Here is a 57671-nt window from a genome sequence, read left to right as displayed (position 1 = left end):
TCAAAATGCAAATGCTTATGTTGAGGGATTAGGTGAAGTTCTAAAGCCTTTAATAGCCTATGTTGAAAATCCAAATGCCGAAACTGAAAAGCAAGCACGTTTTTTTCTGACCATCGATGCTACAAAATGGCAATATCTAACGGGTGCCGGAGCTCCTGAAAAAATAGCACCGGATAGCTATAGTATTGATCAGTATTATTTAGACAGAAAAGGAAATGATGTTATACAACTAGCACTATTTCGTGATTATGGATCTAACATAGCATTGTATGGAAAATGGCATCAGTATTTTGCAAAATACAAGCCACCCATGTTGGTTATTTGGGGTAAAAACGATCAGTTTTTTATCGCTGCAGGAGCTAATGCATATAAAAAAGACAATCCAAATGCTGAAATTCATTTATTAGACGGAGGTCATTTTGCATTAGAAGAACACCATTTAGAAATTTCTAAACTCATTATAAACTTTTTGAGTAAAAAAGTTAGATAGAAAAATCAGTATTAGATCATTTTAAAAATTGATCTAAAGTTTTAATTAAAAAGAAGTTATAAAAATCAAACAGTTAAAAAATTAACCATTAAATCTGAATCATTATGAAAAATTTAATTTTAGCAGCAGCAGCAGTTGCATTGTCTTCACTAAATGCATTTGCACAAAAACCAAGTCCACAATTGTTAAACCCTAAAAATCATACTTTGATTTTAGTAGATCATGAAAGTCAAATGGCATTTGCAGTGGGTAACATGCCAGTAGATCAACTAAGAACAAATACAGCCCTGGTTGCAGGGGCATCTAAGATTTTTAAAGTGCCTACTGTTATTACAACGGTGGCCGAAGAGTCGTTTAGCGGACCAGTTTTTCCTGAAGTTCAGGAATTTTATCCTAAATCCAGCACTAAGTATTTTGACAGAACCACTATGAATTTCTGGGAGGATGCGAATGCTTACAAAGAGGTAGTAGGTAAAGGAAATAAAACAATAGTAATGGGCGGTTTATGGACTTCGGTATGTATTGTAGGGCCTGCGTTATCAGCCATAAATGATGGTTACACCGTTTATGTAATTACTGATGCAAGTGGAGATGTGTCAGATGAAGCTCATAATCAAGCCGTAACGCGTATGGTTCAGGCCGGAGCAAGACCAATTACCTCTATGCAATATTTATTAGAGTTGCAACGTGATTGGTCAAGATCAGAAACCTATACAGCCGTAACAGATTTAGTTCAAAAATATGGCGGATCATATGGAATTGGTGTTCAGTATGGCAGAGCAATGCTTAAACACTAATTAACATAAAAAAGAAATAATGATAAATATATATTCTTTATTACGTTCAGATTTGGGTACCAAATTGAATAACATTGTTTTGCTCTTTTTTAGAATCGCTATTTCATGCGAACTGATTTATGCTCATGGGTTAAAAAAAATAGGTATTGGGACGGCACTAGCGGAAGTTGTCCCTAATCCTTTAGGACTTCCTGAGATATTAAATCAAGCTTTCGCAACAACTGCAAATCTTGTCATGCCCATTTTTATCATACTTGGTTTAATGACACGTATAGCCACTTTACCTATTTTAGCGGTTACCCTGACTGGTTATTTTGTATTGCATTTTAATGATCCGGCTCTGGTAAAAGACGTTCCCTTAATTTACAGTCTGTGTTTTTTATTAATATGCTTTATGGGTGCAGGTAAATATTCTTTAGATCATTATATCAGCAATGAAAAGTGAATAAAAAAGTTTTTGGTATCACAATTCTAATTTTTTAAGTACTGATTCTATTTTCTAATTAAAAATGAAAGGTTCTGATTAGGTTGAAAAATCAACAATGTTAATGAATTAATTCGGTTTTTAAAATGGCAGCATTCGATTGAATGCTGCCATTTTATTTTAGGCTATGCCATACAGGTTCAAGTCCTAAATAAAGTTGAAATCCAGATGATTTTTAGCAGGGAAAATACTTTTTTCAAAATCAGTTTTCGATATGGTTTGACGCCTTATTTCTTTTTCATTTCCATAATAAAGAATCGGCCCCTAATATCTTTATTTATTATAATTTTTGGTAAGAATTCAACAGAAATGCAATTGGAATCAATGTATAAGTTTGTGGTATATAAATACTTAAAGATATAAATCATGGTAAAGAGATATCCAATTCCACCATTTACACTGGAGACAGCAATGGAGAAAATTCAATTGGCAGAAGATTCATGGAACAGTAGAGATCCTTATAGAGTTGCACAGGGATATACAGCTGACAGTGAATGGAGAAACCGTCATCTATTTATAAACGGCACCGAAGATATTGTAGCATTCTTAACGGGAAAATGGTCAAGAGAACTTGATTATAAGCTTAAAAAAGAATATTGGGCACATACAGATAATCGAATAGCTGTTCGATTTGAATATGAGTATCGTAATGAAGAGGATCAGTGGTTTAGGGCGTATGGAAATGAAAATTGGGAATTTAATGAAGATGGATTAATGCAAAGAAGGTTCGCTTGTATAAACGATCTGCCCATAAAAGAAAGTGACAGAAAATTTATTTAATCAATTAAAAATAGAGTTTAAAAAGTAAAAGTTTAATTTAAAAACCCAGTATTATGAAAACAAGTTACCATACAAGAAAAATTAATGGAGTAGAAATTTTTTACAGAGAAGCCGGTGATAAAAACAAGCCAACGGTAGTTTTGCTTCATGGATATCCAACATCATCCCATATGTTTCGAAATTTAATAAATGATCTGTCAGATGATTTTCATTTAATAGCACCAGATTATCCTGGTTATGGCAGAAGTGAACAGCCTCCAATTGCAGAGTTTGATTATACATTTGAAAACATGTCGAATATTGTTAAAACTTTATTGGATGAATTGGATATAAAGAAATTCAGTCTTTATTTAATGGATTATGGTGCACCAATAGGTTTTAGAATTGCCAGCAGAAATCCGGATCAAATAGATACACTAATCATCCAGAATGGCTGCGCTTATGAGGAAGGGCTTGAAACTTTCTGGGATCCGTTTAAAGTATATTGGAAAGATATAAATAACCAGGAGGCTATAAATACATTAAGTACATTCCACGCTCCTGATGGATTAAAATGGCAGTACACTCACGCTGTGCCAGATGTTTCTGTAATTTCACCAGACAATTGGGAGATTGATTTGAGACATTTAGAACGTCCGGAAAATGGAGATATTCAATTGGCTATGTTCTATGATTACCAAACCAACGTAGTATTATATCCTGAATGGCAGGAATATTTTAGAAAATATCAGCCAGAAACCATCGTTGTTTACGGAAAAGACGATTATATTTTTCCAGGTGTAGGAGCAGAAGCTTTCAAAAAAGACCTGAAAAATTTAGAGTTCCACTTATTCAGCACGGGACATTTTGCTCTCGAAAGTTTTGGTGTTGAAATGGGCGGACTTATAAAAGATTTCCTTTTAAGAAAAACAGGAAAATAATTAAGTGGTCAAAAAAAAATGAAGGGGTGGTTTTAACTACTCCTTCATTTTTATAATATCCATTTTAGATTGAGTGAAATTTTTATGTCTTTTTGGTATTGGCTGATAAAATCTTATTTATTTCTGTTACCGAAAGATTAATACCTATGATATTACCTTTTTCATCAATAAGATAGTTATAAGGAATATTTTCTACTCCGATGGTGCTTTCGATTTTTTGATCCTGATCCAGTAAATTTATCCAATCTAACTTATCTTTTTCTATAGCTGTACTCCATTGTTTTTTATTTTTATCTCTGGAAATTCCAATTATTTCAAAATTAGTGGCTGAATATTGCTGCTTTAAAGCAATAAGTTCAGGACTTTTTTTTCTGCAGGGCCCACACCAGGAAGCCCAAAAATCAAGAAGTATAATTTTTCCACTGAATTTATTTAAATGAACCATAGAACCATTTTGGTCTGGTAATTCAAAGTCTAAGAAAGGTTTTCCAACGGCATAAGTGCCTAACCTGTCAATTCCTTTTTTAAAGAGTTTCAGGTATTGATCATTTTGTTTGGTAATATCTAAAATAGAATAAAGGGTATTTAATTCCTTTTTGCTAAGTATAGGGTTTACCATTGCCAATTCCGCTAATATTGCGCCGCTAAAAGGATGACTGCGATGTTTTTTTAAAAAGACAGTCAGTTTCGTATATAGAAGTTGACTAAAGTCTTTTTTTCCTGCATTCAATTGGTAAAAATTTAAATATTCTTGCTGTATTTCCGAAGAACGAGATCCCTTAATTTCGTCAATGTGCATTGTTTCGATAGATTTCCCGTCTTTATCGGCTTTATTTACACTAATTTGAATGTCAATGTTATTATTCTCCAAGTAAAATTGAGGAGCATTCTCAGCAGATTTAATATAAATTTGTGCACTTACTGTGTCAGTCACGACACCGTTAAATTCAAAATTATTATGGACAATCTTTACACTGTCCTCTACATTATTATAATATAAATAGGCAAAGTTGTCAATAATATCTCCTTTAATACTGCCATGAATTTTAAACGTGCTCAAATTGTTTTTTAAATTGCTTTGAGCGTAAAGGCTTGCAGTTGATAAAATAAAAAGAGATAATACCCAATTTAAAGGTTTTAGTTTGATCTTAATCATTTGGTTTTAAATTTTATTAAACGGCGAAATAAGAATTATATTTAAGTTGTATTTTATCCATTTATTTTTTCTTTATGGTATTCTGTCAGCCATTTTTCCATTTCTTGTAATAACTTAATGTCCCTTGGATTACCTCCCGGGTCAGAAAGACCTATGATTTTTAGGCTGTAATTAAATTTTTGATCTTCAAAAAGACATGTAAATTTTGGGAACTCATTATGTGAAACGATCCATTTGTCATTCATTTGTTTTCTTTATCTCAAACTTTTTCATAATTGGACATTTAGGAAAACGATCAATCGAATATTTTTATTCTTTTACTAAACAATTATTAATTTTTCAGGATTGCTCATTCGCCTTTACTTTCTGTTGATCATAAAGCTAATATTAGCAACTGCTGCAGAGGCAACAAACATTCCTGTTCCTAAAAGTCCTTTTTTGATAAAATCTTTCCTGTCCATCGTTTTTGAGTGTTTGGGTTTGCAGCAAATTTCTATTATAAATGAAACGCGTGCATTGAACTAGGACAAGATTTCTAAAAATCAGGATTTAAGTTTTCGGGTTCTAATTTTTGATAAAAATTCAGGAGAAATACCCAGATAAGAAGCAATATAATGTTGGGGCACACGCAATGGTATAGTAGGGTACGTCTGCAGAAATTCATCATATTTTTGTTCTGCCGTGTAAGTAATATTGTGAAGAAGACGATTTTGAGTAACAGCTAAATGGCGCTGCACCAAAATTCTGAAAGCTCTCTCAAACCGTGGCGCGCGCTCAAAAAGCTGCTCTTTGGTTTCTGGAGTAAAGAGTAAAAGATCAGAGTTTTCCATGGTTTCTATAAAAACATGGCTGCCATCCTTTTCGTAAATGCTAAATGAAATATCGCTGATCCATGAATTTTCGACTGCAAATTGCAAGACTACCTCAAATCCATTTTCATCTATATAATATTTTCGGATACATCCACGAACCACAAATGCATCAAAAGTGCATTTTTCACCTTTTTGAAGCATAATGGTTTTCTTTTTTATTTCTTTGAAATATAATAAAGAATCAAATATATCAAGTTCTTCCTGTGTGAAGTTTACATATCTTGAAATAGCGGTATTAATTTGTGTGAACATTTTCTCAATTGATTTATTTTGATCAGAATTAAAGTAAAGCATTTTTTAAGATTTATTTTAATTGGATGTTAGTTAGCATATTGAGAATATTTCTGTGCAACGCTGAGGTGAGAATGTTGCTTATTAAGTATATAACGGTTAATGCTGCAAACTTTTTTTACGATAATCTAAAGGAGTGACTCCAGTATGTTTTTTAAAGAAAATACTAAAATAGGAGGTATAGCTGAATCCTAACATATATCCAATTTCTTTCATAGTGTATTGAGAATCCTGAATCAAAATCTTTGCTACACAGAGCGTTTTTTCAGAGATTAACTGACCCGCTGTTTTTCCAGTCCTTTCTTTTATGATGGTTGAGAGATAGTTTTCGTGAAGTTGCTGCATCTCGGCATAATCTTTTATATGCAGTATTTGCTTAACTTTACCTTTTAGCAGCTGATCATAATGGTACTCCAGATTTTGTGTAAAATCGTTTAAGATATCTGAATTTCGGGATTCTACATTATGTACACTATATCCTGCCCAAAATTCTTGTTTTATTTTAAGTAAAATTCTGGTAAGCAGATTTGCACATAATTTCTTTTTAAGCGGCGAATCTTTTTTTAGTTCCTGGTAAATTAGTAAAATAATTGCTTTTAGCTCCTGTTGAAATTCTGCAGAGGTATGTAGTGGCAAATGTCTTTCAAATAACAAAAAAGGGAACGTTTTATAAATAGAAATTCCGGCATATTTTATAATAAAATCTTCAGAAAACAATAAACCATAAGTTTCTGTCACTTCTTCCCATCTTAATTCTTGTAGATCTCCGGGTTTGTTCATAAACAACATATTGGGTCTAATGTCAACAGTTAAATCTTCGTATCTCATAGAACCATAAGAATCAATAACAATTCCAATTACAAAAAAAGTAGAACGATGCAATGTATACGTCCACGGAAGACGTTCTTTTGGATGTAATATTTTTGAAATTATTAACGAGAAATCTTCGTCACCCACGTGTCCTTCAGAGAAATTACTCCCCATGACTTTTACGGTGTCATAAAAATCGGGCGTTTCTTTTTTTTCTATTTTACTCATTTTTTTTACTTTAAGTAGAAACGTTAATCAGGAAATGAGTTTTGAAATTGTTTTCTATAAACTCCCGGAGCACATAGGGTTTGAGTTTTAAAAAAGCTGTAAAAATAATTCAAATCACTAAAACCAAAAAGAAAAGCGATGTCTTTCATCGGTTTTTCGGAATATTTTAGAAGATACTTAATTTCATCTATTAGCTTTTCGTTAATCCATTCATTTACCGTTTTTTTGGTACCGTTCGTTATGATCTTGCATAAGTAATTTTCATCCAAATTTTGCATTTGTGCGTGTTCTTTAATACGCATGAGTACAGAACAATTACCATTAATCAATTCGTTAAAATTATTTTCCATATTTTGACGAAAATCAATTATTATCTTATTGTTTTTTTCGTTAATTTTTTTAGTACTTATTTCATTTTCCTGTTCTAATTGTACTAAAAATAAAAGGTTAAGTGCCATGTTTGCCATAAGCTCTTCTTTATAACATGCATTAGAAGTTGCTATTTCATAAATTTCAAGACAAGTTTGCTCAAAATAATTCATTGTTTCTTCCGGAAGGCAGCAGCAGTAACCATTTTTAGCATCAAAGTCTAAAATATTATTAATGCCGCTGGGAAAGTAGGTTAAAATAAAAGATTTTTTGAATGTTATATTGTAAACTTTTTCCATATCTGTCCAGTCAATTTTAAAAAAGGAATCGGGACAGGTTACTACCACATGATTAGGACGTAATTCAAATTTATTATCACCTACAGTAAAACTACCATTTGCCTTAATAACAATGGTGAAACTGTAATAATCAGATCTAAAAGTTGGCGAATGAAAAGGAAATTTCAGATCCCATTCATGAACTTTTACGATTGAAAACTCATCGTTATCTATATAATCATGAAAGGTAAGATTTAAAAAATCAATCTGGTCTTTATATTTGCTAATTGTGGTGAGTTGTGGTATCATGGTTTTGTAAAATAAAGTTGAACAATTTTTAAATGATGAATTGGGAACTTTTATTTTTCAAAGATATAGGATATGAAAATTTGAATGATACTCACATTTTGGCAATTAGTTATAAAATTTAAAGATTTTAACTTTTATGTAAACTTTTCCTGTAAAAGGTAGGAGTAAGCGTAGTTTGATTTTTAAAGTAGAAGTTAAAATAACGACTGTTGGTAAATTGAAATAGGTCCGCAATTTCTGCTATTGGCATAGCTGTTTCTGTTAATAAGATTTTAACTTCACTTAGAAGTCTACTATTAATCCATGCAGCTGGGGTTCTTCCTGTTTTAGTTTTTATTACTCTGGAAAAGTAATCTTCATTTAAAAATTGCAAATCAGCAAAATCTTTGGCTTTTAATTGTTTTGGCTTTTTCCCTTCTACTATTTCATTAAAGTAGTTTCCTAAATCTGTATAAAAGATATTTACGATTGGATTATTATGATCAGTAATACCGTGTAATTGATTTTGAAAAAGTTCTTTAATCTTAATTAGCAGAAATTCTACCATATTGCCAATTAGTATCATTTTTTGATCTGGACTACGTTGAATTTCTTTTTTAATTTGATTTGTGTTGTCCTTTATTATTTGATAGTTTTCCGGGTCTGCTTTTGTGTAAATAAACGATTCAGAAAGTAAGAATGGAAATTCTTTATATATATCCGAAAAGCAGTGGCTAGCAAAAAATTTTTCAGTAAAGCAGATAAAATATGCTTCCGTTAAATGATCGAATTTATAATTACGATAATGTCCTGGACAAGTTAAAAATATGCTGGATGATTCTAATTTTATTACTTCATTATTAAAAACGTGTGTTGCACTACCTTCATTAATGATAAAAATAGTAAAGAAATTGGCTTTATAATTATCAGGAGCATTGAGTAATTTATTCTTGTTCCATTGGTCAATTTCCTGAAGCATAAAATCTTTGCTTATTAATTCAGTTGAAGGCAGTCCAAACCAATCGCTAATCTCTTTTAGCGTGTTAAATATGGGTATTTCCTTTTCCATTTAGTTTATTGAATATTAGACTACTTAAAGCAGATAAAAATAATAATATATCTATTTTAAAAAGTTGATTTGTTTGTTAATTTTTTATTGATAATATGCTGATCACTGCTTGTTAATTAGGATTGCTTTTTTCTATAAAATATTACATTTCAGTTTCTTACACAGTGCATATTTACTAAAGAAAAATAAGGTTTACTAATCTAAAAGGGGAAAAATAATTAAATCTTAGGTTTTTATAATCATTAGTAAATTATTCACAGAGAATGAAATTTTCATTCGGTATAATTTTGCTTCAACAAGTAAGGAAGTTCATTTTTACACTTCTCTTAGGCCCAAATTTTTCTACTTCATAAGGGATAATTCTTAAGCCTGAAACAGACAAATATTAAAGAAGAGATATAAAATAAATAAAAGGGAAAGCTGAAACCCTAATAAAGTAGGCGCAATAAAAATTATCGTTATGAAAACCGTATTAAAAAAATTAAAATTAATGTCAATAGGTATTGGATTGGCATTTACAATTCAAAGTTGTGGTCAAAAAGAAAAAGAATTCGAAGATCAAACTAAAAATAACTCAAGTGTTGTAAATGAAAAACCGGAATATTTTTTACTGCGTCCGGAAGTTGAAAAGGCATATGGTTATTCACATGCAGTAAAAATAGGCAATACGATTAAGATTTCGGGAGCTGTGAGTTTTGACGATCAAGGAAAGCCTGCAGCAAAAGGTGATTTAGCGCAACAAATGAAAAATTGCTATGCGGATTTGGATAAAATATTAAAACATTATAACTGCACATTTGATGATGTCATTATGGAGAATATTTTCACAACCAACATGCCATTATTTCTTGAAGTCTCAGGATACAGAAAAGAAATCTACAAGAAAAATTTTCCAACAGGGTCCTGGCTAGGTGTAAAAGAATTAGCATTTCCTGATTTAATGATAGAAATAGAATTGGAAGTTTATAAGCCACAATAATTTCGAGAGGTTATTTTGAATTAGAAGAGTATCATTTAAATATTTCCTGCTTTATTTCTTTTTCATTTCCAGAATAAAGAACCGGACTCCAATATCTTTATTTTTTATAATTTTTGGTAAGAATATAACAGAAATGCAATTGGAGCCAATGCCTAAGTTTGTGGTATAAAAACGCTTAAAAAGAGATTTACTATTCCGCTGTTTAGATTCGGAATTCAGCAAGAGAATCGGAAATGAAATAATTTCATGTACTCCATTATGAACCTTTTTTAAATTTAAAATGTTATGGATTTCGAGAGTATGCAGGCAGCGAAAATAAATCATAAGGTTATAAGTATAGATTCGATAAAAATCGCGTATCGAGAAGCCGGAGAATCTGGAAATCCTATTTTGTTATTACTTCATGGATTTCCTTCTTCTTCGCATATGTTTCGAAATGTGATCCCTAAATTATCAAAACATTTTCATGTTATTGCGCCTGATCTGCCTGCATTTGGTTTCAGCGATATTCCAAGTTTGGAAACGTTTAGTTACACTTTCGAAAACTATGCTACTATTGTTACCCATTTTCTGGAAAAGTTAAAGATAAATAAAGCGAGTTTTTATCTTTTTGACTACGGTGCACCCATTTTAATGCGTTTACTCATCAAGCGCCCTGAAATGATAGAGATGCTTATTTTTCAAAACGGGAATATTTATACTGAAGGAGTTGGTGATGTGTTAAAGGAAGTTAGTGAATTATATAGAAAGGATGATTTTGAAAGCTATAGTAAACTAAAAAGCTTTTTTGAATTAGATTATACCAAATGGGAATACACAAATGGAACGCAGGATATTTCTAATATAGCTCCGGAAACCTATTTTTTAGATCAGTTTTTAATGGACCGGGAGGGAGTTAAAGCAATTCAAATGAAATTAAAGCGTGATTATAAGACTAATGTAGCGTTTTATCCGGTTTGGCAAGATTTTTTAAAAAATCTGCAACCTGTTACCCTGATTGTCTGGGGTGAGAACGATGAGGTATTCAAAAAAGAAGGAGCGGAAATGCTCAGGAAAGATCTCGTTAATTCAAGACTTTTATTTTATCCTACGGGTCATTTTGCACTTGAAGAATTTGGAAATGATATAGCCGAAGAAATAATAACATATTGGTATTTAAATTTTAAAGTATTATGAGCGCCTATTTTGAACTCTTCTTTTTATTTTTAATGGCCATTACTGGTGGGGCTGCGAATGTAATTATTGGCGGAGGCTGGTTTATTATTTTTCCAAGTTTGATTTTTAGAGGTATACAACCTGTAACAGGTACTGCAACTACAACCATAATTCTTTTATCTGGTTTTCTTATCTCATCAAAACCCATTAAAAAAACAAGAGAAATTTCTAATAGGCATTTCAGTTATATGGTTTTAGCCTGTACTATAGGAGGAGTTACAGGAGCCTTTCTGCTTATAGCTTTTTCGCATAAAGTGTTTGAAAGTGTTGCACCTTATTTATTGTTATGTTCCTGGATTCTTTTTAGTTTTTATAATAAGATACAGCATTATTTTAGTTCGGAGTTTGCAGCCAAAAAAGAATTTAAATACTCGCATGAAAAACTAATTCCAATTTTTTTATTAGGTATCTATGGTGGATATTTTGGGGCAGGTGTGGGGATGATTATTTTTATTCTCTACAGTTTTTACGGAATCAAAAATAATGACACTCTGGAAAGATTAGCGTTGTTTTTGGTGGGAGCGAATAACGGAATAGCGATTCTTATTTTTATTTGTTCAGGGTTAATTTTTTGGCCTTTCGCAATCGTAATGATAGCGGGTTCTATTTTGGGAGGTTACTTAGGAAATACATTCAAAGAAAAAATTAATATAACAAAGGTGAAAAAAAATGCAATTGTTATTGGGGCAACAGTCACCCTTTATTTCTTATTATAAATTAAATACACAATCATATGAAAAGAATTGCTATTAATGGCTTTGGCCGTATAGGCAGAGCCGCGTTAAAAATTATTACCGACACACCTAATCAGAAAGTGGTTGGAATTAATGATCTAATGAGTATCGAAAATGCTGTTTTTTTACTGAAAAGAGATAGTATTTACGGAAAATATGAAAAAGAAGTATCGTTTAGAGACGATACTATTTTCATTGAAGGAAAGGCGATTAAATACACTACAATTAAAGATCCGTCAGAACTTCCGTGGAAATCTTTGGGTGTTGATGTTGTAATCGAAAGTACAGGTTTTTTTACCAACAAACCCGATGCAGAAAAACATTTGCAGGCAGGAGCCAAATTTGTGGTTATTTCTGGTCCTACAAAAGATACTCCCACAATTGTACACGGTGTGAATACAGATGAAGGAAAAGTAGAAATCTTTTCATGCGGAAGCTGTACAACAAATAATATTGGCCCAATTATAGAAATACTCGGGCGACGTATAGGTATAAAAAAGGCAATTTTAAATACAACGCATGCTTATACAGCTTCTCAAACTTTAGTCGATGCTCCTTCTAAAAAAGAACCGAGAATGGGACGTGCAGCCGGACTTAATTCAGCACCTGCCGCTACGGGCGCAGCTGTGGCCGTTACAAAAGCATTACCAGAGTTTGTTGGCAAATTTGACGGTATTGCGGTGCGAGTACCGGTACCAATTGGTTCAATATCTGATATTACATTCGTAACGCAAAGAGCAACTACGGTAGAAGAAATTAATGCGATTTTAACCGAAGAAGCGCAAACGCCTCGCTACAATAAAGTCGTCGAAGTTAGTCATGAACAATTGGTTTCGAGCGACATAATTAAAAGCACTTATGCTGCAACTGTAGACCTTGAAATGACAAGAGTAGTAGATGGAGATTTGGTGAAGGTTATGGCTTGGTATGATAACGAATGGGGATTTACAAATCAAATGGTCAGACAGATTCAGGAACTTTAAATATAATAATAATTTAAGATGAATTATCAAGAACTAGCTTTCAGCGATGCCATAAAGGAAATTCAGGAAAAAAAAGGAAGTAGGAACAGCTATGCCCGAATGGAAAAAATGTCCTATACCGATGGTCTGACAGAACAAGAGATAGCATTTATAGAAAGCCAGGACAGCTTTTATATGGCTTCTTATGGTGAAAATGAATTTCCCTACATTCAGCATCGGGGCGGACCACCGGGGTTTGTAAAAATTATAGATACAAATACGATCGGAATTATTGATTTTGTTGGAAATCGCCAATATATTTCGGCAGGAAATATTGCAAAAAATCCTAAAGTAGCCATTATTATGGTTTCTTATCCTCAGAGAGCACGCTTAAAAATTTATGCAGAAGCTCAAATCTTAGATGTTGAAGGTAACAGTGAATTATATGAAAAGCTGAAACCTGAAGATTATAAGTTTAAGCCAGAACAAATGATGGTTTTTAAAATTAAGGCCTATGATTGGAATTGCCCGCAGCATATCACACCAAGATATACAGTTGCGGAAATCAAGGACGTTTTTGATCTTCAAAAAAAGCATATTACCGATCTGGAGCAGCAAATTAAAGATTTAGAGGCGCTTCTTTCAAAAAAGTAAAATAGTAGTATTAAATCCTTAATTAAAAAGTTTTTTCAAATGGTACAATACTATTGACTGTAATGGATATAAACGCGGTTTTTATTTCTTAATCTAGATTAATGGATGTGCAGACAGAAGTGAAGTAAATTTGTATAAGAAAATCAAAAACAACTTAACACATAAAATACCATGGAAAATCAAATTTTAGGCTTACACCATATTACTGCAATTGCAGGTGATGCTAAACGTAATTTCAATTTTTACTCAAAAATATTAGGATTAAGATTCATCAAAAAAACGGTGAATTTTGACGATCCCGGAACGTACCATTTTTACTTTGGTGATGAAACAGGAAGTGCAGGAACCATCTTAACTTTTTTCCCTTGGGGAGAAGGAATTCAACAAGGTAGAAAAGGTTCTGGTATGGCAACTGAAATTGGGTACTCTGTTCCAAAAGGAAGTCTCGATTTCTGGCAGAAACGTTTTGAGCAATACAATGTTATATATAATAAACCAGCTGAAAAATTCGGAGAAAGATATCTTACTTTCCTTGATCCCGATGGATTGAAATTAGAATTGATTGAATCTAAAACTGACGACAACAGAAAACCATGGGAAACTGATGAAGTAAAAGCAGATGTGGCAACAAGAGGTTTCCATAACATCACTTTAACTTTAAATAGCATAAAAGCTACTGCTGCAATCTTAACCGATATATTTGGTTATAAATTGATTGATCAGGATGTTAACCGCTATCGTTATGCTACAGATGCTGTAGAAAATGCTGCAATTGTTGACTTAGTAGAATTGACTGATGAAAAACGAGGTTTAAACGCAAATGGTACAGTTCACCACGTTGCTTTTCGTGTAAAAAATGATGAGATTTTAATGCACTTCCGTGAAAAAATCGAAGCATACGGATTGTCAATTACACCACAAATAGACAGACAATATTTCCATTCACTATATTTCAGAGAACCGGGAGGTGTTTTGTTTGAAATCGCAACAGATAATCCCGGATTTACAGTAGATGAAAGCTTAGAAGAATTAGGTCAAAACTTAAAACTTCCGCAGCAATACGAATCTCAAAGATCTAGTATTGAAAAACATTTGGTTAAAATTAATTAAGAATTTTTACAGAAACATAAATAAATTAAAAACATTGCCCATGATCGCTAACAAAAATATTTTCTTACTGGCCTTAGTTGCATTCTTCTTAAATGCATGTAACAAAGAAAACACTTTAGAAAATAAAAACACCAGTGTTGCTGCTTACCTGACAGATACCACTTCAGGTATTAAAACGGGTGGCGTAAAGGTGGTTCAAATTACTACGCCAAAAGGAAAATTTAATGTATGGACAAAAAGAATTGGAAATAATCCGAAAATCAAGTTATTGCTTCTTAATGGAGGACCGGGAGCAACGCACGAATATTTTGAATGCATGGAAAGTTTTTTACCTGCAGAAGGTATAGAGTTTATTTATTACGATCAGTTAGGAACAGGCAATTCTGATAATCCAAATGATCCTTCACTATGGGATTTACCACGCTTTGTAGAGGAAGTTGAGCAAGTGCGTCAGGCACTAAATCTGGATAAAGACAATTTTTATTTATTAGGTCACTCGTGGGGAGGAATTTTGGCAGCACAATATGCACTTAAATATCAACAAAATTTAAAAGGATTGATCATTTCAAATATGATGATGAGTGCTATCGAATATGACAAGTATGCAAAAGAAGTGCTGGCAAAACAACTAGATCCAAAAGTTTTAGCCAGAATAAGGGAAATCGAAAAAAACAAAGATTTTGAAAATCCGGAATATATGGAGTTGCTTGTGCCTAATTTTTATTCAAAACATATTTTACGTTTAGATGCAAACCTATGGCCGGAGCCTGTTAATCGTGCATTTAGTAAAATTAACCAATCGCTGTATGTTACGATGCAGGGGCCAAGTGAATTTGGTCTTTCGGGCAAACTCGAAAAATGGGATGTTACTAAAGAACTTCCTAAAATTACAGTACCAACATTATCTATTGGTGCAAAATATGATACCATGAATCCGGAACACATGAAATGGATAGCGACACAGGTTAAAAACGGAACGTATTTGTATTGTGACAAAGGAAGTCACATGAGTATGTATGATGACCAGGAAACCTACATGAAAGGTTTAATTAAATTTTTAAAAGATACTTCAAAATAATAAAAAAAAATCAAGAGAGTGAATTAACTTTTTGTGGCAAATTAGCGAGCAATTCCACTAAGTTGAATTCTGTAAAATGGTACTTTAATAATGTAATTATTTATTGTTGATTGTAAGTAAATTTGATATGCTTATTTTCAATATTATACATATACCTTGATGTGTAAAAAAGAGTTAAGCAATCGTTGTTTAACTTTTTTTTTGCTTCAAAATCAGTACTTATGAAAACAAATGAAACGCATTTGACCACTCTCAACGTAAATGGAGCAGAGTATAATTTGGAACTTATGCCATGGGTTTCGTTACTAGATGTTCTGCGTGAAGAAATAAAACTTACGGGAACTAAAAAAGGCTGTGATCACGGTCAATGTGGTGCTTGCACAATTATCGTAGATGGAAAAAGAGTATTGAGCTGTTTAACGCTTGGCGTAATGAAAGACGGCTCCCAAATTACAACCATAGAAGGTGTGGCCAATGGAGAATTTTTACATCCTATTCAAAAAGCTTTTATAGAGCATGACGCCTTCCAATGCGGTTATTGTACGCCGGGACAAATTTGCAGTGCTATTGGAATGCTGAAAGAAGGGAAAGCGAAAACGAGAGAAGAAGTTAAGGAATTAATGAGTGGTAATCTCTGTAGATGCGGTGCCAGTAAAGGAATCATAAATGCAATAATGGAAGTGAAGGAAGGAGGTTATCATGAATAATTTCTCGTATACCAAAGTTTCCACTACAGATCAGGCGATTACACAAATAGGCGGTGATATCCGAAATAAAATAGTGGCCGGCGGTACTAATATAAATGATCTTCTAAAATATTTTATTACCAAAGCGGACAAATTAGTCGATATAAATCCGATTAGAGAAAATAATTCCATAGTTCGTCTTGATGATGGAGGAGTGAGACTTGGCGCACTTCATACCAATGCCGATACAGCTTACGATCCTATTATAGAAGAACGTTATCCATTGTTGTCAAAAGCAATATTGGCAGGCGCTTCTGCACAAATTAGAAACATGGCTACCAATGGTGGCAACCTCATGCAGCGAACCAGATGTTACTATTTTTATGATATCAATACGCCATGTAATAAGCGGGATCCCGGTTCCGGCTGTTCTGCAATTAAAGGTTATAATCGAATTCACGCCATTTTAGGACAAAGCGAAAAGTGTATTGCGGTTTTTCCCTCAGATATGTGTGTGGCGTTGGCAGCTTTAAGTGCAAAAGTAAATATTAGCGGACCGGATGGAGAAAGGGTTTTGGCTTTCGCCGAATTCCATCGACTTCCGGAAGATACTCCTCATATTGATAATAATCTCAAACACGGGGAAATAATTACCAGTATTGATCTTCCATCAAAAGGATTTGAAAAAAACTATTCGTATTTAAAACTCAGGGACAGAAGTTCCTATTCATTTGCTTTGGTTTCGGTAGCAACCGGATTAGATATTGAAAACGGAATTATCAAAGAAGCCAGAATTGCGTTAGGCGGTGTTGCCCACAAACCCTGGCGAAGCACAGAAGCCGAAGATTTCCTAAAGGATAAAGAACCAACGAGAATACATTTTTCTGAAGCCGCTGCTATTATTTTAAAGGATGCTAAAGGGTATGAACATAATTCCTTTAAGATTGAACTTGCAAAAAGAGCCATTATTAGAAATTGTCTTATGGCGCTAAATCCTGAATCACAACGACCTGGTGCAAAGGCGTCATTATAAAATACAATTCATTAAATTAAAAAGAATGACAAAACTACCCTCTATAGGACAACCAGTAAGTCGCCTCGAAGGCCATTTAAAAGTTACCGGAACTGCCAAATATGCTGGAGAATATGACGCGTCTGATTTATTATACGGTTATGTAGTAAACAGTACCATTACAAAAGGAAGAATTGCCGTAATTGACACCACAGAGGCAAAAGCTCTGGAGGGCGTAATTGAAATTTTTACACACGAAAACAGACCTTCAACAGCATGGTTTGATTTTCAGTATGCGGATATGGATGCGCCGCCGGGAACCGTTTTTAAACCATTAAAAGATAATGAAATTAAATACAACGGACAGCCCATTGCACTTGTCGTTGCCACAACTTTTGAAATGGCAAGATATGCAGCAACCCAAATTAAATTAGCTTACCAAGAAAAAGAATTTGAAACAGATTTAGAATCCAATTTAGATAAAGCCAGAGATCCTAAAAAAGGGCTTGCTTCAATGCTGAAACCGCCTCCGCCAAAACCAACAGGAAATTTTGAAGAAGCTTATAAGCATTCTTTTGTTCAAAGCTCTGGAGAATTTAAGCACGGAACAGAACATCATAATCCGATGGAAATGTTTGCCACGACTGTTGTTTATGAAGGCAAGAACAAATTAAAAATTTACGATAAAACACAGGGAACCATTAATTCTCAAATGTATGTTGCTAATGTTTTTGGTTTAAAAATGAAAAATGTTCAGGTAATTGCGCCTTATGTTGGTGGTGCTTTTGGTTCCGGGCTTCGACCGCAATACCAGCTTTTTATGGCTGTTATGGCTTCGCTTAAACTCAAACGAAATGTTCGTGTTACTTTAGACCGCTCGCAAATGTTTACTTTCGGACATAGGCCGCCGACTTTACAATTAACCAAATTTGGTGCTGATGAAAACGGAAAAGTAAATTCCATTTATCATAAAGCAATTGGAGAAACTTCACAATTTGAAGATTATGTTGAAATTGTAGTAAACTGGGCAAACATGCTTTATCCTGCAGAAAATACTTTGCTGGAGCACAAACTTGTTCCGTTAGATGTGTATTCCCCCCTGGACATGCGTGCACCCGGAGGAAGTACCGGTATGCATGCTATTGAGATTACAATGGACGATCTTGCTTACCAGTTAAATATTGATCCACTTGAATTACGGCTTATTAATTATTCGGAAAAGGATGTAAGCGCAGACAAAGAATATTCCAGCAAGGAACTTAGAAATTGCTACCTTCAAGGTGCTGAAAAATTTGGATGGAAAAATAGAAATCCAATACCCCGAAGCATGAAGCGTGGTAATAAACTGGTTGGTTACGGTATGGCAACCGGAATTTGGGATGCCAACCGACTTTTAGCAAGAGTTCAGGCAATCATGACAAGAGACGGAAAAGTTGAAATTAAAAGTGCTGTAACCGATATTGGAACAGGAACTTTAACCATTATGACACAAATTGCATCAGATGAATTAGGAATTCCTTTAGAAGATATTACATTTTCCTATGCAGATAGTAAAATGCCTTTTGCACCAATCCAAGGCGGATCTTTTACTACTGCAACTGTTGGGCCTGCCGTTAAAACTGCCTGTAAAGCTTTAAAAGAAAAATTATTCAGAAAGGCCAAATACTTGAGAAATTCTGTTTTAAGTGAAGCGAAATTTGAAGATGTAATTTTTAGTGAAGGCTTTATGTTTCTAAAAAATACTGTCGAAGTCAAAGTTAGCCTGGAGGAAATTTTTTCTTCCAATGATGGAAAAGAAATTAAAACCACAAATTCTGCCATGCCTAACCCTCTTATTTATGGAAAAAAAGCCCGAGCAGTACATAGTGCTGTTTTTGTTGAAGTTGAGGTCGATGAAGAATTAGGAATTATTGAGGTAAAAAGAGCAATAACTGCTGTTGCCGCAGGAAAAATTATTAATCCAAAAACTGCTGAAAGCCAGATTTTGGGAGGCATGATTTGGGGTATCAGCAAAACGCTGCATGAAGAAACAATTTTAGATGATCAATTTGGAAAATATATGAATACTAATCTAGCCGAATATCATATTCCGGTCCATGCTGATATTCATGATTTAGACGTAATTTTCGTAGAAGAAAATGACAGCTTTGTCAATGATTTGGGAGTAAAAGGAGTAGGCGAAATTGGTATTGTGGGAATGCCCCCGGCAATTTCAAATGCTATTTTTCACGCCACGGGAAAACGTATAAATGATTTACCAATTCATTTTGATAAGCTTTTATAAGTTGGATCTTATAAATTAAAAAAAAATAAAACTCGATTATACTTTTCGAAGCTCTATTGAAATTTTATATTTCGCTCAAAGAGTAAAACCCGAAGAAAAAGTGTAATAAGCTATAGATGGAAATTCCATGCACAAATTAAACCTCTAAATCTCCAAGGTCAATGTTGTAAAGTGGATGATGGGATGTCCAGTTGTGTGCACAACCATCTTCAAAACAGTCATCATAATGTAAAAGAAGTTGTTCTTCATAAGAAATCGTTTCTTCTTTGGATTGTTCAGGTCTATAAAAGTAGCTTTGAAATGTCATAGTAATTATTTTAGGTTTAAGGAAATCAATTGTTTATTTCTCAAAAGTAAATTTTTTTACATGTAGAATCTTACATAATTTTCCTCAACCCTTATTGAATTCTCACTTTGGAAATGCATCTTTAAGAATAGATATGTAAATAAGCACTATATGAATAAAATTTCATGATATTTTTGTGGCTTTACCGTAATTTGTAAAATTTTTGTATAGGAGTTAATACCGATTGCTTTGAGGCTATATCTATTTTTTGCTTTACATTAGAAATGTTCCAGGATCTTTCTCATCCATATCAGATTCTTCTTGTGGATCTTTTGAATCTTCTTCTTCCCAATCATTTTCGTCATATTCGGATTCGAAATCATCGTCCAAATCTTCTTTAAGTTTTCCAAGTTTCAGGTTATAGTGGTTGCTAGCTGCCAACCTGGCATTAAAATCCTGATCATAATTCACTAAAAGCGTTTCTTCGTAAGTCATATCGCCTGAAATCTGATCAGGTATATGAAAATAATTATCTAATTCCATATTAATAATTTTATAAGTAAGAGATAAATGAATGGCTAATTAGCTAATCAGCATTTATCATCTATTAAAATTAAACCTTTAAGGACAGTTGTTTTTACATAATACAGAAAGAAGATTGTTAAATTTTCATCTTGTTTTTAGTAACAATTACCAGAAATGAATGCCAAATTCTTAGCATGAAAATTCCAACGCCATAGTAGTAAATATTGCATTCTATCAGTAGATTTTTAATGAATCACTTACAAAACAATGTCATCTAACGAACTATTTCCGTTGCCTGATGATTTTCGGACTACAGTAATTTGTCCATTCAGTTCCATAACGATTGCTTTGACCTCCCCAATCTGGTCGATACCCACATTTCTGATTGTTGAGAATATTTCTGCTTTAGTTATGGCTTCTTTTGCCATTGTTTTCTCTATAAATTTGCCATCATAGAAGATAAGGCTGGGTACTGCATTAATAAACCTTTCCATTTTCTTTGATGAACGGGCAGTCCAGGCAAAAATATATTGCATGATAATAATCAGAAACAATACGATTGCACCCTCCAAAAGAGGAACGATTGCCAACATCATGTACGACAGCGTCGATCCCAAAGCAACAGTTACAACGAAATCAAAAGCATTAAGTTTTGATAGCGTGCGTTTGCCTGAAATCCTGACGAAAAAAAATAGCGTGATAAAGGCTATGATGGTGGACAGGATAACATGCTCAATGCTTTTCCAATCCTTAAAAAATATTTCTTGCATGGTGTTTAAATTAGTTGATAAGTAAGCTAAGTTATTTATGACTAAAAAATGAAAACCTCTGTAAATGTTCAGAGGTTTTTTATTGCGACAAGTTATGTGATCTTGTATTATTTATCACAGGATATAACTTTAAAAGGATTTCCTATTCATTTTAAGGATTGCCCTCTCCACCGCTGGAACCATATATCTGGCCTGTGGCATAACTGGCATCATTAGCGGCAAGCTGTACATAAATAGAAGCAAGTTCAGCCGGCTGTCCAGGTCTTCCCATTGGTGTCTGTGAACCAAATTGTTTGAGTTTTTCCATAGTAGCTCCACCGCTTACCTGCAGGGGCGTCCATATAGGTCCTGGTGCCACACCATTTACCCTGATCCCTTTTGGCGCAAGTTGTTTTGCGAGCGATTTAATATAGTTTGTTGTTGCGGCTTTTGTCTGCGCATAATCGTATAAATCTTCGGTAGGAGCATAGGCCTGTACAGAACTCGTTCCAATTATCGAAGATCCTGCTTTTAAATGGGGTAGTGCTGCCTTGATGATCCAGAAAGGAGCATAGATATTGGTTTTCATAGTCCAGTCGAATTCTTCTGTTGAGATGTCTAAAATTGAAGCATGAGTTTGCTGTCTGGCGGCATTATTAACTACTATATCAAGTCCCCCAAGTTCTTTGACTGCCCGATCAACAAGTGATTTGCAGAACGCCTCATCACGCAGATCTCCAGGAATTGCAACGGCCTTGCGTCCTTCGGCTTTTATCAGTTGGATTACTTCTTTTGCATCTTCTTCTTCGGTGGGAAAATAGTTAATTGCCACATCAGCACCCTCTCTGGCATAGGCAATTGCTGCAGCTCTTCCCATTCCGGAATCACCTCCTGTTATAAGTGCCTTACGGCCTTTTAAGCGATTGCTGCCTTTATAGCTTTTTTCACCGTGATCAGGTCTTGGGTCCATTTTACTCACCAGTCCCGGCCACGGTTGTGACTGTTCCTTAAAAGGCGGTCTCGGATATTTGGTTGTCGGGTCTTCCGATCCATTTGTCTGTTGATTGTTGCCAGTCTGTAGACTATTGGCAAGTGCAGGGTTTATTGCCGCAGTTGCAAGTACTGCTCCCATTCCTGTGAGCGCAGCACGACGTGATATTGCTTTTTTAACCTCCATAATAATTGATCTTAGAGTAATACATACTTTTCTTAACTGATATTCAATCAAATGTAAATAACATCAAGGGATCATTATTATAGAATTTTTTTAATATGTTGCAAAAATACAAGGATGATTTTGGCAACTGTAAGACAAAAAATTCATGAAAAAGCAAGCTGCAGTGGCTACCATTGGCATTCCGACATTAAATGTTAAAAAGCAATTTTTTAAAAGTAAACTTTATATTCTTACAGGTTCTGAGCTACTTTTTTTTAATAGATTTCCACAGTTCCCGTCTATGGCTTGGCAGAAATTTATGAGAATGTGTTCTGGGCACAACTGACACCGGATTATTAAGCTGTAATACTGTTTGAGGTAAAAGACAAGAACTTTAAGCAGGTACTTCTGTATGCTTTACAAGGAGCCTGGGTCAACTTAATTGAACAATAGTTTGTTATGAGGATCATGTAAAAGTAATTGCGTAATGCTGTAAAACTGCTTCAGTGGTATAGCAGTACTTTTATGTTATCATTTCAAGCTTTCTTAAAAAGCAGACGAGCTTTGAAACTAATTATTGAATCGATAAACCGTAATAATGAGAATTATGTTAAGAAAAGGACAACAGGTGCAGCAGGAATTTGGCACCCAGATAATGGAAGTAGTCGGTTTTGAACCGGAATTAATAGAGAACGTGATCACACAATGGGAAGATGAACAGGGAACTATCGTAACTGGAAAATTTATGGAGTCGCAGCTTTTGCCTGCCAATACGTAAAAATAGGTAGGCGGCGACCATTGTAAAAAATAGACACAAAAATGAAAACAACCATACCCAATCCTGTTCAGGCATTATATGTCTATCAGCAGAACGATATTGAGCACATACTCGACCAGATCGAAAATATCTCAAACCTGAAGCTCTTGTACCAGTTGCCGACTGGAGGAGGAAAGACCGTTGTCTTTTCAGAAATCGCCAGACAATTCATGGAACGCTTTGGCAAAAAGGTCATGGTTTTGACCCACCGCAAGGAATTGTGCACGCAGACCTCGCGAACATTGAAAAATATTGGGGTTAAAAACCGTGTTATCAATAGTGGAAGCGCGAATCTGAAAGCGGGCTGTGAATGTTATGTGGCTATGGTGGAAACACTTCGCAACAGGATAAAATCAAAAAAGATAAAAACTTCAGAGGTAGGGCTTGTGATTGTGGATGAAGCCCATCATAATTCATTTAGGAAATTAATGGGCAGCTTTAAAAACGCATCTATTATAGGGGTTACCGCAACACCTTTCAGTTCCGATGTTACCAAACCGATGAACCTTCAATATAATTCTTTAATTACAGGTGAGAGTATCTCAAGGCTTATCGAGAAAGGATTTCTGGCCAGACCGAAAACCTACGTGTATGAAGTAGAACTCAACTCACTTAAAACAGGACTTCATGGAGACTATACGGTCAGTTCTTCCAATGAACTGTACAGTTCCCAGGCTATGCAGGAACTGCTTTTAAATGCATATAAGGAGCGTGCTGCAGGAAAAAAGACACTTATCTTCAATAATGGCATTGCTGCTTCTGAAAAAGTATATGAAACTTTTACCTGCGCCGGTATTGCGATCAGGCATCTTGACAATAAAACTTCCGAGCAGGAAAGAAAGGAAATCCTGAAGTGGTTAAAAAAAACAAAAGATGCCGTCTTGACTTCGGTTTCCATTTTGACTACCGGATTTGATGAACCGACAATCCAAAATGTTATACTGAACCGTGCCACAACTTCCATAACACTTTACCACCAGATGGTAGGCAGGGGAGCCCGAAAGCTTGCTTCGAAAAAATCTTTTGGGATCATCGACCTGGGTAACAATATACAGCGTTTTGGGCAATGGGAAGCTCCCGTTGACTGGCAGAATGTTTTTCAACATCCCGAAGCATTTGCCAGACAGCTCCATTATCAGGGAGCAGGTGATTCAACAGTGCATTCCCATGGATTTTCGGCAGAACTCCGTGCGAAGTTTCCCAATACCCTTGAAATGACTTTTGATGTTGAAGCACACTATAAGGAAGCACTTGATAACGATAAAAAATCGAAAACGGTAATTCAGCAGTCCATCAGGCAGCAGGCAAAAATGTGCATGGATAATGCCGCTACGCTCTCTGAAGCCTTATCCCTTGCCGAGGCCCTTCAGCCGGAGATCATGTGGCGTGTCAAAGAATATGTCAAATGCCTGGAGAATGCCAGTACCAATTATAAGCAGTGGCTGATTGAAGATTATCAGGAGCGCCTTAAAGGACTCATACTAAAAGTGTTTCCAAAAGTGAATGCCGCATAAAGCAAAGCAGCCTGAATTTCAGGATCTGGCCGGAAGAAAAATATTAAATTTTGCGCCGCAGCCTGGCTGGCTTTCCGCCATAATAAATCCTTGGTGATTGTCCACAATCTTTTTGACAATCGAAAGTCCGATCCCGGTCCCTTCATAACTATCTTTGGTATGCAGGCGCTGGAAAACTTCGAAAATTTTCAATGCATGTTTTTGGTCAAATCCGATGCCGTTGTCTTCAAAGGTCAGGATATGGTACTGTAGCTGCGGATCCATGCCAGGGATATGTCCCATAAAAATCGATGCAGAAACAGTTATTTTCGGCGCCTTATCGGCAGATTTAAATTTTAGGGCATTTGAAATCAGGTTATAAAGCAGCTGCCTGAACTGATACTGTATGATGGTCAGGTTCTCGGAGTGCAATATCTCTATCCGGGCATTATGCTGCAGGATTTCCTCGGCTATTTCTTCCCTTATTTCCTTTATAAGCTGTTCCAGACTGATACTTTCAAATGTTTTATCCGGGTTGCTAGTTCGGGAATAGGCCAGCAGGTCATCGATAAGGGTCTGCATCCTTTCGGCAGATTTTCGCATGCGTTCAAAATAATTCAGACCTTTTGAAGAAAGTCCCGAAGCTTCGCCTTGCATTATCAAGTCGGAGAAAGTCTGTATTTTGCGCAGTGGTTCCTGCAGGTCATGGCTTGATATATAGGCAAATGTCTGGAGCTCCTTGTTCATTGTTTCGAGTTCCACATTTTTCTGCTGCAGCTGCACGGTCCTTTCCTGTACGCGCTCTTCGAGTTCATCGGTAAAGGAGCGCTGCTCCTGTATATCAGTGCTTGTGCCGACCCACATCTGGATTTTTCCTTCAGCATCACGCTGGGGGATGGCGCGGCTTAGCTGCCATCGGTATTCTCCCCGGGCATTTCGAAAACGGTGTTCCAGGATAAAATCAGATCCTTCACCGACGGCCTTTGTCCAGGCTTCTATATTGGCCTGCCTGTCGTCTGGATGTACAATCTGGAGCCAGCCGTCCTGCTGTAGCTGCTGCGGTGTTAGTCCTGAATAACTGTAAACGGACTGGTTGAAATAATTTAAATTGCCTTTGCTGTCGCTGGTCCACACGTGCTGCGCCATGGAATCGGCCAGAAGCCTAAATTTTTGTTCACTTTCATGCAGGATCTGCTGTTCCTGTTTTTCCTCTGTTACATCCTGGACTGTACCTATCATATGGGCCGGTGTCCCATCAGGGTCATAAAATACTTTTCCTTTGCTTTCAATCCAATGAATGGAGGAATCTGGCCAGATGATGCGGCCGATAAAATATAGTTTTCCGGTTTCGCGGGCTTCCCTGTGTGCCTGATTGCGTTTTTCCATGTCTTCTGGATGGATCTGCATCCGGGTTTTGGCAATGGTAAAATCCTGCTGTTCGGTGCCGGTAAAAATTTCGGAGAAGCGTGGAGAAGTTTCTATATCGCCGGTTTTCAGGTCCAGTTCATAGGTACCCAATTCGCTGGCCTCAATCACGATATTGAGTTTCTCACGGCTCAGTGCGGTCTGCTGTAGTGCTGCCGCAACCTGAATCTGACTTTGCCTAAGCTCCGTAATGTTGGCTGTTACACCGGCCATTCCAGTAACTTTGCCGTCCTTGTCCTGCACCGGCATTGCCGAAGCATGAATCCAACGGGTCCCGTCCACCGCATTGATGCGGTATGTGGCGTCGTAAACGGTATTGCCTGTAACGGCTTTATAAAATGCGTCCTGCATTGCAGGGCGGTCCTCATCTAGGACCATTGCCAGAAATTCGCTGTAAGTCAGGGATTCATCTGGTTTCAATCCGAAGTTAATCTTGCACTGTAGGGAGCATTGTATGGTTTCTGTGGCAATATTAAGTTCGTAGGAGCCCAGCTGACCGGCCTCAAGGGCAAGGTTGAGATGCCTGGCCGTATGTGATGCTTTCTGTAATGCCTTGTCTTTTTCATTGCTCTGGTGCACCTGCTGGGAGATATCCTGCAGAGTCCCGTCGAGCCTAACGGCATTGCCATTTGCATCGAAGGTAGTCTTCCCTTTGGCATGCACTATTTTTTTCTCTGAAGTCAACGGATGAACAATGGTGTAATACAGGTCGTATTTCCCTTCCGATCCGAAACGCAGTGCTTCTGCGATGGCATGCTGTACGATTTCCTTGTCGCTGTCCAGTATGGCATCGATAGCATTCTGCAGGTGGATCTGGTCCTCATGCGGAAGGCCAAACCAGTCTTTGAGCCTGTTATTGGCGGTAAATTTCCCCGTGGCAGGCGAGTAATCGTACGTGCCGAGTTCGGCCGCCTCAATGGCAAATTCAAGCTGTTTATGGCTTTCACTTATCGTGTCAAGCAGTTTTACTTTTTCTGTAGTTTCCGTGCAAGTAACAAAAACACCTGCCGGATTTTCGGTTTCATCAATAACAGGACTGTAACTAAAGGTCCAGTACACATCTTCCATTTTTCCGTTCCTGTATATCGGCAGCAGTTGATCCTCGTGCCAGGAAGCTTCTTTTTTATGTAGCACGTTATCAATAAGAGGCTTGATGAATTCCCATATTTCCGGCCAGGCCGATTCACCGGGCGTGCCGAGGATCGATGGGTGTTTTCCGTCATTTCCCAAACTGGGCCTGTAGGCATCGTTGTAAAAACAGGTCAGTTCCTTTCCCCAGAAAAGAAACATTGGAAACCTGGAATTCAGGATAATGCTCAGTGCCGTACGCAGGCTCTGCGGCCAGAATGCAGGATCTCCGACAGGAGAATCCTTCCAGTCCTTGCTTCTGATAATCTGTCCCATTTCACCGCCTGCGGAAAGAAAATGTAAATTACTGTTCATACCTTTAGTTATCTTTTGTACACAAAATTGCCTGCTGTAACAGCATGGTTTTCCCAGTCTATGCCAAGCACAAATTCAAGTGATTTTTTCAGATCGCCAATTGACATTGATTTCTTGAGGTACATCGATGCGCCCAGCTCAAAACATCTTTGAACGGTTTCGGGATTGTTTGTCGTAGAAAGGATAATAACGGGCGCATCCGTAAAATTAGGATTGCTTTTAATTTCGTGCAGTACTTCAAAACCGTCCTTTATAGGCATATTGAGGTCTAGGAAAATAAGCGACGGAGATGGCGGTGGGTTACCGAGCTGTAATAGCAGTTGGTCCCCCAGTTCGAACAGGCTTATGTTTTCACCGATCTGCTGTGTTACTTCTTCAAAAAATAATCTGTCATCCTCGTCATCATCAACATAAAATATTGTGGTGTAATTTTCTAATACCATAAAGTTAAGTTCAGCAAGTAAAGATACTATTTTGGCGATGATAATTGTTTAAAATCCAAAATTTTAAAACCAGGGCAATCCTTGTGCATACCGCTGTAGGCTAATAGAAATAGTGCAGTGGAAAAGCTAAAAAAAACAACAATGCAAGATTTCAGGCCATTACGCCGCAGCACCGTATTTAAATACTGTAACGAACCCGGAAAAAGCTGTAACGGCAAAGTAGCCAGTGTATTGTAAATTTGGATATAATCTTAAAAAACAAAATAATGAAAACTGCAGTAAAAAATACAACCACGGCAAAAAATGCCGTGAAAGCATCTGAGGCAAAATCAAAAACAACAACAACAGCCAAAACAAGTACCAAGGGAACAGTAAAGGCAAAGCCTTCTGCGGCCGACGGACTTAGGGAATTGTTTGTAGACTCTCTAAAAGATATTTACTGGGCCGAAAAAGCGCTGGTAAAAGCACTTCCCAAAATGGCGAAAAATGCCACTTCCCAGAACCTGATCGCTGCCATTAATGATCACCTTGCCGTAACCCAAGAGCAGGTAACCAGACTTGAGCAGGTTTTTAAATCCGTAGGAGAGAAAACAGCCGCTAAAAAATGCGATGCCATGGAAGGCCTTATCAAGGAAGGCGAAAGCATTATGGAAGAAACTGAAAAAGGACCGGTGCGTGATGCGGGAATTATAGCTGCATCCCAAAAAATTGAGCATTATGAAATTGCTACTTACGGCACACTGGCAGCTTTTGCCACGACACTGGGTGAGGACGATACAGTACTGCTGCTGGAGAAAACCCTGGCAGAAGAAAAACAGGCTGACGTAACGCTTACCGAAGCTGCTTATAATACCATTAACTTTGATGCCAACGAAGAAGATAAGAAATAGGAAAGCATTTGAAGTTTCTTTGACCCAGCCTGCATATGTAAAATGTGCAGGTTTTTTATTGGTCAGAGTTTCGAGTTTAAAACCCTCAATTTATTAAAGTACTTTAGTAATGCAAAAAAAACTTTATCTTTAGTTTATGAGTACAGATATAAGAAAATTTTGCTACAGAGATTTTGAGCGGTTTTAAAAAATTTGAAAAACAATATAAAAGAAAAAAACCTGCGAATCCTGAGATTTACAGCTTTCACCTATATTTAATATTATTTAGTAAAGGAATTCTAAATAGTTTTGCCACGATTTTGCCATGAAAATAAAATTGTTAATTTTTTTAATTAACTTTTTGTTTTTCAGTTATTTATCTTGTGTATTTTGTTGCTACACTTCCTTTACTGTAATAATAATGTTTTATTTCTGAAATTGATTGTTTTGTCCTGTTTTTATCTAGAAATAATTGCGAATTAATTTGTAATTATCCTGTATTGAGACAAGTATTCATCAAATATTCTTTTTTTCTACACCTCACGCCGAGTAAAACTATTTGTAAAACAGAAATATTGATAATATGGATATTTATTTTATTTAAAAGCTTTTGGCATAAATTGATTTCGCAAAACTTCGATATATTCCTGATCCGGTTTGCTGTTTCTGAGTGCAACCAAAGGTTCTAAATCCGGACCTGCAATATAACGCAAAGTGTGGCTTTCATCCGTAACAGCTCCGTAAATAGTTTTGGCAACATCAGCTGCGGTGGCTGTTTTTTGTTCTCCAAAAGAAGAAAACAACGAGTTCATATCTTCCTGAAAATCTGCATAATCTTCTAATTTTGGATCAAATGCATAATCTGCAGCAGCTCTTTCATAAAAAGGCGTAACCACATATCCCGGTTCAATAATTTTTACTTTGATGTTTTGAGATTCCAATTCGTACGAAAGTGATTCGGAAAAACCTTCAACCGCAAATTTAGAAGCCGCATAAACCGAAATTAAAGGTACAGTTACGCGTCCGGCACCAGAAGTTATATTTACCAATGTGCCTTGTTTTCTGCTTCTGAAATGTGGCAAAATAGCATGCGTAACATCCATCAAACCAAATACATTTACTTCAAATTGTTTACGAATTTGTTCTGCTGAAACGGCTTCAAATAAACCTTGTTGACCGTAACCGGCGTTATTAACCAAAGCATCAATATGTCCGAATTTTTCAATTCCTTCGTTAATAGCGCTTTTAATAGATTTAGTGTCAGATACATCAAGTTTTGTTACGAGTATGTTTTCGTAGTTTTTTAATTCATTTCCCTTTTCAGGATTTCGCATTGTAGCGATTACATTCCAGTCTTGTTGTGCGAAAAATAAGGACGTAGCTTTGCCCAGACCGGAGGAAGCTCCGGTAATGAAGATTACTTTTTTCATAGTAAGATTATTTATGTTTAGTGGATTATTTCAATAAAATGAAATCAAATTGCAGACGGATTCACGCCAAAAAGTTTCTTGAAAGAATAGGAGAAATGAGAAATACTTTCAAATCCCAATTCATGATATACATCAGATGGACGTTTGTTTTTTTCTTTAATCAGATAATGTGCTTCTTCCAAACGTCTTTTCTGAAGCCATCGATTGGGAGACATCTGGAAAATTTTTTCGAAATCACGTTTAAATGTTGCAAGACTTCTTCCGGTAAGAAATGCCAGTTTTTTCAAATCGACATTAAACTTAAAATTCTGCTGCATAAAAACTTCCAGATCAATTTTCCCCGGTTGATTAAAATCAAATAGGACATTTTTTAAATCGGGATTAACTTGTAAAAGCAACATTAAAGCTTCTTGTTTTTTCAATGAAATTAGCCGTTCAGGTAAATTTGAATTAAAATAGGGAAGAAGCGTTTGATAGAAATTCTCGAGCAACTCATCATTTTTTAGTTGCAAAACGGCATCTTTCAAAGCATAAGGTTTATCATAAACAATGTTATAGTGTTGACTAAACTGCATTAAAATATCTCTGTCGAAAACCACAGTAATCGATCTGAAATGTTCATTTTCGTTTGGTATTTTAGTGAACTTAGAAAGGAAATTTTTTCGGTAAAATACCAAATCGCCACTACCAAAAACTCTTGTTTGTCCGGCATCGGTAACTTTTAAATTTCCCGAAATGATATAACACAATCCATGTTCGAGAATAAAGTGCTCGCCAATAACCTTTTGCGTTTCAAAGCTAGAATACACAATTCCCGGAATTTTGGTAGTTTCCTGTTCCATTTTTACTAATTGTTTGCTGTACAAAGATCGATATAATTTGTTTGTACCGTTTTCGTGAAAAGCTCAAAATTACTTTATTGAAAAGCTCTCTAACTACATAAATTACGAAGCAAAAATACAATGTGTCAATTGTTTACGATTAAAAATAACCAATATAAATGATGCAGCGAAAATGACACACGCTATAAAAAACAAAAAACTATCGCCATTCATAGCAATTCCAAGTTCAGTTAAATGATAAAAAATAACAGCCGTCATGGATATCATTCCAAGTAAACCTCCAAGCGCTGTAGTACGCGGATATAAAATCAGGAATACGGTGATGAGTTCCAGAATTCCCATAGTAATTCGTCCCCAGGATTCCATATTTAGCATTGTAAATAATTCGATGGCACTTTGCTGACCAGAAAGCTTAACATAAGAATACTGAACTAAATAATAAGCAACCAAAATGCGTAATGCCCATTGAAAAATAAATGATAGTGTTTTCATAATATAAAAATATTTAAGAATTAAAGGGCAAAAGTGTAATAAATCCTCTTTTTAAAAAATGGATAATCTTCCCGAATAGTTGGCTTTTTAGTTTGCTTTATTACGATGTATTGAATTATTTTTTTGTAACAGATTTTAGAGAAACTAACTATATGTAAACGCATTTTTTAAATCTAAAATCTAAAATCTGCAATCTAAAATCAACAATTAGCAAAAGTGGCAATCCTTCGGGAATATTATCCATTTTTTGAGGTTTGTTATCGTCGCACCTTTGTCCTGTAGATTTAACAGTACGAAAGCAAAGCGTAAAAGACCAATAAATCTTCACAAAATTTAATATTAAAACACATATAAAATGAAAACTCAAATGATTACCAAAATTGGAAAAACAAAAGCTTTATTTGCTGCTGTTTTATTAGCTGTCCTTTCAGCAGGAAGTGTAAACGCTCAGGTAGATTACACCACAGATTCACACTTAAGTCCAGATGTTCGTAATTTTCTAAAAGCGATTCATGATGGTCCCGGAATCGAAACTTTATCTGCTGCAGATGCCCGTAAAGTATTAGAAGGCGCTCAGGCAAGTGTTACTTACGATTATTCTAAAGTAACCGAATCTCAAAAAACAATTACAGTTGATGGTCTTAGTATTTCGTTAGACATTATGCGACCAAAAGGTGTAAAAGGTGATTTGCCTGTATTTATGTTCTTTCACGGTGGCGGATGGATTATAGGCGATTATCCAACACACAAAAGAATGGTTCGTGATTTGGTTTTAGGTTCTGGCGCAGTTGGCGTATTTGTAAACTATACCCGTACTCCAGAAGCACAATATCCGGTTGCAAATAATGAAGCGTATGCTGCCACAAAATGGGTTGCAGAACACGGTCATGAAATTAATGTAAACGGAAAAAAATTAGCTGTAATAGGAAATAGCGCCGGCGGAAACATGGCAGCAGTTGTGTCTTTAATGGCGAAAGAGAAAAAAGGTCCCGAAATTAAAACTACAATATTAATGTGGCCAACAACTGCTATTGATTTTACTACAGAATCATTTAAAGCTTTTGGAAAAGACCGTTTTTTAACTACTAAATTCATGGACAAATTATATGATCTTTATGCACCGGATCATTCTAAACGAAATGATATTCATATTTCACCTTTATTAGCAACTGCAGAACAATTAAAAGGTTTGCCTCCAACATTAATTTTAGTTGCCGAAAATGATGTTTTGCGTGATGAAGGTGAAGCTTACGGGCGTAATTTATTAGATGCCGGAGTAAAAGCAACAACTGTACGCTACAACGGAGTAATTCACGATTTCGGATTATTGAATCCATTATCAGAATTGCCACAAACTAAAGATTTGTTTATTCAAATGTCGGCTCAGCTTAAAGAATATCTTAAATAAATAAAATAACTGCTATGCATCGATTTGTATAGCAGTTATCATTTATAAACCTTTTAAATTTATTTCAATGAAAATTACAAGACTATCCTGGGCAGGCTTAATGATAGAAAGCCCTACCACAACATTATATATTGATCCGCTACAAAATGTAGCCAACATGGAACCTTTTTTAGGAACACCAAAATTTCCAATTTTCCCTATTGCTATACCGAAAACCGAAAAAGTTCATGCTTTGATAACGCACATTCATCAGGATCATTTTGATCAGCCTTTTTTAAAGGAACTTCTGGCATACGAAGGAGAACTTTGGGGACCAGAGCCTGTTTATAGCGAAGCTTTAAAAATTAATCTTAACGCAAACATCGCCAAAGTGAATGAAACTTTTACCATTGGAGATTTTACAATTACTGCCGTTCCCGCTGTAGACTGGATTGGTGATGAACAAATATCCTATGTAATCAGCAACGGAAAACATACGATTTTGCATGGTGGAGATACCAACTGGCACGGTTACTGGTGGCAGATTGCTAAAAAATATGGACCATTTGATGCTGCGTTTTTACCGGTAAACGGAGTAGTGGGAGCAGTTCCGCAAGTCGTTCCTGCGATTGAAATGTTCGGCACCATGACTCCGGCGCAGGCCGTAAGCGCAACACGCATTTTAGGTTCTAAACAATTGATCCCGATGCATTATGCCCAGTTTTTTAATCCGCCATTATATACGCAGTTTCCAGATATCGAAAATGCTTTGGATAATGCAGGTGAAAATCAGGAAATTAGTATTCTTCGATTAAAAGATGGCGCTATTTTGGAATTATAATTTTTAAAATGGGTTTAAAAAAAATAACCACTCGATAAAGTGGTTATTTTTTTATGTTTCAGTTACGAGACTTTTGCGAAAGCTGGAAGTATTTTGATTCGTTGCATTTTTAAAGAAGCGGCTAAAGTGTGCTGCGTCATCAAAACCCAATTCAAACGCAATTTCCTTTGCTGATTTATCGCTGTAAAAAAGCAGTCGTTTTGCTTCGCTTATAATTCTGTCATGAATAATAGACATGGGAGAATTATAATTGTATAAACTAAAGACATTCGATAAAGTCTTGGGAGATTTATTCATTAAATCAGCATAAAACTGCACTTTATGTTCTTTTCTGAAATTGCCTTCTACATGAAAATTAAACTGTCGGATAAAATCGAATTTATCATCTGTTAAAGCTTCATCTTTAAAATGCTGTTGTTTCGCCAATCGGGTTAAGATGATGACAAAACGTTTCAGTAATGCCAGCAGCATATCGGTTTTGATATAATCTTCCGATTCAAATTCTTCTATAAAAAGCTGACTAAGAGCCGAAATTTTAATGCGGTCCTGTTCCCGCAGTTCCAGAAATAAATTTTTTGAATATCCTAAGAATATTAATCCAATACAGCTAATCTCAACGTGGCTGTCTGCCATACAGTAAAATTCGCGATTGTAACGCCAGAAATTTATGGTCTCTGTATTTTCAAAAGAAAAAGTTTGATACGCAATCAACGGAATAATGCTCCAGGAAGGAAAATCATAAATAACACCGTCAATTGTAATTTTTTGGCTTTCTCCGATGTTCAACGCAATCGTCAAAAATTGGCTTTTTGGATTCTCAAAAGCGTCCTTGATTTGCAATTCTTCAGTCAGAAAATGTATCTCGCCACGGCCATCTTTGTCTTTGTGTTGTAAACGCATATTTTTTCCTTCATTAATTTTGCAAAAATGCAACTTAAAAATTTCATTCTGTTTCCGTGAAAAGCTCAAAATCACTTTCGTGAAAGGCTCATAAAGACAATTGTTTGCATTCTTCCTCCAAAATTCCAAAAATTACAGTAGGCGCAGTATTCCATTTTTTGATTGTCTGGTCTTTTAGCAAAGGATATTGAGAACTAAAACCACCAATATCGCCAGAAGCAACACCAATAATTATGGTTTTTATTTGATGATGTCTTAGCACATACGAGCACATAATACAAGGTTCGTGCGTGGTATACATAATACAATCAGAAAGGTCGTATGTCTGAAGTAAAGCTCTGGCATTTCGAACCGCTTCAATTTCCGAATGGAAAGTAATATCCTTAAATGTTTTTCCGCCTTCAATTCCTTCTCCCATGATTTTACCATTTTTTACTAAAATAGATCCAACAGGGCTGTCATTATTTCGCTTCGCAATTTTTGCAAGTTCAATACACTTGTTCATGTAGTGCTCATGATTTTGTTTTTCCATCTAATTTATTTCTGTCGGGGCATAACCAAAATGCTTTTTGAAAGCAAAAGAAAAGTGCGAAAGATTTTCGAAACCGGTTTCCAGATAGACATCTTTTGGTTTTTGAGCTTTTTTAGTTAACTGATAATGTGCCAGTTCTAATCTTTTTTGGGTGATCCATTTTTGAGGAGTGGAATTAAATGCCTTTTTAAAGTCGCGTTTAAAAGTGGTAAGACTCCTTCCTGTAAGATGACCAAACTGTTCGATTGTTCTGTTAAACATATAATTTTTCTCCATAAAACCGGCAAGATCAATTTTATCAGCTTGTGAAAAATTAGCCAGAAGACTGTCAATGTTTTTATCAATTGTTCGAAGAATAGTTATCGCTTCTTCTATCTTAACCGAAATAATTTTTTCAGGTAATTCACTTTCAAGATCAAAATACGGAATTAAAGAAGCAAAAAAACTTTCTAATAATGGATGTTTTTCAAGCGTTTTGATGTGGTAGGTCTGTGAAGCTGTAATTTCCATAGGATTTTTGAGGTAAAATTCCCGCAATCTTTTCGGCGTTAAAAAAATCACCAATGCTCTGTAAGGCAGTCCGTCTTTTGGATTTTTAGAGAGTCTTGACAATTGGTTGTTAGGAAATATAAGACTGTCTCCCGGACCAAAAGTATACGTTTTTTTTCCTTGCAGCACTCTCATTTCTCCCGAAATTACTCTCGCAAACGAGTGGTACTCCAGGATGGTTTCGTCTTCGAAGTAGGATTCTTCAATGCACGATAAGAGAATCTCTGCATATTTACTTTGTTCTTGTCCTGCCATAGTGATATTAAAAAATAAATATACAAATTATAAAGAGGCGATGATAAAAACACCTCTTTATAATTTATGATACTTAAATTTAAATATGAAAATTTACGCCAGTTAATTGTTCACTCAATATCCAAAGTTTCTTTGCAGCTGTTTCTTCCAATGCAAACGGCATCACATCTTTCATCATAGTTGAGCCATCCATATTTTCATTTGAATCACCTTCTTTAGAAATATCCAGTTTTGCTATATCAGCATTTTCACAATAAACACCACCAATATCATTCAGCTGTGGACTTACAGCGCACCAAACAGTGGTAGAAGCACCTTGCGAAATTGATTTTAGTCCTTTTGAAGGATTATTAATCACTTTGCCATCTTCATCAAAAATTCCATAATTTACCAAATCTTCATGCGGAACATTTCTGCCCAGTTCGGTTTCTGAAATGATACCCGGGTGCAGGGAATAAGAACGAACGCCGGCATTTTTCCCTCTATTGTCTAATTCTAAAGAAAAAAGTATACTGGCTGTTTTTGACTGACCGTAAGCCGAAAAAGAGTCAAATTCTCTATTAAGAAAATTAGGATCCTCAAATATAAAAGGAGAAAAATGATGTCCCCACGATGAAACATTGACTACTCTTGCTCCGTTAGCCTTTGTCAATGCAGGCCATAATCTTGCAGTCAATTGAAAATGCCCCAAATAATTGGTTGCAAGCTGCGATTCATAACCACGCTCATCACGTTCCAGCGGAACCCACATAATGCCGGCATTATTAATAAGTAAATGCAATACTTCGCTAGAAGCCAAAAACTTTTCGGCAAATGCATTAATAGAACTGGGACTCATTAAATCCATGAATTCTACTGCTACATTTGCAATTCCTTCTACATTCTTTTTTGCTTTCTCCGTATTTCTGGCAGGCACAATAACTTTAGCTCCAGCTGATGCCAATACTTTTACAGTTTCTAATCCGATACCTGAGTAACCGCCTGTTACGATGGCTGTCTTTCCTGTAAGATCAATTCCTTTTATTATATTATCTGTTGTAGATGCAGCGCCATATCCTGAGTTAATTGGATATTGCAATGCTCCCTTATAATTATTCTTTTCCATTTTTTATGCTATAGTTATTCGATATAAAAAAATTAGCTTTTGTGTACGAGCTCAATTTCATAGCCATCAGGATCTAATATCCATGCAGCATAATATCCGGGATAGTATTCAGGAAAAATTCGGGGTTGCTCCTTATCTGTTCCTCCAGCTGTAATGGCTGCTTCGTAGAATTCATCTACCTGTTCGTGGTCTTTGGCTACAAAACCAATATGCACACCATTCGACTTTACGTCTCCTTCTTTTAACCAAAAGTAAATAGTATTATCATCTCCAAAACCTTTTAGATCATGGTGATTACCTGGACCTTTGAAATCCATCGTCATTCGTATGTTTAGAGGTTTTAACGCCTTATTGTAAAATTTTACAGAGCGTTCAAAGTTTTCTACTGTAATAATAATATGATCAATCATAATTTTATTTGCTTTAATGTTTGAAACAAATTTAGATTGTCTTAAAGCTCGTTGCTTTGTTTTAAAGACCGATTTTACTTTGTTTTAAAGACCGCTTTATTGAAGCCTGTTGAGGCGAGTTTTTTGTGGAGTAGTTATGATCCAGCACCTATTTCTTAAACCATTTGAAAATGATGTATCGCAAAATCGATAGAAAAATTTGCATCAATTGGTTTAATCAGAAATTAGATTTATAAAGTTTCGAACCAGACTCCTTACAGCACCATTTTGCTGGATTCTTAATTGTTAAAAATAGCTTGCGCCACGATTCTGCCATAAAAACTTAGAATGTTGAAATATCGTTAAAAATTGCCTTAACTTTTTGTGGCAAAAAAGGTATCCACTCCAAATACGATGTGCCACGATCTTGCACCTCGAACTTTGAGCGGTTTTATAAATATTGAAAAGTGCTGTAAAAGAAAAAAACCTGCGAATCCTGAGATTTACAGCTTCACCTATATTTAATATTATTTAGTAAAGGAATTCTAAATATTAAATTTTAACAAAAAAAAAAGTCCTAATTTTCATTAGGACTTTTTTGTGGGGAGAGCAGGATTCGAACCTTAAGCTTGAAACCCGCTTATTTACTGCGTTTTGTTTTTTTTAAACCGGTGTTGCCACGATTTTGCCATAAAAATAAAACTGTTAATTTTATCTGTTAATGGTTTGATTTTTAATGATTTGACGAGTGTTTTTGCTACTACAATTCTTTACGCTGTAAATTTAAGTAATTTTTTATTAAATTGATTGTTTTGTCCTGTTTTTGTATAGTATCTCGATAAATTCAAATAAAAACGGCTTAGCTTTTTGTGGCAAAAAAGGTATCCCTTCCAAGAGTTCTGCGCCACGATTCTGCCATTAATTTTGAAATGCAAATTATTTGTAAATTCGACCTATCTTTTTGTGGCACTTTTAAAGGCAACTCCATTTCCAATGTGCCACGATTTTGCCACAAAACTCATAGCACTATTATTTTCCTAGCTTTTGAAGTTAAATAATGCCTAGAACAAATTTTTTGTCACATTATTAGTAATTTATTAAATTATATGCTTTCATCACGATTATAGTATAATTACTTAGAATGTTGGTAAAAGCAAAATCAAAAAAAACACTGTGATTTCCAGGGAAGATGAAATCACAATGGTTCATGAATTTTTTTACTACAGAATAAAGATTTTATTTTATGTTTTGTATACAAGTGGATTTACTATTCACCATTATATCAACCAGTCCTAAATTTTCATTAAAACTTGTTCTTACATAACTGCCCTTAACCAGAACAACGGCACCATAAATTTTTCCACTTTTTTCTGATATAAAATTAAATATTACTCTTTTGTTATCAGGACTAATATGCAGTTCGTAACTTGTAAATTTTAAGGTTACATACGGATTGATAACCAATGAATTTTTTTGTATAAATATTTGTGTTTCATTTTATATTATGATACGATTTATATTATGATACAATAATGACAATCAGTATTTAATTACCCGAATTAGAAATAATGATTTTCTGAGTGATTTTTGCACCATCGGCCGTTATGAATATTACTAAGTATACTCCATCACTTAATCCTGAAGTTGAAAAACTAAAGTTTTGTTCGGCGCCTAAATTATCTTTTGAAATAATAGATCTTCCTAGAATATCATAAAGCCCAAATGATTTCATAATTTCATTATTTGGATTTGTGGCATTTAAAACATGGTTTTTATTGTCCTGATTAATAAAAAAATTACTTCTCACTGCATTATTTGTTCCTAGTGTTGCATTATTTATAAAACTTATTTTAAATCGTTCTGTATCTTTTCCGGGTGCAACTATAACTTGATATGGGGTGTTTCTAATATTATGGTAAGACCTATAAAGTGCATCGTATATATAAATTGGCTGTGTATCATCAAAGCCGTCATTTTCAGATATGTAAAATTTAAATTTTGTACTTACAGCCGCTTTTACCGAGAGTGAAATTTTTTTGGATAAATTGAAACTGAGTCCCTGAATTACGTAATCTCCGTCTTCAATCCAGAAAGAAATGTCCTGAGGATAAGCTCCATCCATATTTTTTACATCGAAATCACTATCGACCCCGTCTGTTGCTTCATAAGCAAAAACTAATTTAAGCTCTCTTGTAAACTCATTGTTTATTATAGTATTGAGCTTAAAATAAGGAATTAGGGGAGGCGGGGGAGGCGGTCCATCATAATTGTCACCATTACCATTATAGATAGGTGTATTGGCACTAATATGTATTTGTGAAAAACATTGAAAAGAAAGCAAAACAGAGAGTAATAGTAAAGTTTTTTTCATATCCTTTTGGTTTAAATTATAATACTATGACACGTTTTAAATTTAAGTCTATTTCTTTTTAAAATGATAAATATCAAATCGGATACCTGCTGTAAATCGTAAAAAAAAGCATTGAGTAAATAGGAGCTTTAACTGATTCATCGGGTAAACCTGGGGAAGGTAGATTTGCTGAATGAGGTATTATTGGAATAAGAAAAATGAAATATAAAGTTAGTTTTTTCATTATTTTGATAACAGTTTATTACGCAAAAAAAAATTGACATTTTACAAAGCATTGATTTTAAAAGCTTTTATACAAATTAACTAGAATGCCTTTTAATGTAAAAGGGAGAAGTAATAACTGACAGCTATACGGTATAACCGTTTAATGAAGGAAAACTATAATGCTGAAAATTATAAAAGGAGGAACAAAAACCAGCATAGCTGAGTTTTAAAATTCTGCTAATTTGTTATGCTGAATTTCTGATTTAAATTTTAAGAATCAATATATCAATCTGTTATGGAAGTGGGGCACACTTAAAAACAACAGTTGTGGTAATTCTTAAAATCACTGCGATAGTGCCAGCTTAGTGGTGAAGTATAAAATACTGATTTGGTTTGATTGAATTATTGGAAGTAATATTTATAGTAACTATTCCTAAATAATTCGGTCAAGAAATTCTTTGGTAATCGGTTTAACATGAAAAGAAACCACATTCTTATTATTGCTTGATCGTGCGATATCTTCATTATCTATTGTTGAGGATACGATGTAGGTTTTGCAATAATTTTTCAAGTTAGTTGATAATGTCTCATACGCTTCCAGAAATTCAAATCCGGACATTAAAGGCATGTAGATGTCTACAAAAATGATTTGAGGTAATTTCGAAATATTATCCTGATTCTCCTGCAAATATTTCATTGCTTCTTGTGCCTCCGTATAATGCAGCACATTTTTTCCAAAATTATTCTTAGTGATCATACGCGAGATAATATATAAATCTACGAGATTATCATCAATAATCATTACTGTTTCAAATTTTGAGTCTAGTTCTTTTGACATGGTTTCAAATTTTTTAGTGTGATATTAAATTTGGTTCCAGTCCCTTTTTCTGACTGTACCTCTATAGAGCCCTGCACTATTTCTACGGCATCTTTTACGATATATAAACCAATACCAGAGCCATCTTTGCCCGAAAGACGAAAAAACATTTCAAATATTTTTTTATGATACGCAGAATCAATTCCTATCCCGTTATCTTCTATTGAAAAATGGAGATTTTCATGATCTGAATATCCCAATATTTTTACAAATCTGTCAGCATTCTCTTTTTTATGGTATTTTATGGCATTGGAAATTAGATTTTTTAAAATGGTTGTAAATCGCAGCCTGTCTGTATAAAAAGGTTTTTGTTCTTGTATTTCAATTTCAAAACGAATTCCTTTGGCTTCTTTCATTCTTTGAAGCGAATCTACTATGTCAAGTATCATTTCTTTTAGCGAAATTTGTTCCACTTCGAGCCCTGTACGGTTATTTCGTGAATAACTTAAAATGTTTTTTATAAAGTCATCCAGACGATTGATACTGATCCGTATCAGTTCGGCATGTTTAAGCGTATCAATTTCCTTGCTTTCTGTTTCAATAAAAGAGATCAGACCAAGAATTGAAGTTAGGGGGGAACGCAGATCGTGTGATACACTGTATACAAATCGATCCAGTTCCGAATTGGTTTTGATGAGTTCCCGGTTTCTTTTTTCCAGATTTGTTTCTGCTTTTTTACGATCAGAGATGTCATTAGAGAGAATCAATCTTGCTGTAGTTCCTTCATATACAATATTATGGGCAATAATTTCAACTGGAACAATAGTTCCATCTTTTTTTATATGATTCCATATTCCCCTGTTATAATTTGATTGATTAATATTTGAAGTATCACTCGATTTTATGAAATGAATTTTATCATCATTTGGACGTATGTCCAAAGCAGTCATAGAAAGGAATTCTTCACGGCTGTATCCGTATTGCAGAATTGCCATTTTATTTACATCCAGAAATTTAAAAGACACTAAATCGATAATCCACATTGGCATGGGATTGTTGTCAAAAAGATACCGGTATTTTTTTTCACTTTTTCTCAGTTCTTTTTGTGCCAATTTCATTTTTGTAATATCAGAAAGTACAATAACGGCTCCTGTTATCTCGCCATCAGTATTATGAACCGGAACTGGATAAGGCAATACATTGCGTTTATCTCCATTAGGGCGTTCTATAATTATTTCCTTATTAAGGATTGGATCACCTTTTTTTAGTGCTGTACCCAACGAAAATAGATTTAGAGGTGCAGAGCGATTTTTTTTATTGTCCGTACTATTCCATGAATTATACCATACATCTTTTCCTAGTTCAGGCTCTTTGCCCCATAACGCGGCTGCAGCTTTATTATAAAGCACTATTCGTCCTTCAGCATCGCAAGAGTAGGTGGCAACTGGCAATTTATGGATTAGATCTTTATACATTTTTTCGCTTTCTTCAATTTTTTTTCGCGATAGAACCTGCTCTGTTACATCATTGCCAAAAATAAATATTCCGTCAATAGTATTATTAGCATCCCTTCGAGCCTGAAAAATAAAATTTAAGTAAACATCTTTTAGTTTTCCGTTGCTATAACGATCAAATGTTATGAGCATTTCATTAGCTGAAAAGCTTTCACCTGTTTGATATACATTATCTAAAATTTCAAAAATTCCCTGCGTTTCAAGTTCGGGTAAAACATCTTTGACGGCCTTCCCAATAATATCCTTCTTATCAATTAATTGCAGATAAAGTTCATTTGCTAATTCATAAACATGGTCGCGACCAGTTAAAATTCCCATATAGGAAGGTGCTTGCGAATATATATTAAAGAATTGCAGTCTTTCTATTTCAATTGCTTTTTCTATATTTTTTTTCTCAGTAATATCTCTGCCTATGCAATAGGATAATTTTTTAACATCATCTCGTACAGCAGACCATTGCAAATAAATAATGCTTGTATTTTTGTGTATGAACTTTTTTTCAAATACAGGTAAGTGTGTCTCGCTTCTAAAATCAATATTTTCATTTGTAGGAATATTAGCATTCTCATGAAATATAAAATCACGGCATTTTTTACCAATTAATTCTTCAGGCGTATAGCCTAAAATACGTTCTGAAGCTTTATTTACCCATACAAATCTTCCCTCTTCATCACAAGAGCAAATTAGATCCATGGAAAAATCTAAAATTTTAGCAAGTTCATGTAATGGTTCTTCAAAATAATAAGGAGTATTATTATTTTTCTTTTTTGCCGCACCGTTTTCTGGAATATTATGGGTATTCATTTGCTAGTAATTAAATTTAGCTTAGATTATTTTAATCTTTAAGTTTTATAAATTTATTAAAATCATCTTGTCGTCTTTTGGCAACTGGTAAAACTGATCCATTCGAAAGTTCGCAGAAATACCCATCTTTTTTTGAAATTTTAACAATATGACGTAGATTGATAATATAGGAATGATGTATTCTAAAAAAATAATTGTCATCCAAAATTGCACTGTATTCACCCAGATTTCTGCTTGACATTATACTGGTTCCGTTGGGTAGAATAAAAACGGTATACTTTCCATCTGCCTTACAAAAAATAATTTCTGACATTGGTAAGAGTTCTATTTTTTCTAATGATGCAACGGCAACGTAGTCATTTTTTTGATTAACAGTGTTTGAAATATTTAAATTGTTAATTTTTTGATGCTGATAAGAGCGTTCCATTTCCCTTCTTTTAATTACTTTGTAAATAGCCATTATTATGGAATTAAAATCAATTGGTTTCAGTAAAAAATCAACAGCATCGTGTTTAAAGGCCTTAACAGCGTAATCCTTTTTTGCTGATATAAATACAATTTTTGGAATGCTAAATTCCAATTGTTCGAGCATTTCAAAAAACAGATCATCCTTAAGATGAATATCTAAGAGGATAAGGTCTGGTTTTCTTTCTTTTATTAAAATCATTCCGTCTTTTATACCATCAGCGTTACCAATTATTTCCATAATCATAGCATTTTCTTCTTCAAATTTTTTTAAGATTTGAAAAGTCTCTTTTTCTTCAGATATGATTACGGCATTAATAGGAGTCATAGTTTTTTTTACTTTTATTTATCAATTCAAAATTTAGTTCTGAAAATCAGATATTAATGCATTGATTATTAATTGTTTATTGATATATAGAATATCATATTTTGAAAGATAAATTACAGGAACATTTAGTAATACTTTTATAAATTAGTTGTTAGATTTATCGAAAAGTAATAAATGGACCAATAAGAGTATAAGTGTTTTAAATTGGCGGTTATTTGTGTATCGTTGCTGTTTTTAAATTATAAGATAGTTAACAAAAACGCCAATATCTAATGGAATTATATTGTGATTCTCAATCCTTCAATAGCGAGGATCCCTGGCTCTTCTAAATATATTGAGATGATAATTGAGATGTTTCTGTGTTGCCAATTTTAGGTTACTAATGATATGACCGAAAAGACGGACCCTTTATTTTTCTGACATTATTTAATCTCCGTTCTAGTTTAATTATTCTGTTTTATTTTTTATGAAATAGAAATGTTTAAAATAAAGCTGATGCTTTTTTTGGAGTTCTATTTCTTTTGCAAAATAAGATACAGTTAGTGAGATAGTTATAGGATAAAATACTTCATTTATAGGACTATTGTCTCTTTAACAAAAATTTGTAGGTGGTGAAAAAAATAGTGCTAATTGTGATCAACTGGCCATTGGCTGTGTTGGCCGAGAGTTAATGTGAATATTATAGTTTCTGAAAATATTCTCAAGAAAACTATGTCAACCGGTTTTTTTCTAAAAGCAACAACATTTTATCCGCATTAGCATGTTTAACACCTTCAGAGCTTTAGTAAATTGTTCAGAAACAAAACAAGTAAAAACATCTTTAAAGTTCAGAGGTAAGTTTAATTAATCCTTTTATATTTTAAGTGTTTTTCTCTAATTTAAATTAAAAAAACAAAGCAGTCTTAAAGAAGGATCGGAATCTAAAAATGAAAATAAAAGGAAAATTATTCAAAGTTAGCGTATTTAATAGAGTAAAACAATAAATGGCGCCAATTGTCTTCAATTGTACTTAAATATTTATGTAAAATTCCTCTAATGGATTAGTTGTAAATTTCAATTTCTACAGTGTATCGGCTTTTTGTTTTAAAGGAAGGGTCACAGTAAATTCAGCGCCATTGTCCTTTTCCCCGGCTGCAGTTATTTTGCCATTATGCCTTTCGGCAATCTTTCTGCACAGGGCAAGGCCAAGGCCATTTCCCTCGTACTGGTCTTTGGAATGCAGTCTTTCAAATGCCGTAAAAATCTTTTCTGCAAATTCAGCCTCAATTCCAATACCATTATCCTTTATTTTTATCTGTACAAACTCATGGCCGTTACTAGTGATGATGCTGCTTGTTATGATAACCCTTGGAGGCTGGTCCGCTTTGGAAAATTTTAAGGCATTTTGCAGGAGGTTATAGAAAAGCTGGTTAATTAAAATCGGCGCTCCCTGAATCTGTGGAAGATCAGAAGTAACTAAAATAGCACCTTTTTCTCTTATTATGAGCTCAAGGTCTATTTTTATGTCTTCAATAACCTCATTAAGATTAATTGTTTCTATAACCTGTGAAGTTTTGTCAAGGGTGGAATAGGTCAAAATTCCCTCTATAATATTTTCCATTCTCTGGGCAGACTGGCTTACTTTATGAAGGTATTTTTTAGATTTTTCATTAACATTGTCTTCTATGTCATTTCGTAAAAGTGTATTGAAAATTTTAATTTTTCGCAGCGGCTCTCGAAGATCATGGCTTACTACGCTGGCAAAATGCATCAAATCACTATTAGAACGCGTGAGCTCATTTGTGCGGCTTGCCACCTGCTTTTTTAGTTCCTCTTGAAATTCCTTATGCTCGTGTATATCCTGAACAATGCCAATGATGGTCTTTGCAGATCCGTCCTTGTCCTTGATAATCTTTCCATTGATTTTAGCCCAGCGGTAGGAGCCGTCATCATTTAAAATCCGCGCCTCATAGCATATTTTTCCCGTTGCCTCAGCCTGCACGTGTGCTTTTTCGCGTGCCGTGAGGTCCTCTGGATGAAGTTTTGCAATTAAATCGTCACTCGTTGTTTCGCTTACAATGGAACAGATCGTGTTGAAATTTGCCGAAGTCTTGATTTTTTTGGTCTCAAGGTCTATTTCATAACTTCCTATCCCGGAGCTTTCTATGGCTATGGTTAATTTTTCATTCGCTCTCAGGGTTTCTTCTTTTGCTTTCTGGAGATCTGTGATATCAGCGCCTGTGTTAAGCACGCCATAGACTTTTCCATGCTCGTCAAAGAGCGGAATAAAACTATAATTAAAGTAATGTTCGGTCATAATCCCCTGCATGACCAGATCTACTTTTTTTCCTACAGCATGAAAGGCTGTTCCGGTTTTAAGAACTCCAAGAGCCTCATCGAGAATCTGCTGGTTTTCAATTTCAGGAACAACACTCAGATAGGTTTTTCCAAGTACATCATTTCCCTTGCCCCATGTTTTGATCATGGCATCATTGGCCAGTGCAATTTCTAAATTATCTCCCACATAAACTCCGACGGGAAGAGGGATAGCATCAATTATATTTTGTAAAAGCCCTGGATTACGGTACATAGCGTTAGGTTTGTTTGGTATAGTTTTAATGGCGAAGCTATTGGCTTTTAAATGTTTATGGTTACATGAATTCCGCATTATGTATTATAATTCCAATAATATAGCTGATTATTTCTATTGTTTCCGCTTTGATTTTTTGTTATTGGAAATGGTCCGCTGTTCGTTGCACTTAAAGCGGCTGATATGCGCACAGCGTTTCCGCATATGCTTTGTTTTGCAGTTTTCTACCCTTTTGCGCCAAAGTGTATAGCTGCCGGGTTTGAGTTCTTTCTTCATTAAGGCTTTTACTTCAGCTTCCTGAAGTTCAAATTGATATGTGATGGCTTCAAAGGGGGTTCTGTCTTCCCATGCCATTTCAATAATGCGGTCCAGGTCAGGATCAGCAAACTTCCGTTTTACTTTTTTCATAATTGCATTTTTTCGGGATTCCCGGTCGGGAATTAAGGAGAGCAATGCTAAATTAAATAAAATAATTTTTATTTTGTTTAATATTTTTTAAAAATTGTTAAACAATTATTATCTTTAACATACAAAGATCACTTTTTGCTAAAACACACTTTAGGATTTTTGATAATTAATAAATAATATCTTATTTTCCTGAAAATCATAGCAGAAACAATCAGAACGGTTCTTTAATTCTAATCTTTAAAAAATGAAAACTATTGTAATTGTTGACGGCAGTAAAGGAATCGGTAATGGTGTTTTAGTGCAGCAGCTGGAAAATTATAAGGTTAGTAATATCAGCAGGACAGCTCCCGATATTATCCATACAAATTTAATTCATTTTTCAGTTGATGTGCTCCGTGATGCTTTGCCTGAATTTGAAAGTATTGATGCCCTAGTGTATTGTCCGGGGTCTATAAACCTCAAACCCATTCTGGGCTTGAGCCTTGAGGATTTCAGAAATGATTTTGAAATTAATGTGGTGGGCGCCGTCAAAGTGATTCAGCATTATCTGGCTGCATTAAAGAAAGGAAAAAATCCTTCGATTGTTTTATTCAGTACTGTTGCGGCAAAATTAGGAATGCCTTTTCATGCCAGTGTAGCAACAGCGAAAGCTGCCGTTGAGGGACTCGTTAAATCACTCGGCGCTGAACTTGCCCCGTTAATCCGCATAAATGCTATTGCGCCGACTATTACGGAGACTTCTTTGTCCGGATCTATTTTAAGAAACGACCGGATGAAAGAAAATATGATCGAACGACACCCTTTGAAAAATTACCTGAAACCCCAGGAGGTTGCCCGTATGGTAGGCTATCTTATTTCTGAAGATGCAGCCTCAATTTCAGGCCAGGTTTTCGCCATGGATTATGGTTTGGTAAGCTTTAAATTGTAAAACAGCTCAAAGATGAAAATTCTTTTAACAGGCGCAACAGGTTATATCGGCAAGAGGCTATTGCCCTTGCTGCTTGATCATGGAAATGAAGTGATTTGCTGCGTTCGGGATAAAAACAGGTTTTGTTTTCCTGAACAGTTTAAAAATAAAATACAGGTTATCGAAGCTGACTTTCTGGATCCCGAAAGCCTGAAGAATATTCCCGATGATATAGATGCGGCCTATTATCTGATCCACTCGATGTCCGGTGCTTCTAATTATGATGAACTGGAAAGCATTTCTGCACATTATTTTATTGAAAAAATAAACCAAACAAATGCCAAACAAATTATTTACCTGAGCGGAATTGTAAATGATAAGTCATTATCCAAACATTTATCATCAAGAAAGGCGGTGGAAGAAATTTTAAAAACCGCAGCAGTGCGCTTAACGATACTTCGGGCGGGAATTATAGTAGGATCAGGAAGCGCTTCTTTTGAAATAATACGCGATCTGGTGGATAAACTCCCCATTATGATTACCCCAAAATGGCTCAATACCAGATGCCAGCCGATTGCCATCAGCGATGTTTTGGAATTTTTAATCCGATCACTGCTAAATCCATTGACCTATAATGAAAGTTTTGATATCGGGGGACCTGATATATTGACCTACAAGGAAATGCTGCTGGAGTTTGCCAAAGCAAAAAAACTAAGGAGGTACATTTATACCGTACCGGTGATGACCCCGAAATTATCGTCTTACTGGCTGTATTTTGTGACCTCAACTTCTTTTAAGCTGGCCTCGGCGCTGGTCAGCAGCATGAAAGTAGAAGTCATCTGCAGCGATAACAGGATTGATAGTTTACTGGGCATTACACCTATTGCTTACAGTCAGGCATTAGAGAGGGCTTTGAAAAAGATCAGTAGTGATGATATCATCTCCAGCTGGAAAGACTCCCGCGTCAGCGGACAGTTTAAAGGAAATGTTTCACAATATCTAAAGGTTCCAAAAAAGGGGTGTTTTATTGACAGAAGAAAAAGAACAATCATAAACAGGGAATATAGCATTGCAAGAATTTGGTCAATAGGCGGGGAGACAGGATGGTATTATGCCGACTGGCTTTGGGAGCTGCGCGGATTCATCGATAAGATTTTTGGAGGTGTGGGCATCAGAAGGGGAAGAACGCATAAAACGCAGATACATGCAGGAGATGCACTTGATTTCTGGAGAGTGGTATATGCCAATAAAAAAGAAGGCAAACTGGTTTTATATGCCGAGATGAAACTTGCGGGCGAAGCCTGGCTGGAATTTAAAATAATTAACAATACCTTATATCAGGCGGCCACTTTTAAACCAAGGGGACTTATGGGAAACCTATACTGGTATGCTGTGCTGCCTTTTCACGGTTTTATATTCGATGGCATGCTTAAAAAACTCATTTAAGGGTTTGGCGGATAACATGGGATTGGCCTGCGGATTATTTTACAGCATGGGGTATATTGTACTGGCATAATGCTGTTTTCAATATCCCGCAGTTTAAAGGGTTTGTAAAATGAGATCCTTTGAGCATTAATTTTGTGCGGCATAATTTCATTTGGACATTTTTAGTACATTTGAACATTGCAAAACCGCTTGATATGATAAGTGCTGAGAATCCGGATGCTGAAAGCCCAAAAGAAAAAGAGCCGGTAAAAATTCTGCTGGCCGAGGATGATACCGAAGACCAGGAATTATTCATCGATGCCCTGGATGAAGCGCAGATTGCTTCTGAGGTAACGACCGTTGAAAACGGGCAGGAACTCCTCGATACGCTCAGGGATGAATCCCAGAGCGATCCCGATATTATTTTTATAGATGTCAATATGCCCGTTAAAGGGGGCAAAAAGGCGCTGGAAGAAATAAAGAAAGACGATGATCTTCGCGGCATTCCCACCGTTATGCTCTCCACTTGGGACCATCCTTCGGATATTGAAGATACCTTTGCTAAAGGGGCAGACCTTTATGTGCAGAAACCAAATTCTTTTAACGCTTTTGTGCTGCTGCTCAAAAAAGTGTTCTTTCTGCACTGGACCAAGGCTTTACTGGATCCGGTTAAAAAACTGTTTTTTGTTTCTGAGAAGAACATCTCCCAGGGAGACTCCTAAGCCCACCTGTGTTATACCTTTGTTTTGTCCTTGTGATACTGATTTAGCTATTTTTTCATTTTTCTGCAGAAGCTGGATTTCCTTTGGATCTCCTGATGAGTTGGAAGTAATACAGTTTTGAACCTAAACTTTTTATAACCTTATTTTACTGTGGTTTCACTTTTTCCAAATGAAATGTGCCACGATTTTGCCAAAAAATATAATTGTAATTTATTTCAATCCTTTTTTAATGGAAAATTTCTAAAAAACCGACTTAACTTTTGTGTCAAAAAAGGTATTCATCATTTTTTAACTTTCCTGATATTTTCAAAAAAAGTGTCTTAACTTTTTGTAATAAATTAGCGGCATCTCCATGTGGGTATTTAATATTTTTAGAATAGTAATGATTAGAATTTTGACGTTTTACTTTTTAAAAGCAATTTTATAAATGTTAATTATTTTAATTTTTAACATAAAGAAATTTTAATTAATTTTTCAATGATCTCTTTTTTAATGGGTTAATACAATATTGTGTTAATTTAAAAAATGTAATATATTTCTTGTTTAAAATTTAAAAATGAAAGTTTTTTTTTATTTCTTGTAATTTTTATTATTTAAGAAAAACCTTATTGTGTTCATTCTTAGTAGCTTATTTTTTTCCTTTTTTTTGTGAGAAAAAAAAAGGAAAAAAACGAACTAAAAATGAGGGAAACCGTAAATTTCAAAAGTTTTAATTTTCTATATTCGCCACCCTAATGTAAGAATTCGTATTAATGGGTAACTCAGAATTTGATAGTTTTAATTTAGTTTCTCTGTATTGGAAACGAAAAATGTTAAAAAGAAATAATGTAACTACTGCTAATTGTCAAGAAAGCGATTTGGATACAGTAATTATTAAATCGAATGAATTAGGAACTTTTTATAATCTTACTAATAACAATGCAATAGCTCAATATACAATTCTGAGCGCTGTGTTTTCTTTTCTCTTAAAAAAAGTTATTAATGAATTCGATGGATACATAACGTCATATTACCATGACTTATCAAATCCATTATTCTTATACCTTCATGTGAATTCCGAAATACCATTCAAAGAATATCTTCAAAAAGTTAAATCTGAGATATTAGAAACACTCCATTATGCTGATCAGTTGAATGATCAAACTTTAGAGAAAGATCATATAAATTTTGCTAATCTTTCTAATTATCAAATAAATTTTAATTCTTCCAATAGCTTAGGCTGTAATGGACTCTCATTTAATGTTAAAATTCTTGAAAATAAAGATATTCAAATTGAAGTTCTTTATTTAGAAACAATTGTAAAAAAGACTATTACAGAGCTGATAGTCAGTCTTTTTGCTGATATTTTAATTGATTTACAACCTTTTCTCTTAAAGACTTTAAATGGATATTCACTAATATCTGATAAATATAAAAATAAGCTTCTTTTTGATTTCAATGATACTTTAACTCTTTACCCTAAAGACAAGACAATTGTTGATATGTTTGAAGAACAAGTTTTAAAGACTCCACATAATGTAGCGGTTGTATTTGAAAATGGATCGCTTACTTATAAAGACCTTAATGAGGAGTCTAATCAATTGGCGCAATATTTAAGAGAAAACTACAATATCAAATGTGATGATCTGATAGGGATAAAACTTGATAGAAATTACATGAGTATTGTCGGGATTTTAGGTGTTTTAAAATCAGGTGCAGCATATGTTCCGATTGATGTCAATTACCCTGAAGATCGTGTGGCTTATATAGAAGGAGATAGCAGCTGCAAAGTAATTCTTGATGCTAATGAGCTCTCTTTTTTTGTACAAAGAAAGAATTGCTATTTAAAAGAAAATATTGAGAAAATAGCTGGATCGGATAATCTTGCTTATGTTATTTATACTTCTGGCACAACTGGAACCCCTAAAGGAGTTATGATTGAACACAGTGGTAGTGTTAATATGACTCTGGATCAGATTAAAACATTTGGAATTACTAAAAAGGACAAAATTGTATGGTTTGCATCTGTTGCTTTTGATGCTTCGGTATCAGAGATCATGATGGCTCTATACAGTGGCGCGACCTTATGTATTGGATCAGAGGAAGTTTTAAAAAATAGAGACCATTTTCTAAAATTTTTAAAAGATACTGAATCAACCGTTCTAACTCTTCCTCCTAATTATTTGGAATTATTCTCAATGGAAGAGATTTTGAGCTCTAAGCTAAGATGTATTATAACAGCTGGAGAGTCGCCAAATTCAGTGACGGCATCTGCAATTTCAGATATTGGAATTGATTATTATAATGCATACGGTCCTACAGAATGTTCAGTTTGTGCTTCTATATATAAAGTTTCAAAAAAGGATAATTTTAAATCCATCATTCCAATAGGTAAGCCTATTTCTAACACACAGATTTATATACTGGATGATGATTTGGAATTAGTTCCAATTGGCATTCCAGGTAGACTTTATATTTCTGGTTCAGGACTTGCGAGAGGCTATATAAACAAGGCCGAATTGACGGCTGAGAAATTTGTAGCTAACCCCTTTGCTGAGGGTAGTCGCATGTATGATACAGGGGATTTAGCGAGCTGGCGCGCGGATGGAAATATTGAATATTTAGGTAGAAAAGATAGTCAGGTTAAAATCAGGGGTTTCAGAATTGAACTTGGAGAAATCGAGAATATGATTCTTCAATATTCTAATACCTTGAAGCAGGTAGTTGTAGAAGCTAAAACTGTCAATGATGATAAAGTACTAGTTGCTTATTTGGTATCCAAAAATATGGATAAGTCGGAATTAAGGAGTTTTTTGATATCCAAATTACCTGATTTCATGATTCCAAGTTTTTTCGTTGAAATCGATGCTGTTCCTCTAACACCAAATGGGAAAGTGGATCGCCAAGCTCTTCCTAATGTTGATAGTAGAGATTTTGTCAGGAAAGAATATATTCCTGCGACCAATGAGATACAGCAGAGACTCGTACTTATATGGGAGGAAGTACTTGGAATTTCGAAAATAGGGATAAAAGATAATTTTTTTGAGCTGGGAGGTCATAGTTTGATGGTGTCCCAAGTAATTAATCGAATAAGTCAGCAGCTGGGGAAAATGCTTTTGTTTAAAGTGTTTTTCGAAAATCCTACTATTTACGAATTAGCCGATAAGCTAAAACAAGATGATTTTATTTCAATAAGGAAAACTGAGATTAAGGAATCTTATCCAATGTCTCCATCTCAAGAAAGAATGTGGATATTAAGTCAGATTGAAGAAGGCTCAATTTCGTATAATATGCCAGGTGCCATCTATTTAAATGGACAGGTAGATATTGATCAATTTGAAACTTCGTTTAAGATTCTTATAGCTCGACATGAAATTTTAAGGACAGTTTTCAAGCGTGATGAAAGTGGAGAAAACAGGCAGTATATTGTTTCTGAAAAACTATTTGATTTTAATATAAGTAAAGAAGATTATAGTTTTCTTTCTTATCAGAATGAACTTGTAGATGCCTATCTGCAAAAAGAAAATAGTAGTTCATTTGATTTGCAAAATGGACCTTTAATAAAAGCATCAATAGTTAAATTGAGCAACAAAAAGCATATCCTTTTCTTTTCAATGCATCACATTATTGGAGACGGATGGTCCATAGAGCTTATAATTTCAGAAATTTTAATTATATACAACGGTTTAAAAGAGCAAAAACAAATTAATCTGCCAGAATTAAAAATTCAGTATAAGGATTATACAGTATGGTTGAAGACAGAATTGCAAAATGAAAGATATAAAAAATCAGAAAATTATTGGCTAAATCAATTTGCTGGAGAAATCCCGGTTTTAATGCTACCAAGTTTTAAATCGCGTCCTTTAATAAAAACGTTTAAAGGAAAGAGGGTCACTCATACTTTTTCAAACCATTTTTTAGATAGTTTGAAAAAATTTTCAAATGAATCTAATGTCACATTATTTATGACTTTAGTTACAGGAATAAAGATGTTACTGTATAGATATTCTGGGCAAGATGACATTATTATAGGAACACCAATTGCAGGTAGGGAACATCCAGATCTAGAAAATCAAATAGGTTTGTATCTAAATACTCTTGCAATACGAACTCGGTTCAAAGAAGATATTATTTTTTCAGATCTATTAAATTTAGAGAAAGAAACTTTATTAAATGCATATGAACATCAGAGGTATCCATTCGATGAACTAATTGGAAAGCTTAATTTAAAAAGGGATATTAGTCGTTCAGCTTTGTTTGATGTTCTTGTAGTATTACAAAGCCAGAATAAATTAAATAATTTTACTAAAGAGCAATTCTTTGAGTTAGAAATTGAAAATTATGGTTTTGGTGCACAAACATCAAAATTAGATATTAGCTTTAACTTCATAGAGGATGATGGCCTAAAACTTTCTATTGAATATAATAGTGATATTTATGATGAGGATTTAATCCACAAAATGTTTATGCATTTTGAAAATCTATTATCACAGTCTGTCAAAGAACCAATGATTGTTATTGACAAGATTGATTATTTAACATTAGAAGAAAAGAATTTCTTTAATGAAATAAATAAAGGCTATGTTAATTATCCAAAGGACAAAACAATAATTGATCTATTTGATGAGCAGGTAAAAAAATCATCTAATAGGTTAGCTTTAGTTTTTGAAGGTGATAATTTAACTTACGATGAATTAAATAAAAAGGCTAATAAACTGGCCCTATATTTAAAAAGACAAAATGTTAAAGCTGGTTCTAATATTATTATCTGTTTTGATAGTCATTTAGAAATGGCAATAATTAGTATAGTTGCAATTTTAAAGACTGGCGCTACATATATTCCAGTTGATCCAGAATATTCACTGGATAGAATTAATTATATTATTGAAGAAACGAGTGCAAAATTTCTTATTAGTAATAGTAAGGATTTGATTTTAAGTGATTTTGAAAATATTGAGATCATTTTGCTAGATCAGATGGAATTAGATACTGATGAGGATGAATTTACGAACATAAGTAAATTTAATGAGTGTGCTTGTATAATATATACTTCAGGTTCAACTGGAAAACCAAAAGGTGTTTTAGTCAGTCATTCTAGTATAATGGATTATTTGTTTGGTCTATCATCTAAAATTCAAATTGAGAATAATAGATCTTTTGGTCTTATGTCAACAATCTGTGCGGATTTAGGGAATACAGTTTTATTCAGTTCTTTAATTTTCGGAGGTACTATTCATTTGTTTTCTAAAAATACATTAAGAAACACTCTTCTTATTGAACAGTACTTTAAAAACCATACGATAGAATGTATAAAAATTACTCCTTCATACTGGAAGTCTTTAAACAGTAATCATAAACAATTATCTGTTGGAAAGATGGTAATTTTTGGAGGGGAGGAATTATCAAATTTATTGGTAAGGCAAATTAGATCAGAGAATCAAAATTTAAAAGTTATTAATCATTATGGACCAACTGAAACAACGATAGGTAAGCTATTGTTTGAAGTTGGTGAAATTACTAATAGCGACATAATTCCAATAGGAAAAGTGTTTTCGAACACTGTACTTCATATTTTGGACAAATATGCAATGCCGTGTCCAGTGGGAATTGTAGGAGAACTTTGTATTGGAGGGGATGGATTATCTGTAGGATATTTGAATAATCCAACTTTAACAAATGAAAAGTTCATTGATAATCCTATAGATAAATACAAAGGTAAATTATATAGAACAGGCGATTTGGTTATGATGAGACCAGATGGTAATATTGTATTTGTTGGAAGGAAAGACAACCAGGTAAAAATCAGAGGATTTAGGGTTGAAATTGGTGAGATAGAAAGTGCCATTATGCTCTATTCAGAAAATATCAAGCAGATCGTTATAGATACAAAAATTTTTAATGAAGATAAGGTCCTTGTGGCTTATTTTGTTTCTGATAATCTTAATAAAACTGCACTTAGGGAATTTCTTCAAAGTAGGCTTCCAGATTATATGATTCCTAGTTTCTTCGTAAGACTTGATGCTGTTCCACTGAATTCTAATGGCAAAATTAATTATAAGGAATTGCCAGATGTGTCAGCAATTGACATTATCAGAAGACAATATATTGCCCCTAGAAATGCCACAGAAAAAAAACTTGTACTGATTTGGCAAGATGTATTAGGTATTGAAAAAATAGGCGTAACAGATAACTTTTTTGAACTAGGGGGCCATAGCCTAATGGTTGCACAAGTAATAAACAGAACTCATAAAGAATTAGGAAAAATAATATCTTTTAAAGCTTTTTTTGCTAGTCCTACTATTGATCAATTGATCAAGGAACTTATAGACAATAAATTTGTGTCAATACCAAAAGCACCTGAGAGTTTTTCTTATCCCGCTACTTCTTCACAAGTAAGGTTTTGGCTAATGAGCCAGATAGAAGGCGCTTCACTTGCATACAATATGCCTTCAGCTGTTTTTTTACGTGGGGATCTAAAGGTTAATGAATTTGAATCTGCAATCAGGTATCTTATATTCAGACATGAAATTCTTCGAACAAGTTTTAAAATAAATGAACAAGGGGAAGTTCATCAATTTATAACTTCAGCGCAAGACTTAAATTTTATAATTGATTTTAAAGATTATAGCCTTGAGCCTTATACGGAGCAATTAATTTCTCAGTATCTGGAACAGAAAAATAGGGAATTATTTGATTTGGAGGTTGCTCCACTTATAAGGAGTTCGATACTTAAATTGACTGAAAAAGAATATGTGTTTTTTCTATCAATGCATCATATTATTGGAGATGGCTGGTCAACACAGTTATTAATATCGGAGATAATAGAAACATATAATAGTCTTGCTCAAAACAAAGAGGTCGACTTGCCTGTGCTAAATATACAATACAAAGATTATGCGGTCTGGTTTGGCGAAGAACTTAAGGAAAAAAAACAGAAGGAATCAGAGCAATATTGGCTAAATCAGTTAAGTGGAGAACTACCTGTTTTGCATCTACCAAGTTATAGGTCACGTCCAATCATTAAAACATATAATGGGGAGACCCTTAGTTATAAATATTCGCGATCATTTCTCGAAAAGTTACACGATTTTTCAAAATCACAAGATGTGACTTTGTTTATGACGTTGATGTCGAGTATCAATATATTATTTTACAGATATACGGGGCAAGATGATATAATCATTGGTACTCCAATTGCGGGTAGGGAACATCCTGATTTGGAAAATCAGTTGGGCTTATATTTAAATACTTTAGCTATTAGAACCAAGTTTGAAAGAAAAAATATCTTTTTGGATTTAATTGCAAGGGAAAGAAAAACTCTATTAGAAGCTTATGAAAATCAAGGTTACCCTTTTGATAATCTGGTAAGTATGTTAAACTTGAAAAGGGATACTAGCCGATCACCATTATTTGACGTGATAGTTGTTTTGCAAAATCAGAGCCAGATTAAAACTTTTAATAAGGAGCGTAGTCATCTTAATAACCTTGAAGTAAGTAACTATAATTTTGATAATAAAACCTCAAAATTTGACCTACTATTTACCTTTACAGAATCAGAGACATTAGAACTTTCAATTGAATACAACACGGATATTTATGATACTTATCTGATTGAGAGAATGTTTTCACATTTTGAGAATTTATTGACTGAATTGATTCAAAATCCGTCTGTGAGTATTGAGAA

Annotated in this window: 50 protein-coding genes (1 of these 50 running past the window's edge); 24 read left to right on the top strand and 26 right to left on the bottom strand. The window is 34.6% G+C overall.

The window, feature by feature from the left end; translation table 11 throughout:
• From AC1RRN_RS20885 to AC1RRN_RS20865, 5 genes are all read left to right on the top strand, one after another.
• Positions 1-490, top strand: the 3' portion of a protein-coding gene (locus AC1RRN_RS20885; RefSeq protein ID WP_492969162.1) for an alpha/beta fold hydrolase. The gene continues 482 nt to the left of window position 1, outside the view; the window shows 490 of its 972 coding nt (coding positions 483-972); the start codon falls outside the window, past its left edge; it ends in the stop codon at positions 488-490.
• A 104-nt stretch (positions 491-594) separates the two neighbouring features.
• Complete coding sequence (locus AC1RRN_RS20880) at positions 595-1287, top strand: hydrolase (RefSeq protein WP_492969161.1); 693 nt, start codon at positions 595-597, stop codon at positions 1285-1287.
• A 19-nt stretch (positions 1288-1306) separates the two neighbouring features.
• A complete protein-coding gene (locus AC1RRN_RS20875) occupies positions 1307-1732 on the top strand; it encodes a DoxX family protein (protein ID WP_492969160.1) in 426 nt (141 codons plus the stop codon).
• Positions 1733-2137: 405 nt separating this feature from the next.
• On the top strand, positions 2138-2551 hold the full coding sequence (locus tag AC1RRN_RS20870; RefSeq protein ID WP_492969159.1) for a DUF1348 family protein: 414 nt from the start codon (positions 2138-2140) through the stop codon (positions 2549-2551).
• Between the two features lie 53 nt (positions 2552-2604).
• On the top strand, positions 2605-3471 hold the full coding sequence (locus tag AC1RRN_RS20865; RefSeq protein ID WP_492969158.1) for an alpha/beta fold hydrolase: 867 nt from the start codon (positions 2605-2607) through the stop codon (positions 3469-3471).
• An 82-nt stretch (positions 3472-3553) separates the two neighbouring features.
• On the opposite strand, the gene AC1RRN_RS20860 is transcribed toward AC1RRN_RS20865, so the two are convergent.
• The 6 genes from AC1RRN_RS20860 to AC1RRN_RS20835 all read right to left on the bottom strand — a co-directional run bounded on the left by AC1RRN_RS20860 (position 3554) and on the right by AC1RRN_RS20835 (position 8832).
• The gene (locus tag AC1RRN_RS20860; RefSeq protein WP_492969157.1) at positions 3554-4627 is read right to left on the bottom strand and encodes a redoxin domain-containing protein; all 1074 of its coding nucleotides are present in this window, start codon (positions 4625-4627) and stop codon (positions 3554-3556) included.
• A gap of 53 nt (positions 4628-4680) precedes the next feature.
• On the bottom strand, positions 4681-4872 hold the full coding sequence (locus AC1RRN_RS20855) for a hypothetical protein (protein ID WP_492969156.1): 192 nt from the start codon (positions 4870-4872) through the stop codon (positions 4681-4683).
• A gap of 297 nt (positions 4873-5169) precedes the next feature.
• Entirely contained in the window at positions 5170-5751 is a 582-nt protein-coding gene (locus AC1RRN_RS20850; RefSeq protein WP_492969155.1) for a Crp/Fnr family transcriptional regulator, read from the bottom strand.
• Between the two features lie 138 nt (positions 5752-5889).
• Entirely contained in the window at positions 5890-6828 is a 939-nt protein-coding gene (locus tag AC1RRN_RS20845; protein WP_492969154.1) for a helix-turn-helix domain-containing protein, read from the bottom strand.
• Between the two features lie 23 nt (positions 6829-6851).
• On the bottom strand, positions 6852-7784 hold the full coding sequence (locus AC1RRN_RS20840; protein ID WP_492969153.1) for a helix-turn-helix domain-containing protein: 933 nt from the start codon (positions 7782-7784) through the stop codon (positions 6852-6854).
• A gap of 127 nt (positions 7785-7911) precedes the next feature.
• Entirely contained in the window at positions 7912-8832 is a 921-nt protein-coding gene (locus AC1RRN_RS20835; RefSeq protein ID WP_492969152.1) for an AraC family transcriptional regulator, read from the bottom strand.
• Positions 8833-9292: 460 nt separating this feature from the next.
• On the opposite strand from AC1RRN_RS20835, the gene AC1RRN_RS20830 reads away from it, so the two are divergent.
• From AC1RRN_RS20830 to AC1RRN_RS20785, 10 genes are all read left to right on the top strand, one after another.
• Positions 9293-9811 carry a RidA family protein gene (locus AC1RRN_RS20830; protein ID WP_492969151.1) on the top strand — a complete coding sequence of 173 codons (519 nt, stop codon included), beginning with the start codon at positions 9293-9295 and terminating at the stop codon, positions 9809-9811.
• Positions 9812-10096: 285 nt separating this feature from the next.
• Entirely contained in the window at positions 10097-10987 is an 891-nt protein-coding gene (locus AC1RRN_RS20825; RefSeq protein ID WP_492969150.1) for an alpha/beta fold hydrolase, read from the top strand.
• A complete protein-coding gene (locus AC1RRN_RS20820) occupies positions 10984-11742 on the top strand; it encodes a sulfite exporter TauE/SafE family protein (protein WP_492969149.1) in 759 nt (252 codons plus the stop codon). Before AC1RRN_RS20825 ends, AC1RRN_RS20820 begins: the two co-directional genes overlap by 4 nt.
• Before the next feature lie 17 nt (positions 11743-11759).
• Positions 11760-12743: a type I glyceraldehyde-3-phosphate dehydrogenase gene (locus tag AC1RRN_RS20815; protein WP_492969148.1), complete on the top strand. Its 984-nt coding sequence runs from the start codon at positions 11760-11762 to the stop codon at positions 12741-12743.
• An 18-nt stretch (positions 12744-12761) separates the two neighbouring features.
• Positions 12762-13376 (top strand): pyridoxamine 5'-phosphate oxidase family protein, encoded by a 615-nt coding sequence (locus tag AC1RRN_RS20810; RefSeq protein WP_492969147.1) that lies wholly within the window; start codon positions 12762-12764, stop codon positions 13374-13376.
• A 171-nt stretch (positions 13377-13547) separates the two neighbouring features.
• A complete protein-coding gene (locus AC1RRN_RS20805; protein ID WP_492969146.1) occupies positions 13548-14486 on the top strand; it encodes a ring-cleaving dioxygenase in 939 nt (312 codons plus the stop codon).
• A 40-nt stretch (positions 14487-14526) separates the two neighbouring features.
• Positions 14527-15564: a proline iminopeptidase-family hydrolase gene (locus AC1RRN_RS20800; RefSeq protein WP_492969145.1), complete on the top strand. Its 1038-nt coding sequence runs from the start codon at positions 14527-14529 to the stop codon at positions 15562-15564.
• A gap of 242 nt (positions 15565-15806) precedes the next feature.
• The gene (locus tag AC1RRN_RS20795) at positions 15807-16271 is read left to right on the top strand and encodes a (2Fe-2S)-binding protein (protein ID WP_492969144.1); all 465 of its coding nucleotides are present in this window, start codon (positions 15807-15809) and stop codon (positions 16269-16271) included.
• Positions 16264-17283, top strand: a complete 1020-nt coding sequence (locus AC1RRN_RS20790) for an FAD binding domain-containing protein (protein ID WP_492969143.1) — start codon at positions 16264-16266, stop codon at positions 17281-17283. The genes AC1RRN_RS20795 and AC1RRN_RS20790 overlap by 8 nt, the downstream gene beginning before the upstream one ends.
• 25 nt (positions 17284-17308) lie before the next feature.
• A complete protein-coding gene (locus AC1RRN_RS20785; protein WP_492969142.1) occupies positions 17309-19546 on the top strand; it encodes a xanthine dehydrogenase family protein molybdopterin-binding subunit in 2238 nt (745 codons plus the stop codon).
• Positions 19547-19682: 136 nt separating this feature from the next.
• Here AC1RRN_RS20785 and AC1RRN_RS20780 read toward each other — a convergent pair whose 3' ends face one another.
• The 4 genes from AC1RRN_RS20780 to AC1RRN_RS20765 form a co-directional block, all read right to left on the bottom strand.
• Complete coding sequence (locus AC1RRN_RS20780) at positions 19683-19853, bottom strand: hypothetical protein (RefSeq protein ID WP_492969141.1); 171 nt, start codon at positions 19851-19853, stop codon at positions 19683-19685.
• A 252-nt stretch (positions 19854-20105) separates the two neighbouring features.
• Positions 20106-20375, bottom strand: a complete 270-nt coding sequence (locus tag AC1RRN_RS20775; protein WP_492969140.1) for a hypothetical protein — start codon at positions 20373-20375, stop codon at positions 20106-20108.
• Positions 20376-20614: 239 nt separating this feature from the next.
• A complete protein-coding gene (locus tag AC1RRN_RS20770) occupies positions 20615-21127 on the bottom strand; it encodes a DUF421 domain-containing protein (RefSeq protein ID WP_492969139.1) in 513 nt (170 codons plus the stop codon).
• A 151-nt stretch (positions 21128-21278) separates the two neighbouring features.
• Positions 21279-22283 carry an SDR family oxidoreductase gene (locus AC1RRN_RS20765; RefSeq protein ID WP_492969138.1) on the bottom strand — a complete coding sequence of 335 codons (1005 nt, stop codon included), beginning with the start codon at positions 22281-22283 and terminating at the stop codon, positions 21279-21281.
• Between the two features lie 634 nt (positions 22284-22917).
• On the opposite strand from AC1RRN_RS20765, the gene AC1RRN_RS20760 reads away from it, so the two are divergent.
• Positions 22918-23040: a hypothetical protein gene (locus AC1RRN_RS20760; RefSeq protein WP_492969137.1), complete on the top strand. Its 123-nt coding sequence runs from the start codon at positions 22918-22920 to the stop codon at positions 23038-23040.
• 41 nt (positions 23041-23081) lie between these two features.
• Positions 23082-24593 carry a DEAD/DEAH box helicase gene (locus AC1RRN_RS20755; protein WP_492969136.1) on the top strand — a complete coding sequence of 504 codons (1512 nt, stop codon included), beginning with the start codon at positions 23082-23084 and terminating at the stop codon, positions 24591-24593.
• A gap of 18 nt (positions 24594-24611) precedes the next feature.
• Here the strand turns inward: AC1RRN_RS20755 and AC1RRN_RS20750 are convergent, their stop codons facing one another.
• Both AC1RRN_RS20750 and AC1RRN_RS20745 read right to left on the bottom strand, forming a co-directional pair.
• Positions 24612-27440: a PAS domain-containing sensor histidine kinase gene (locus AC1RRN_RS20750; protein WP_492969135.1), complete on the bottom strand. Its 2829-nt coding sequence runs from the start codon at positions 27438-27440 to the stop codon at positions 24612-24614.
• Between the two features lie 8 nt (positions 27441-27448).
• The gene (locus AC1RRN_RS20745; RefSeq protein WP_492969134.1) at positions 27449-27883 is read right to left on the bottom strand and encodes a response regulator; all 435 of its coding nucleotides are present in this window, start codon (positions 27881-27883) and stop codon (positions 27449-27451) included.
• A gap of 266 nt (positions 27884-28149) precedes the next feature.
• On the opposite strand from AC1RRN_RS20745, the gene AC1RRN_RS20740 reads away from it, so the two are divergent.
• Complete coding sequence (locus AC1RRN_RS20740; RefSeq protein WP_492969133.1) at positions 28150-28773, top strand: YciE/YciF ferroxidase family protein; 624 nt, start codon at positions 28150-28152, stop codon at positions 28771-28773.
• A 575-nt stretch (positions 28774-29348) separates the two neighbouring features.
• Here AC1RRN_RS20740 and AC1RRN_RS20735 read toward each other — a convergent pair.
• The 3 genes from AC1RRN_RS20735 to AC1RRN_RS20725 all read right to left on the bottom strand — a co-directional run bounded on the left by AC1RRN_RS20735 (position 29349) and on the right by AC1RRN_RS20725 (position 31516).
• Positions 29349-30182, bottom strand: a complete 834-nt coding sequence (locus AC1RRN_RS20735; protein ID WP_492969132.1) for an SDR family oxidoreductase — start codon at positions 30180-30182, stop codon at positions 29349-29351.
• A 44-nt stretch (positions 30183-30226) separates the two neighbouring features.
• Positions 30227-31024 (bottom strand): AraC family transcriptional regulator, encoded by a 798-nt coding sequence (locus AC1RRN_RS20730; RefSeq protein WP_492969131.1) that lies wholly within the window; start codon positions 31022-31024, stop codon positions 30227-30229.
• Between the two features lie 102 nt (positions 31025-31126).
• Positions 31127-31516, bottom strand: a complete 390-nt coding sequence (locus tag AC1RRN_RS20725; protein ID WP_492969130.1) for a DoxX family protein — start codon at positions 31514-31516, stop codon at positions 31127-31129.
• A gap of 355 nt (positions 31517-31871) precedes the next feature.
• Between AC1RRN_RS20725 and AC1RRN_RS20720 the strand changes: the two genes are divergently transcribed.
• Both AC1RRN_RS20720 and AC1RRN_RS20715 read left to right on the top strand, forming a co-directional pair.
• Complete coding sequence (locus AC1RRN_RS20720) at positions 31872-32924, top strand: alpha/beta hydrolase (protein WP_492969129.1); 1053 nt, start codon at positions 31872-31874, stop codon at positions 32922-32924.
• A 67-nt stretch (positions 32925-32991) separates the two neighbouring features.
• On the top strand, positions 32992-33744 hold the full coding sequence (locus tag AC1RRN_RS20715; RefSeq protein WP_492969128.1) for an MBL fold metallo-hydrolase: 753 nt from the start codon (positions 32992-32994) through the stop codon (positions 33742-33744).
• Between the two features lie 51 nt (positions 33745-33795).
• On the opposite strand, the gene AC1RRN_RS20710 is transcribed toward AC1RRN_RS20715, so the two are convergent.
• The 11 genes from AC1RRN_RS20710 to AC1RRN_RS20660 all read right to left on the bottom strand — a co-directional run bounded on the left by AC1RRN_RS20710 (position 33796) and on the right by AC1RRN_RS20660 (position 46954).
• Entirely contained in the window at positions 33796-34644 is an 849-nt protein-coding gene (locus AC1RRN_RS20710; RefSeq protein WP_492969127.1) for an AraC family transcriptional regulator, read from the bottom strand.
• 88 nt (positions 34645-34732) lie between these two features.
• Positions 34733-35176, bottom strand: coding sequence for a nucleoside deaminase (locus AC1RRN_RS20705; protein WP_492969126.1), 444 nt, complete (start codon positions 35174-35176; stop codon positions 34733-34735).
• Positions 35177-35980, bottom strand: coding sequence for a helix-turn-helix domain-containing protein (locus tag AC1RRN_RS20700; protein ID WP_492969125.1), 804 nt, complete (start codon positions 35978-35980; stop codon positions 35177-35179).
• A gap of 79 nt (positions 35981-36059) precedes the next feature.
• Complete coding sequence (locus AC1RRN_RS20695; RefSeq protein WP_492969124.1) at positions 36060-37085, bottom strand: SDR family NAD(P)-dependent oxidoreductase; 1026 nt, start codon at positions 37083-37085, stop codon at positions 36060-36062.
• A 32-nt stretch (positions 37086-37117) separates the two neighbouring features.
• Positions 37118-37495 carry a VOC family protein gene (locus AC1RRN_RS20690; protein ID WP_492969123.1) on the bottom strand — a complete coding sequence of 126 codons (378 nt, stop codon included), beginning with the start codon at positions 37493-37495 and terminating at the stop codon, positions 37118-37120.
• Between the two features lie 1525 nt (positions 37496-39020).
• Positions 39021-39845 (bottom strand): DUF8693 domain-containing protein, encoded by an 825-nt coding sequence (locus AC1RRN_RS20685; protein ID WP_492969122.1) that lies wholly within the window; start codon positions 39843-39845, stop codon positions 39021-39023.
• Between the two features lie 637 nt (positions 39846-40482).
• Complete coding sequence (locus tag AC1RRN_RS20680; protein WP_492969121.1) at positions 40483-40887, bottom strand: response regulator; 405 nt, start codon at positions 40885-40887, stop codon at positions 40483-40485.
• Entirely contained in the window at positions 40872-43184 is a 2313-nt protein-coding gene (locus AC1RRN_RS20675) for a PAS domain-containing sensor histidine kinase (RefSeq protein WP_492969120.1), read from the bottom strand. The genes AC1RRN_RS20680 and AC1RRN_RS20675 overlap by 16 nt, the downstream gene beginning before the upstream one ends.
• Positions 43185-43215: 31 nt before the next feature.
• Positions 43216-43977, bottom strand: a complete 762-nt coding sequence (locus tag AC1RRN_RS20670; protein WP_492969119.1) for a LytR/AlgR family response regulator transcription factor — start codon at positions 43975-43977, stop codon at positions 43216-43218.
• A 1060-nt stretch (positions 43978-45037) separates the two neighbouring features.
• Entirely contained in the window at positions 45038-46546 is a 1509-nt protein-coding gene (locus AC1RRN_RS20665) for a sensor histidine kinase (protein WP_492969118.1), read from the bottom strand.
• Between the two features lie 114 nt (positions 46547-46660).
• Positions 46661-46954, bottom strand: coding sequence for a TIGR03643 family protein (locus AC1RRN_RS20660; protein ID WP_492969117.1), 294 nt, complete (start codon positions 46952-46954; stop codon positions 46661-46663).
• Positions 46955-47198: 244 nt separating this feature from the next.
• Here AC1RRN_RS20660 and AC1RRN_RS20655 point away from each other — a divergent pair, with 244 nt between their 5' ends.
• The 4 genes from AC1RRN_RS20655 to AC1RRN_RS20640 form a co-directional block, all read left to right on the top strand.
• Positions 47199-47882 carry an SDR family NAD(P)-dependent oxidoreductase gene (locus AC1RRN_RS20655; protein ID WP_492969116.1) on the top strand — a complete coding sequence of 228 codons (684 nt, stop codon included), beginning with the start codon at positions 47199-47201 and terminating at the stop codon, positions 47880-47882.
• Between the two features lie 12 nt (positions 47883-47894).
• The gene (locus AC1RRN_RS20650) at positions 47895-49307 is read left to right on the top strand and encodes an SDR family oxidoreductase (protein ID WP_492969115.1); all 1413 of its coding nucleotides are present in this window, start codon (positions 47895-47897) and stop codon (positions 49305-49307) included.
• A 119-nt stretch (positions 49308-49426) separates the two neighbouring features.
• On the top strand, positions 49427-50008 hold the full coding sequence (locus tag AC1RRN_RS20645) for a response regulator (protein ID WP_492969114.1): 582 nt from the start codon (positions 49427-49429) through the stop codon (positions 50006-50008).
• Between the two features lie 752 nt (positions 50009-50760).
• The coding region (locus AC1RRN_RS20640) for an amino acid adenylation domain-containing protein (protein ID WP_492969113.1) at positions 50761-57671 on the top strand (6911 nt) is incomplete at its 3' end.

The organism is Flavobacterium sp. GW821-FHT11G01 (assembly GCF_058808175.1).
The sequence above is the reverse complement of the archived record's forward strand: the minus strand, read 5'-3'. Positions and strand labels throughout refer to the sequence as shown.

Bases quoted from the DNA above. Each gene is read 5' to 3' on its own strand.
- AC1RRN_RS20880 (WP_492969161.1), top strand. From the start codon at position 595: ATGAAAAATTTAATTTTAGCAGCAGCAGCAGTTGCATTGTCTTCACTA.
- AC1RRN_RS20875 (WP_492969160.1), top strand. From the start codon at position 1,307: ATGATAAATATATATTCTTTATTACGTTCAGATTTGGGTACCAAATTG.
- AC1RRN_RS20870 (WP_492969159.1), top strand. From the start codon at position 2,138: ATGGTAAAGAGATATCCAATTCCACCATTTACACTGGAGACAGCAATG.
- AC1RRN_RS20865 (WP_492969158.1), top strand. From the start codon at position 2,605: ATGAAAACAAGTTACCATACAAGAAAAATTAATGGAGTAGAAATTTTT.
- AC1RRN_RS20860 (WP_492969157.1), bottom strand. From the start codon at position 4,627: ATGATTAAGATCAAACTAAAACCTTTAAATTGGGTATTATCTCTTTTT.
- AC1RRN_RS20855 (WP_492969156.1), bottom strand. From the start codon at position 4,872: ATGAATGACAAATGGATCGTTTCACATAATGAGTTCCCAAAATTTACA.
- AC1RRN_RS20850 (WP_492969155.1), bottom strand. From the start codon at position 5,751: ATGTTCACACAAATTAATACCGCTATTTCAAGATATGTAAACTTCACA.
- AC1RRN_RS20845 (WP_492969154.1), bottom strand. From the start codon at position 6,828: ATGAGTAAAATAGAAAAAAAAGAAACGCCCGATTTTTATGACACCGTA.
- AC1RRN_RS20840 (WP_492969153.1), bottom strand. From the start codon at position 7,784: ATGATACCACAACTCACCACAATTAGCAAATATAAAGACCAGATTGAT.
- AC1RRN_RS20835 (WP_492969152.1), bottom strand. From the start codon at position 8,832: ATGGAAAAGGAAATACCCATATTTAACACGCTAAAAGAGATTAGCGAT.
- AC1RRN_RS20830 (WP_492969151.1), top strand. From the start codon at position 9,293: ATGAAAACCGTATTAAAAAAATTAAAATTAATGTCAATAGGTATTGGA.
- AC1RRN_RS20825 (WP_492969150.1), top strand. From the start codon at position 10,097: ATGGATTTCGAGAGTATGCAGGCAGCGAAAATAAATCATAAGGTTATA.
- AC1RRN_RS20820 (WP_492969149.1), top strand. From the start codon at position 10,984: ATGAGCGCCTATTTTGAACTCTTCTTTTTATTTTTAATGGCCATTACT.
- AC1RRN_RS20815 (WP_492969148.1), top strand. From the start codon at position 11,760: ATGAAAAGAATTGCTATTAATGGCTTTGGCCGTATAGGCAGAGCCGCG.
- AC1RRN_RS20810 (WP_492969147.1), top strand. From the start codon at position 12,762: ATGAATTATCAAGAACTAGCTTTCAGCGATGCCATAAAGGAAATTCAG.
- AC1RRN_RS20805 (WP_492969146.1), top strand. From the start codon at position 13,548: ATGGAAAATCAAATTTTAGGCTTACACCATATTACTGCAATTGCAGGT.
- AC1RRN_RS20800 (WP_492969145.1), top strand. From the start codon at position 14,527: ATGATCGCTAACAAAAATATTTTCTTACTGGCCTTAGTTGCATTCTTC.
- AC1RRN_RS20790 (WP_492969143.1), top strand. From the start codon at position 16,264: ATGAATAATTTCTCGTATACCAAAGTTTCCACTACAGATCAGGCGATT.
- AC1RRN_RS20785 (WP_492969142.1), top strand. From the start codon at position 17,309: ATGACAAAACTACCCTCTATAGGACAACCAGTAAGTCGCCTCGAAGGC.
- AC1RRN_RS20780 (WP_492969141.1), bottom strand. From the start codon at position 19,853: ATGACATTTCAAAGCTACTTTTATAGACCTGAACAATCCAAAGAAGAA.
- AC1RRN_RS20775 (WP_492969140.1), bottom strand. From the start codon at position 20,375: ATGGAATTAGATAATTATTTTCATATACCTGATCAGATTTCAGGCGAT.
- AC1RRN_RS20770 (WP_492969139.1), bottom strand. From the start codon at position 21,127: ATGCAAGAAATATTTTTTAAGGATTGGAAAAGCATTGAGCATGTTATC.
- AC1RRN_RS20765 (WP_492969138.1), bottom strand. From the start codon at position 22,283: ATGGAGGTTAAAAAAGCAATATCACGTCGTGCTGCGCTCACAGGAATG.
- AC1RRN_RS20760 (WP_492969137.1), top strand. From the start codon at position 22,918: ATGGAAGTAGTCGGTTTTGAACCGGAATTAATAGAGAACGTGATCACA.
- AC1RRN_RS20755 (WP_492969136.1), top strand. From the start codon at position 23,082: ATGAAAACAACCATACCCAATCCTGTTCAGGCATTATATGTCTATCAG.
- AC1RRN_RS20750 (WP_492969135.1), bottom strand. From the start codon at position 27,440: ATGAACAGTAATTTACATTTTCTTTCCGCAGGCGGTGAAATGGGACAG.
- AC1RRN_RS20745 (WP_492969134.1), bottom strand. From the start codon at position 27,883: ATGGTATTAGAAAATTACACCACAATATTTTATGTTGATGATGACGAG.
- AC1RRN_RS20740 (WP_492969133.1), top strand. From the start codon at position 28,150: ATGAAAACTGCAGTAAAAAATACAACCACGGCAAAAAATGCCGTGAAA.
- AC1RRN_RS20735 (WP_492969132.1), bottom strand. From the start codon at position 30,182: ATGAAAAAAGTAATCTTCATTACCGGAGCTTCCTCCGGTCTGGGCAAA.
- AC1RRN_RS20730 (WP_492969131.1), bottom strand. From the start codon at position 31,024: ATGGAACAGGAAACTACCAAAATTCCGGGAATTGTGTATTCTAGCTTT.
- AC1RRN_RS20725 (WP_492969130.1), bottom strand. From the start codon at position 31,516: ATGAAAACACTATCATTTATTTTTCAATGGGCATTACGCATTTTGGTT.
- AC1RRN_RS20720 (WP_492969129.1), top strand. From the start codon at position 31,872: ATGAAAACTCAAATGATTACCAAAATTGGAAAAACAAAAGCTTTATTT.
- AC1RRN_RS20715 (WP_492969128.1), top strand. From the start codon at position 32,992: ATGAAAATTACAAGACTATCCTGGGCAGGCTTAATGATAGAAAGCCCT.
- AC1RRN_RS20710 (WP_492969127.1), bottom strand. From the start codon at position 34,644: ATGCGTTTACAACACAAAGACAAAGATGGCCGTGGCGAGATACATTTT.
- AC1RRN_RS20705 (WP_492969126.1), bottom strand. From the start codon at position 35,176: ATGGAAAAACAAAATCATGAGCACTACATGAACAAGTGTATTGAACTT.
- AC1RRN_RS20700 (WP_492969125.1), bottom strand. From the start codon at position 35,980: ATGGCAGGACAAGAACAAAGTAAATATGCAGAGATTCTCTTATCGTGC.
- AC1RRN_RS20695 (WP_492969124.1), bottom strand. From the start codon at position 37,085: ATGGAAAAGAATAATTATAAGGGAGCATTGCAATATCCAATTAACTCA.
- AC1RRN_RS20690 (WP_492969123.1), bottom strand. From the start codon at position 37,495: ATGATTGATCATATTATTATTACAGTAGAAAACTTTGAACGCTCTGTA.
- AC1RRN_RS20685 (WP_492969122.1), bottom strand. From the start codon at position 39,845: ATGAAAAAAACTTTACTATTACTCTCTGTTTTGCTTTCTTTTCAATGT.
- AC1RRN_RS20680 (WP_492969121.1), bottom strand. From the start codon at position 40,887: ATGTCAAAAGAACTAGACTCAAAATTTGAAACAGTAATGATTATTGAT.
- AC1RRN_RS20675 (WP_492969120.1), bottom strand. From the start codon at position 43,184: ATGAATACCCATAATATTCCAGAAAACGGTGCGGCAAAAAAGAAAAAT.
- AC1RRN_RS20670 (WP_492969119.1), bottom strand. From the start codon at position 43,977: ATGACTCCTATTAATGCCGTAATCATATCTGAAGAAAAAGAGACTTTT.
- AC1RRN_RS20665 (WP_492969118.1), bottom strand. From the start codon at position 46,546: ATGTACCGTAATCCAGGGCTTTTACAAAATATAATTGATGCTATCCCT.
- AC1RRN_RS20660 (WP_492969117.1), bottom strand. From the start codon at position 46,954: ATGAAAAAAGTAAAACGGAAGTTTGCTGATCCTGACCTGGACCGCATT.
- AC1RRN_RS20655 (WP_492969116.1), top strand. From the start codon at position 47,199: ATGAAAACTATTGTAATTGTTGACGGCAGTAAAGGAATCGGTAATGGT.
- AC1RRN_RS20650 (WP_492969115.1), top strand. From the start codon at position 47,895: ATGAAAATTCTTTTAACAGGCGCAACAGGTTATATCGGCAAGAGGCTA.